Genomic DNA, 57,671 nt, shown 5'->3' on the forward strand with positions numbered 1-57,671 from the left:
GCCGACCGGGCCGCGCCGGTGGTGCTGCGCCACGCCGAGCTGCTGCCCGAGAACGGCACGCTCGTGGTGGCCAGCCACGGTGGCACGATCCGTACCACCATCGGGCGACTGCTCGGGCTGGACTCCCAGCACTGGGAGAGCCTGGGCGGGCTCACCAACTGCTGCTGGTCGGTGCTGGGCGAGGGGGCCCGGGGCTGGCGGCTCCTGGAGCACAACGCCGGCACCCTGCCCGAGCCCGTCCTCGGCGACGACGACTGACCGGGGCCGGGAGACACCGGTCCCGTCCGGCCCGGTCCCGGCCCCTCCGCACCCCGGATTTCACTTTCCGGCAGGTCGCAGGCTAAAGTTCTTCTTGTTCGCAGCGCGGAGCGCGAAGAACACGAGGGGCTATAGCTCAGTTGGTAGAGCGCTTGCATGGCATGCAAGAGGTCAGGAGTTCAATTCTCCTTAGCTCCACAAGAAGGCATCACACGGATCCCGTCCTCGCAAGAGGGCGGGATTTCGCGTTTAGGAGGGTGTCGTCGTGTCAACGCCGCTGACCCGGGGCCCCTGTCATGGCAGAATCGGACGGCCGGACCGGACCACCGGCCAGAACGGGAGGAGGACACGATGACCGTCCTCCTGAGCTGCCCGTCCTGCGGCTCTGTGCATGTCGCCCAGGTCCTCGGCGACAACGGCGGGGTTTCTTACGTGTGTACGTCCTGCGGTCACAGCTGGAGCTGAGTGATGGGGGCACACAGGCGTAAATGCGACTGGTGCGGCAGTGGTACGCCCATCGTCCGCGACATGGAGCCGATCAATCCCGAGTACCAGTACTGGTGCGAGGAGTGCGCGCGGGCGCTGATCATAAAAGGCGACCCGATCGAGACCTATCGGGAGCTGGAGGGTGAGCCGATCTACGGCCGGCTCCTCGATGAGCACTGCACCCTGAAGCGCTTCTACTCCTTCGCCACGGCCTGACGGCCCGACCCGACGCCACCGCCGGGCGTCGCCGTCTGGCGTCCCGGGCGGGGTGCGACACCGTCGGTTTCCGGACATTCCGACCCGGAAGGGGCTGGGGTCGATCGTTCCCCCGGAGGGCCCGGATACGGATTTGGTGAAGCACGGGGGGCAGGGTTAATGTTGTCCACGTCGCCGCAACGGAGAGCAGGACCGGGGCGGAGGACATCTCGCAAGGGGCTATAGCTCAGTTGGTAGAGCGCTTGCATGGCATGCAAGAGGTCAGGAGTTCAATTCTCCTTAGCTCCACAGGAAGGAAGCGGCGGTTCACTCGATTGAGTGAACCGCCGCTTCTGTCTGTTCTGTCGCCGGTGCCGGTGCCGGTGCTGCTGTCGCTGTCGCTGTCGCTGTCGCTGTCGTCTGGCCGGTGGGCCCCGCCCCGGGCTGCCGGACCGTCAGCGCCGACCGCTCCCCAGCGCCCTGCGGCCGAAGATCGGCAGCTCGGGGCGGCGGGAGCGCTCCTCCCCGCCGGGCGCGGCCTCCGTCCGCTCGATCCGCATCGCCAGCGCGGGACACCGCCGTACCGCCCGTTGTGCCCCGTCCCGCAGATGGGTCGGCACCACCGCGTCGGCCACCGAGGGATAGCCGTCGGGATTGATCCGGATCAGCTCGGGGACGATGTCCGCGCAGAGCCCGTGGCCCTGGCAGAGCGTCCAGTCGATCAGGATCTTCTCGCCGCTCGGCAGGGACTCCACCGCCTCCTGATGGCCGGGCAGCGGCAGCGTGCCGGTGGTCTCCCGGCCGCACCCCCCGTGCAGCACATGGGCGGCCAGGTCGTCCGTAAACGCGGAGAGGGTGGAGGTGAAGAAGCGCGCCGAGCCGTCCGGGTGCTTGCACGCGCCCCGGCCCCGTACCGCCCGGACGACCTCGCGCAGCGCCTCCAGCGAGGTCGGTCCGCCACCGCCGATCACATCCGCCAGACCGCCCGCGGCGGCCGGCAGCCCCAGTTTGCAGGGGCCGCACTGCCCGGCGGTCTCGGCGGCGAGCCAGTGGGCCACCCGCAGCGCCTCGCCCAGGGGACAGGTCTCCGGGCCGATGGGCAGGATCGCGCCGGCGCCGAGGGAGCCCCCGACGGCGGCCAGTGACTCACGGGAGACCATCGCGGAGTCGACGGCGTGGGAGTCGATCCAGTTGCCGTGGTAGCCGCCGGTGAGCACCCCCTGGGGCTGCGGCGGGGCGCCCGCGAGCTGGAGGACGTACCGCAGGGGGACTCCGGTGGGCACCTCCAGCACCATGGGCCGTGCCACCGCGCCGGAGAGCGTCAGCATGACGGTCCCGGGCTCGGTGTCCGTACCGGTACGGCGGTAGCGGTGCGGACCGATCCGGGCCGCGACCGCCAGCTGGGCGAAGGTCTCGGCGTTGGAGAGCAGGGTCGGGGCGCCGCCGACGCCCGACTCCGCCGCCCGGACCCGGCGGCCCGCGGGGAGCGCCGGACCGCCGTCGACGGCACGGATCACCGCGGACGCCTCGCCGGAGACCATGCGCTCCGGGGTACGGACCACCCGCGCGCGCAGTGTCTGCCCCCGCCGGTCGCGGAGCCCGCGCTCGGCCAGCGCCGTGCGCATCGACAACTCGGTGGAGTTCCGGGTGACCGCCACCACCAGGGAGCGCGCGCCGAGCGCCTCGGCGGCGAGCAGGGCACCGTCCAGGACCAGATGGGGGGCGCGATTGAGCAGCACGGTGTCCTTGCGGCAGGCGGGTTCGCCCTCACTGCCGTTGACCACCACGACCGGCCGCACCCCGCGCCGGATGGCGGCCGCGGCGACCGCGCGCAGCTTCCGGCCGAAGGGGAATCCGGCCCCGCCGCGCCCGCGCAGGGATATCTCCTCGGCGACCAGGGCCAGCTCCTCGCCGGTGCGGGGCGCCAAAGGGCCGTGGACCTTGAGATGCATCGCCAGATCCAGCCGGTCGACCAGGTCGAAACCCTGGGTGAGCTGGGGGAGGCCCACGACACGGACCTCGGGGACATCGGGGAGGGGGGTGTTCACGGTCGCTCTCCTGCGGGTGCGCTCCAGGGCTCTCCCGCAGGGGGCGGGAAGGCCGGTCCCGGAGCCGTCCGGGTGTCGTTGTGCGGGGTGGTGTCCTCGGTGCTCCGGGGTGTCCCGTACGGGGTGCCCGGCGGGGTGGACGTCGTTGTGGGGGTGCGGTGGCCCGGGGCCCGGCGGGGCGGTTCCGGGACGGGTGATGGACGGGGTGGTTCCGGGGGGAGGACGGGGTAGGGAGGCGGCGGTGTCGGCGCGGGCCAGGCGGAGGCGCCGGAAGGGGTCCGTCCGCCGGTGGGCGCGGCCCCGTGGGCGGGGCGCTCGTGCACCACGGGGATCTCGTCGGCGGCCGGTGGGTGCCCGGCCCGGGGAAGGGGCTCGGTGGGCGCGTCGTACGGGACCTCGTGCGCGGTGCGGGTGGTGTCCGTCCGTGAGACGGCGCGGTATCCCGCCGCGAAGCCCGTACCGCCCGAGCCGCCCGGCCTGACCGCGGGGCCGCCCGTACCGCCTGCCGGGGTGGCGAGGCCACCCGTACCGCCCGTGTCGACCGGTCTGCCCGTAGCTCCCGGCCGGGCGGGTCCGGCCGGGTGTCCGGACGGTTCGGCGACTCCTGCCACCGTGCCCGCCGGAGCCGTGACGGCGGCCGACGGCGGTGGTGCCTCGTACAGCCGGGGTGCCGGGGCGGAGAGGGTGGGCCGGGCCCGTCCGCTCGTCGCTGCGGCCGGGCGGTCGCCCCCGGACGGCCCACCCGGCCGGGGGAGGACCACCGGCGGGCGTACCGCCCCGGACACGTCGCCCGGCTGCCCCGGGACCGCGACGGCGATCGGTACGGCGGCCGGGACGACGCGGTCCGCGATCAGCCGCCGCACCGGCCTCGGAAGCAGCCGCAGCGCCAGCGCCACGGCCGTGACCAGTACGGCGAGGCCGTACAGGATGACCACCCAGCCCGCCGCCGGCCGTCCCGTGAACAGTCCGTGCAGCAGCGCGAAGCACCAGGCGGGGTAGGCGAGCATATGCAGCGCCCGCCAGCGGCCCGCGATCCTGCCGTTGCCCGCGAGCGCGCTGCGCAGCGCGCCCGTGGCGCCCGCCACCACCATCAGCAGGCCGGCCAGGGAGCCGAAGCCGATCAGCCCGGCGGTGCCCGTCAGCCCGAGGGCGAAGGGGAGGAACGCGGCGACCGCGTCGACCCGGTCCAGGGAGATCTTGACGGCCGCGTGGAGCAGCAGGAAGCCGAGGGCGGCGGTGGCCGTGACCCGGTGGACCGCCTGGGACAGCAGTCGCTGCCGGGGTGTGAGCAGCAGCCGGTCGGTGGCGATCAGCCCCCAGGCGACGGACGCCGTCAGACAGACCAGGGACAGCACGCCGGTGGTGAAGTCGACCGCGGCTCGGACATCGTTGTCAGCGCCGACGGCGACCAGGGGCACGATCACACAGCCCGCCGCGATGAGCCCGCCGCGCACGGGGCGGCCCCGTCCGTGGTCCGGGGCGGGGGACGGGCGGCGCTTTCGGTGGGGGTTCATGGGCGACTCCGAGGGGATGCGGGCGATGCGGTCCCGGTCGACGCATGCTAGGACGGCACATACCGCTCGGTACGGTGTTTGCGTGTTTACGCCGCAGGAGTGCGAAGGAACGTCACTGCGGTTGTCCCGGAAGGGTGGGATACGCGGGGTAAGTGCGGCGGGCCCGGCGGTGTCCGGTCACCCCGGGAGGTCACCCCGGGAGCCGAGCGACCGGATCGGCCCCTGCGGTACCCTGACGCCATGCGTGCCGTACGCCTTCTGCTTAGCGAGCCGCGCTGATCAGTCCCGGCGGATGAAAGGTCCGGTCGGAATCAGCGCGGCGTCCCCTCCTGTGTGAGGGGTCCTTTTGTTTGTGGGCCATGCACTCTGAACCGCTGGCAGAGACGATCGATGGAGCCTTAAGGATCATGAGCGAGACGAATTCCGCTGCTTCCGCTGCCGAGGTGGCCGCGCCCCACCGCTACACGGCCGCGCTGGCCGCCGAGATCGAGGCACGCTGGCAGGACTTCTGGGACGCCGAGGGCACCTATGAGGCGCCGAACCCCACCGGCGACCTCGCCGGGGACCCGGCCGTGGTGGCCCGCCCCAAGAAGTTCATCATGGACATGTTCCCGTACCCCTCGGGCGCCGGTCTGCACGTCGGACACCCCCTGGGTTACATCGCGACCGATGTCTACGCCCGTCACCAGCGCATGACCGGCCACAACGTCCTGCACACCCTGGGCTTCGACGCCTTCGGCCTGCCCGCAGAGCAGCACGCCATCGCCACCGGTGTGCACCCCCGGGTGTCCACCGAGGACGCCATGTCCAACATGAAGCGGCAGCTGCGCCGCCTGGGCCTGGGCCACGACCAGCGCCGCTCGATCGCCACGATCGACCCCGCGTACTACAAGTGGACCCAGTGGATCTTCCTCCAGATCTTCAACTCCTGGTACGACACCGAGGCGGGCCGGGCACGGCCGATCACGGAGCTGGTGGCCCAGTTCGAGAGCGGTGAGCGGGCCGTTCCGGGCGAGACGCGCGGCTGGGGCGAGCTGAGCGTGACCGAGCGCGCCGAGGTGCTCGGCGGCTACCGTCTGGCGTACTCCTCGGACGCCCCGGTCAACTGGAGCCCCGGTCTGGGCACCGTACTGGCCAATGAGGAGGTCACTGCCGACGGCCGGTCCGAGCGTGGCAACTTCCCGGTCTTCAAGGCCAATCTGCGCCAGTGGAACATGCGCATCACCTCCTACGCCGACCGGCTGCTGGCGGACCTGGACGCGCTGGACTGGCCCGAGGCGATCAAGCTCCAGCAGCGCAACTGGATCGGCCGGTCCGAGGGCGCGCGGGTCGACTTCGCCGTCGAGGGGCACGACGACGCCCGGATCACGGTGTTCACCACCCGTCCCGACACGCTCTTCGGCGCGACCTACATGGTCCTGGCCCCCGAGCACGGCCTGATCGACGCGATCCTGCCCGCCGAGTGGCCGCAGGGCGTCAAGGAGGCGTGGACCAACGGCGCCGCCACCCCGGCCGAGGCGGTCTCCGCGTACCGCAAGCAGGCGCAGACCAAGAGCGATGTCGAGCGCCAGACCGAGCACAAGAACAAGACCGGCGTCTTCAGTGGCGCGTACGCGGTCAACCCGGTCACCGGCACCCGTATCCCCGTCTTCGTCGCCGACTATGTCCTGATGGGCTACGGCACCGGCGCGATCATGGCCGTCCCCGGCCAGGACGAGCGCGACTGGGAGTTCGCCGAGGCGTTCGGCCTGCCGATCGTCCGCACCGTGCAGCCGCCGGAGGGCTGGGAGGGCGAGGCCTTCACCGGCCAGGGCCCGGCCGTCAACTCCTCCAACGACGAGATCTCCCTGGACGGCCTGGAGGTCGCCGAGGCCAAGTCCCGCATCATCCAGTGGCTGACCGAGCGCGGTATCGGCGAGGGCACGGTCAACTTCCGGCTGCGTGACTGGCTGTTCAGCCGCCAGCGGTACTGGGGCGAGCCCTTCCCGATCGTCTACGACGAGGACGGTGTGGCGCACGCCCTGCCGGAGTCGATGCTGCCGCTGGAGCTGCCCGAGGTCGACGACTACTCGCCGCGCACCTTCGACCCGGACGACGCCGACAGCCGGCCCGAGACCCCGCTCTCGCGCAACGAGGACTGGGTCCAGGTCACCCTGGACCTCGGCGACGGCCCCCGCCGCTACCGGCGCGAGACCAACACCATGCCCAACTGGGCCGGTTCCTGCTGGTACGAGCTGCGCTACCTGGACCCGCACAACGACGCCCAGCTGGTCGACCCGGCCGTCGAGCAGTACTGGATGGGTCCGCGCGAGGGCATGCCGCACGGCGGTGTCGACCTGTACGTGGGCGGCGCCGAGCACGCCGTACTGCATCTGCTGTACGCGCGCTTCTGGTCCAAGGTGCTGTTCGACCTGGGGCACATCTCGTCCCCGGAGCCGTTCCACAAGCTCTTCAACCAGGGCATGATCCAGGCGTATGTCTACCGGGACGCCCGGGGCTTCCCGGTCCCCGCCACCGAGGTCGAGGAGCGCGAGGACGGGACGTTCGTCCACGCGGGCGAGCCGGTCAAGCGTGAGCTGGGCAAGATGGGCAAGTCCCTGAAGAACGCCGTCACGCCCGATGAGATCGCCGCCGAGTACGGTGCGGACACCCTGCGCCTGTACGAGATGGCGATGGGCCCCCTGGATGTCTCCCGGCCGTGGGACACCCGGGCCGTCGTCGGTCAGTACCGGCTGCTCCAGCGGCTGTGGCGGAACATCGTGGACGAGTCCACCGGTGAGGTCACCGTGGTCGACGACGCGGCGGACGAGGCCGCGCTGCGCGCCCTGCACAAGGCGATCGACGGTGCCGGCCAGGATCTGGCGGGGCTGCGGTTCAACACCGCCATCGCCAAGATCACCGAGCTGAACAACCACCTGACCAAGGTGGGCGGCCCCCTGTCGCGCCCGGTGGCCGAGGCGCTGGTGCTGCTGATCGCTCCGCTGGCCCCGCACATCGCCGAGGAGCTGTGGCGCAAGCTCGGCCACCAGGACTCCGTGGTGCACCAGGACTTCCCGGTCGCCGACCCGGCCTATGTCGTGGACGAGTCCGTGACCTGCGTGGTGCAGATCAAGGGCAAGATCAAGGCGCGGCTGGAGGTCGCCCCGTCCATCTCCGACGCGGAGCTGGAGGCGCTGGCACTGGCCGACCCGGCGGTCGTGGCGGCGCTCGGCGGCGCCGGTATCCGCAAGGTGATCGCACGCGCGCCGAAGCTGGTGAACATCGTCCCGGCCTAGGGTCCGGCCCCCTTCCGGCCCTGACCCCCTGGCCGCCCGACCCTGACCCCCGCTCCGGGGCGCGCACCCGGAGCGGGGGTCAGGGTCACCCTTAGGGGCAGGTTGGGGGTTTCTGTGGAACCCTCGGCCCGCCCGCTCCGTTTACGGTGGAGAGGAACGACAGCGACACTGTCGGTGGACACCGTCGACCCGCACAGCCGACGCCGAAGGGGCGCCCCATGGAAGTCGTCATCTCGATACTGGCGCTGCTCTTCATCGCCTTTGTCGTGCTGGGTGCCTATGCCACGACGAAGGCGGTCAAAGCGGCCAAGAAGGGCATGGAGCGCACCGTCTCCCAGGCGCGCCGCACGGTCGAGGACACCACCCTGCGGGCCAAGAGCTACGGACAGGGCGGTCCCGCCGCCGACCTGGCCCAGCTGCGGCTGAAGCTGCGCACCTCCATGCGGGCCACCCAGGACGCGCTGAACGCGGGCGCCGAGCAGGACGCCTCGCTCGGTGAGTCCATCGCCCTCTTCGAGCGGCTGAGCGTGCACGCCCGTGAGCTGGACGACGAGCTGAAGCGGCTGGAGCGGGACCCCGACCGGGGCTCGCTCTCCTCCCGGCTGCCCGAGCTGCGGGAGCGCACCGAGCGGATCACGCACTCGGCGGAGTCCCTGCGCTGGGCGGCACGGGACCGGGCGCGCAAGTTCGCCGATGACGAGCTGGACCTGCTGAGCGGCGAGATCGACATGGAGGCGGGCGCGCTGCGGCACTGGGCCGCGTCCGAGTCCACGGAGCCGCAGAGCGCCGCTCAGGCGCCGGTTGCTCCGCCTGCCGCCGCCGGCGAGGCCGCCGCCGCGCGGCAGGACGGTGACGACGACGAGCAGCCCCGGGCCATCACCGCACGTGACCCGGCTCAGCGGATGACCTACTCCTGGGAGAAGACCACCCGCCCGGAGACCACGAACTGACCGCCGGAGCCATCGGAGCCAGCGGGTCTGTGGCCGGGGAGCGCCGGTCCGTCGGCGGAGGCGACGCCCCGGGCCGTACGCGGGACGGTGACGCCCGGCTCCGGGAAGGCGGGGGAGCGGACTGCCGTGCGGAGCCCGCGACCGGTAATCTCCCGGTCATGTCCCGCCATGTCGCGATCGTCACCGATTCCACGGCCTATCTGCCGCATCAGGCGATGGAGCGTCATGGCATCGAGGCGGTGCCGCTGACCGTCGTCCTCGGTGACCAGGCGCTGGAGGACGGCACGGAGGCCTCGGCCCGCGCGCTCGCCCAGGCGCTCCAGAAGCGGCGGCCGGTGACCACGTCCCGGCCCAGCCCCGAGACCTTCGCCGCCGTGTACCGGGCGCGGGCCGAGGCGGGGGCGACCGGCATCGTCTCCCTGCATCTGTCGGCCGAGATCTCCGGCACCTATGACGCCGCGGTGCTCGCCGCCCGGGACGCCCCTGTGCCGGTCCGGGTGGTCGACACCGGCATGGTCGCGATGGCGCTCGGCTTCTGTGCCCTGGCCGCGGCGGAGACGCTGGACTCCGGGGGGACCCTGGACGAGGCGGTCGCCGCCGCCGAGAAACGGGCCGCGAACACCTCCGCGTACTTCTATGTGGACACGCTGGAGCATCTGCGGCGCGGCGGCCGGATCGGTGCCGCACGGGCCCTGCTGGGATCGGCGCTGGCGGTCAAGCCCCTTCTGCAACTCGACAACGGGCGGATCGAGATGCTGGAGAAGGTGCGCACCGCCTCCCGGGCCATCGCCCGGCTGGAGGAGATCGCCGTCGAACGGGCGGGCACCAGCCCCGTCGATATCGCGGTCCACCATCTCGCCGCGGCCGAGCGGGCGGACGCCCTGGCCGAGCGGCTGCGCGAGCGGGTGCCCGGTCTGGTCGAGCTGCATGTCAGCGAGGTGGGCGCGGTGATCGGGGCACACACGGGGCCGGGGCTGCTGGGCGCCGTGATCTCGCCGCGCTGAGCGGGCGGCGGTGTCCATTCGCGCTCGGGCGGCGGCGGCCGGCGGGGGTGACACTCCCCGGCCGGGTGCGGAGACAGGGCCGGTCCCTGTTCCCGCTTCCGGCCTTGCTCCTGTCCCGGTCTCGGCCCGAGTCCTTGTCCTTCTCCTTGCCTTGCCCCTTGCCCCTTGCTCTCGCGCCCTCGTTCCTGTGCCTGCGCCTGCGCCGGTCGGGCGGGTCCAACGGTCCATGGGGGTAGGGGAATTCACTCTCACGGGTGACGGGTTTCTGCACAACGGGCTGGTTATCCACGGAAATTCAGCCGTCTCAGCGGGTTCGTGCGGCGATGCCTACCGTGCTGTTCATGGCTCTTCGATCACGTTCCGCTACCACCGGTCCGGGCCGCGCAGCGGGCTCCGACCACCGTTCCCACCTCCGGCGCGGCGCGGGCACCGGGCCCGGCAGGGGCCGCGCACCGGCCCGTCCGCCCTTGCGGATGCGCGCCGGGCCGCGTCTCGCCCCCGGTCCCGCCGATGTCCGCCGACGGGTGGTGCGGCGGGCCGCCGGCACCCTGGCCCCGACCGCCCCGACCGCCCCGACGGGCCCAGGGGCCCGGGAAGCCCTTGTGCCGGGCCCCTGGGTCGATCCGGCCCCGCTCTTTCCCGCCGGTCCGCCCTCGATCCCCCGCGCCGATCCGGCTCTTGGCCGCTCGGCCGATCCTCTGCCGACTCACTCCGCCGATCCGGAGCTGCCCGGAGGGGCGGCGGGGACGGGCGGCGGAGGGCTCGGGCGATGGCTGCCCGCCCTGCGGGACCGGCTGCCGCTCTGGGTGCGGCTCCGCTGCGGGCTGGCGCCCCGGACACTCGCCGCCCTGGCGGTCGTCCTGCTGGCCGCCACGGTCCTCGCCGTCCACCACTTCGTCACCGGCCGGCCCGCGGGCGTCAGCGCCCCGGAGCAGGTCCGGCCGGGCCTCGCGGGCGCGGCGCCCCGCCCGCTGTCGGCCCCCGCCGAACGGACCGGGGCACGGGTCGTCATCGATGTCAGCGGCAAGGTCAGACGCCCCGGAGTGCTGCGGCTGCCCACCGGCTCCCGGGTGGCCGACGCGCTGGCCGCGGCCGGGGGAGCGGCACAGGGGGCGGATCTGACCGCCCTCAACCGTGCCCGGGTCCTCATCGACGGGGAACAGCTCGTCGTCGGTGCCCCACGGCCTCCGCAGCCCCCACAGCGTCCTGGCGCCGCCGCACCGGCGGGAGGGGCGGTCGGCACAGCGGGGACACCCGGGGTCGCGGGTCAGGCGGGGCCGCCCGGTGCGGTGAGCCTCAGCACCGCCACGGCGGAGCAGCTCGACGCGCTGCCGGGCGTCGGCCCGGTGCTCGCCCGGCACATCATCGACCACCGCACCCGCCACGGCGGCTTCCGCTCCGTCGAACAGCTCCGCGATGTGCGGGGCATCGGCGACCGCCGGTTCGCGGACCTCCGGACACTGGTGGGTCCATGACCCCCGGCACGACGGCCGTCCGGCCCGGTCGTCACCCGGTGCCCGCCCACCCTGGCGGGCCGCCCGAGCCGCGTCCGGAGGGCCCGGCCGATCTGCGCCTGGTGGGCCCGGCGCTCGCCGCGTGGGGCGCCTCGGCCCTCGCCGTGGTCGCTCCCGGGCGGTGGACAGCCCTCGCTGTCACGGGGTGCGTCGCGGGGGCCCTCGCCCTCATGGCCGGGCCGCTGACCGAGGCGGTGGGCCGATACCGCGCCCGCCGACGGGCCCGGACGGGCCCCGCCGGGGCGGCCGGGGGCGAGACACACCGGCGGGAGTCAGCCCGCCTCCTCGGCGCCCCGGAGCCGGTACGGACACCCTCCAGGGGCCGCTTCCCCGCCACCGCCGTGGCCGCAGTGCTGCTGTGCGCCGCCGCCGGAGCGACCACCGCCGGACTGTACGGCGCCGACCTGCGGCGCGGCCCGATCCCTGAGCTGGCCGCACGGCACGCCCACGCCACCCTGGAGCTGACCCTCACCTCCGATGCCCGGACGGTCGTGCCCCGGGCGGGCGGCGACCGGGCCGCCCCGGTGGCGCTGTTCATCGACGCCGAGGCGACCCGGGTCACCGCCGCCGACGGCACCGCCGCCCGGACCCGGACCCCGGTCAGGATCGTGGTCCGGCCGGAGCGCGCACAAGGGGTGCCGGAGCGCTGGCGGCGGCTGACGCCCTCCACTCGGCTGCGGCTGACGGGCCGGCTGGCACCGCCCGGGTACGGAGCCGACCGCTACGCCGCCGAGCTGCGGATCCGCGGGGGCCCACCACGGATCACCGGACCGCCGACCCAGGTGCAGCGCACCGCCGCCGAGTTGCGCGCCGGGCTGCGGCGGGCGACCGAGGGGCTGGGCCCCGACGCCCGCGCCCTGCTTCCCGGGCTGGTCGTCGGGGACACCTCACGGATCGACCCCGAGCTCCAGGAGGCGTTCCGGGCCACGGATCTCACCCATCTCCTGGCGGTGTCCGGCAGCAACCTCTCCGTGGTGCTCATCCTGCTGATCGGCCCGCCGGGCCGGGCGGCCCTCGCCGAGCGGGGCGGGCTCGCACCCCGGCTGGGCATCACCCTGCGCGGCACGGCCCTGCTGGGCGCCGGGCTGACACTGGCCTTCGTCGTGGTGTGCCGGCCCGAGCCGAGTGTGCTGAGAGCGGCGGCCTGCGGGGCGATCACCCTTCTGGCGATCGGCACCGGACGCCGCAGATCCCTGCTGCCCGCCCTCGCCGCCGCCGTGCTGATCCTGGTCCTCGTCCTTCCCGGGCTCTCCCGGAGCCCTGGCTTCCTGCTGTCGGTGCTCGCCACCGGAGCGCTGCTCACCGTCGCCCCCGGCTGGGGCGCGGCCCTGCGCCGCCGGGGGGTGCCGCCCCGGATCGCCGAGGCCCTGGCGGCGGCCGGGGCGGCCCAGCTGGTGTGCGCGCCCGTGGTCGTCGTGCTCGCGGGCCGGGTCAGCCTGGTGGCGATCCCCTGCAATCTGCTGGCCGAGCCCGCCGTCGCCCCCGCCACGGTCCTCGGGTTCGGCGCGCTCGCCGCCGCCCCGGTGGCGATGCCGGTCGCGGAGCTGCTGGCCCGGACGGCGGGCTGGCCCGCAGAGTGGATCGCCGCCGTGGCCCGCACCGGGGCGTCGCTGCCCGGCGCCCGGCTGGAGTGGCCCGGCGGCGGGCCGGGCGGGGTGCTCCTCCTGGCCGTCACCGTGGCGCTGGTGCTCTGTCTGCCCGCCCTCGCCCGCCGTCCCTGGACCGCCGCGGGCTGTGCCCTGTTGCTGTTGTTCACGGTGGTCCGTCCGGCGCCGCTGACCGGCGTCCTCACCGGCTGGCCGCCGCCCGGCTGGGCCCTCGCGGTCTGCGATGTCGGGCAGGGCGACGCCACGGTGCTGGCGGCGGGCGACGGCAGCGGCCGGGGTGTCGTCGTGGACGCGGGGCCCGACCCGGAGCCGGTGGACCGCTGTCTGCGGGAGCTGGGTGTCCGCCGGATCCCGCTGGTCGTTCTCACCCACTTCCACGCCGATCACATCCGGGGCCTGCCCGGGGTGCTCCGGGGCCGGTCGGTGGGCGCGGTGCAGACGACGACCCTGGACGAGCCCCCGGAGCAGAGCGCGTTCGTCCGCCGGATCGCCCGCGCCGCCGGGGTGCCCCTCATCCGCGCCGTGCCGGGGGAGCGCCGACGGCTGGGACGGCTCCACTGGCGGATCCTCTGGCCCGCCGCACCACCGCCGGGGACTGCCCCGGGGACGGACCCCGACGGCCGCCCGCAGACACCGTCCGCACCCCAGGGCACCCCCGCACCCCAGGAGGGCACCGGGCCCAATGACGCCAGTGTCACCCTTCTGGCGCGGATCGACGGCGGCCCCAGCCTGCTGTTGCCGGGGGATCTCGAACCACCCGCCCAGCGCGGGCTGCTGCTGGCCCATCCCGGGCTGCCCCGGGTGGATGTGCTCAAGGTCGCCCACCATGGCTCGGCCCATCAGCACACCGGGCTGCTGCATGCCCTGCGGCCCCGGGTGGCGCTGATCTCGGCGGGCCGCCACAACCCCTACGGGCACCCGGCACCGACGACCGTGGCGGCGCTGCGGGCCCAGGGAGCACTGGTGCTGCGGACCGATCTGCACGGGCCGCTCGCCGTCACCGGCACGGGCGGCGGACTACGGGCCCATGTCCGCCGGGGCGACCCCCGGGCCGGCCGGGACACCGGGCGGGGACGCCCACCCATCGCAGCCGCAGCCGCCCGCGCCGCACCGGTGGCGGCGGCGCCCCCGCCGATCGCACCCGCACGGGCCGGGGGCCCGGGGTCAGACCAGCCAGCTCCCGTCGCGCATCAGCACCCGGCCCCGCTGTTCGTTCACCCCCCGCCAGGCCTTCACCGAGCGCGGGGTGAGCCGCAGGAAGACCCAGGGGGCGGTGGTCCGCGGATCCCAGCCGCCGAACCGCGCGGCGAAGGCGTCACCGGACTCCGGCTCCAGCACCGCGCTCTCCACCACCTCGGCCGTGCCCTCGATCAGCGCCACGTCCCGGGTGTGCCCCAGCGTGACGACCATGCTCCCGGAGGGCGTCACATGGCGAGCCGTCGGATTGGTGCGGCGGGTGGACATCAACAGGGTGTCCCGGTCCCAGAGGAACCACAGCGGCACCAGCGTCGGCTCACCGGACGGGGAGGCCGTCGCCACCCAGGCGTCCGTCTCCCCGGCCAGCATGGCCAGGACATCCCGCTTGCGCCGCTCCGCCCCGCGCGGGGGAGCCGGATCCGGATCGGTGATCGTCTGCATGTCCCGCACCGTAGGCGCTCCGGCGACGCTTCCGCCTCGGCCGCTGGTCGTAGGACCCCGACACCCGGGGACCGGTCCCCGGGCCCATGGCCCACGACATCACCGGGCGCCAGACTGTCCCCATGGACGCCGGCCGCACCCCGCACACCGCACCAGAGACCGACACCCGCCCGATCACGGACGCCTATCTCCGCCGGATCGGCGCCCGGCGCCCGCTCCGGGCCGACCTCGCCGCGCTGCGTCGGCTCCAGTCGTGCCATGTGCGGACGGTTCCGTTCGAGAACCTCTCCCTCCATCTGGGGGAGGACATCGTCCTGGAGGAGCGGCCCCTGCTCGCGAAGATCGTCGACAGGGGGCGGGGCGGCTTCTGCTACGAACTCAACGGAGCCTTCGCGGTGCTCCTGCGCCACCTCGGTTTCACCGTCACCCTCGCCGAGGCCCGTACTTGGGACGCCGAGGGGCGGCTCGGTATCCCGTACGACCATCTCGCGCTGCTGGTGTCCCTCGGCGACGGCGGCAGGCGGCTGGTGGACGTGGGGTTCGGGGACAACTCCCACCATCCGCTGGACCTGGACGAGCGCGGTGAGCAGCGGGACGCCGCCGGGGTCTTCCGGATCACGGAGGCGGGCGAGGGCGCGCTGGAGGTCTCCCGGGACGGCAGGCCCCAGTACCGGCTGGAGACCCGGCCCCGGGAGCCGGCGGACTTCCGGGCGGGGGCCTGGTGGCACCGGACATCGCCGGAGTCCCCGTTCACCCGTTCCCTGGTCTGCTCGCTGGCCACCGCCGAGGGGCGGATCACTCTCAGCGGGCGCCGGCTGGTGGTCACCGTCCGGGGCGAGCGGCGGGAGGAGACACTGCCCGACGGGGTGCCGCTGCTGGCCGCCTACCGTGAGCACTTCGGGCTGCGGCTGGACCGGCTGCCGGTGGATCCGGGCGGGCACGGGGGCTGAACCCACCGGGGCGCCGGGCCCGGTCCCTCAGGGGGTCTCCAGCCAGCCGTCGAAATCGGCGGCGAGGTCGTCCAGGGCGGTCGGTTCCAGACGGCCCGACGGGTCCTCCACCACCACCAGCCACTGGGCGTCCTCGGCGTCGTCCTCGCCCGCCAGCGCGTCCCGTACGAGCTGGGGCTCCTCCGTCACGCCGAAGCGGTCGGCCAGCTCCTGGGCCACCTCCTCGGCGGCGTCCCGGTCCGGCAGTACGAGTACATGGCGTCCTTCACTCATCCGCTCATTCTCCGGCACGGGCGGGAGTGTCCGTGGCCCATGGGATGCTGGAGGCGATGGCCACCAGGAAGAATTCCACCGACGATCCGCTCGCTCCCATCACCCTCGCCGTGGGGCAGGAGGATCTGCTCCTCGACCGTGCGGTGCGGCAGGTGGTGGCGGCGGCGAGGGCCGCCGACGCCGACACGGATGTCCGCGACCTCACCGCCGACCAGCTCCAGCCCGGCACGCTCGCGGAGCTGACGAGCCCCTCGCTCTTCGCCGAGCGCAAAGTCGTCATCGTGCGGAATGCCCAGGATCTCTCCGCCGACACGATCAAGGACATCAAGGGGTATCTCTCCGCGCCCGCCGAGGAGATCACCCTGGTCTTCGTCCACCCCGGCGGGGCGAAGGGCAAGGGGCTGCTGGACGCGGCGCGCAAGGCCGGGGCGCGGGAGGTCGCCTGCCCGAAGACGACCAAGCCCGCGGAGCGGCTGACGTTCGTCCGCTCGGAGTTCCGGACGCTGGGCCGGTCGGCGACGCCGGAGGCGTGCCAGGCGCTGGTGGACTCCATCGGCAGCGATCTGCGGGAGCTGGCGAGCGCGGTCTCCCAGCTGACGGCGGATGTCGAGGGCACCATCGACGAGGCCGTGGTGGGCCGGTACTACACGGGCCGGGCCGAGGCGTCCAGCTTCACCGTGGCGGACCGCGCGGTGGAGGGCCGGGCCGCCGAGGCGCTGGAGGCGTTGCGCTGGTCGCTCAGCACCGGGGTCGCCCCGGTGCTGATCACCAGCGCGCTGGCGCAGGGGGTCCGGGCGATCGGCAAGCTCTCCTCCGCGCGCGGGGGCCGCCCCGCCGATCTGGCACGCGAGCTGGGTATGCCGCCGTGGAAGATCGACCGGGTGCGGCAGCAGATGCGGGGCTGGACCCCGGACGGGGTCGCGGTGGCGCTGCGTGCGGTGGCCGAGGCCGACGCGGGGGTGAAGGGTGGCGGGGACGACCCCGAGTACGCCCTGGAGAAGGCGGTCGTCACCATCGCCCGCGCCGCCCGCTCCCGCCGCTGACGATCCGGGGCTCTGTACGAGAACGCCCCCCGAGCGGTCCGTGCGCCGCTTCGCGCCCGGCCGTGCCCGACCGCGCCTGAGGAAGCATGACCGCCTGGCTCCCCGGCGGGCTCCTGCCACCCGAGGGCGGCCCTTACCGGCTCGGCACGGGGGTCGCGATGGGTCGCGGTGGCTCGGCGCGGGTGGGTCCGGATACACCGAGGCCCCGGTCCGGGCCGGGCGTCCTGGGGAAGGACGGACCGGTCCGGGGCCGGGGCCTCGGCGGAATACCACTGATTGGGCTCGCACCCGCGTGGCGAACGCAGGTCCAAGTGCGAGTCCGGGTCTGCCGGACGGAGAGCGGAGAGAGAGGGCCCGCTCGGGTTCCATACGGCGATCAAGCTGTTCCGGCGGACCGGTCCGGGGACCGCTGCCGGATTCCGGGGTCGCCCCCGGAGCTACCGCGAAGGTGCTCAGCCCTGGAGGGAGGCAACCTTGGACGCCAGCGCCGACTTCTTGTTGGCGGCGGCGTTCTTGTGGATGACACCCTTCGAGACAGCCTTGTCGAGCTTGCGGGTGGCCTCGCGAGTGGCCGCGGTGGCCTTCTCGACGTCACCGGCTGCGACGGCCTCACGGGCCTTGCGGATCGCGGTCTTGAGCGAGGACTTGACGGCCTTGTTACGCAGGCGCGCCTTCTCGTTCGTCTTGTTCCGCTTGATCTGGGACTTGATGTTCGCCACGAAAGAGCCTTTTCAGGTTCGAAATGATCTTTGATGTGCGCCCCGCGCACCCGACGTACGCTACGTCATGACACGAGACACAGCTGTCTACGCTACCAGCAGCTCTCCCGGCGGCCCAAACCGGTCGCAGTCCCGCACCCGTGGGACCATGGAGGCTACGTATCGATCCGCCATCGCCCGAGACGAGACGCCCGGCGTCTCAAGAATCAGGACCCTGCGTGCCCGCGACTCCTCTCCACGTACCCGAGCCGAGCCGTACCGACCCGGCGCTGATCCGCAATTTCTGCATCATCGCGCACATCGACCACGGCAAGTCGACCCTTGCCGACCGGATGCTCCAGCTGACCGGCGTGGTGGATCAGCGGCAGATGCGCGCGCAGTACCTCGACCGTATGGACATCGAGCGCGAACGCGGCATCACGATCAAGTCGCAGGCCGTGCGGCTGCCCTGGGCCCCCACCGAGGGCGAGGGCCAGGGCAGGACCCACATCCTGAACATGATCGACACCCCGGGCCATGTGGACTTCACCTATGAGGTCTCCCGTTCCCTGGCCGCCTGCGAGGGCACCGTCCTGCTGGTCGACGCGGCCCAGGGCATCGAGGCGCAGACCCTCGCCAATCTCTATCTGGCGATGGAGAACGAGCTGACCATCGTCCCGGTGCTCAACAAGATCGACCTGCCGGCGGCCCAGCCGGAGAAGTTCGCCGAGGAGCTGGCGAACCTGGTCGGCTGTGAGCCCGACGATGTGCTCCGGGTCTCCGCCAAGACCGGTCTGGGCGTCGAGGCGCTCCTCGACCGGGTGGTCCGCGAGGTGCCCGCGCCGGTCGGTGAGGCCGATGCCCCCGCCCGCGCCATGATCTTCGACTCCGTCTACGACTCCTACCGGGGCGTGGTCACCTATGTCCGGGTGGTCGACGGCACCCTCGGCAAGCGTGAGCGCATCCGGATGATGTCCACCGGCGCCACCCATGAGCTGCTGGAGATCGGCACCAACTCGCCGGAGATGCTCCCCGCCGACGGGCTGGGCGTCGGTGAGGTGGGCTATCTGATCACCGGTGTGAAGGATGTCCGCCAGTCCAAGGTCGGCGACACCATCACCCAGCAGCACAAGGGCGCCACCGAGGCCCTGGGCGGCTACAAGGACCCCAAGCCGATGGTGTTCTCGGGTCTGTACCCGCTGGACGGATCGGACTACCCCGAGCTGCGGGACGCCCTCGACAAGCTCCAGCTCAACGATGCCGCGCTGGTCTACGAGCCGGAGACCTCCGCCGCCCTCGGCTTCGGTTTCCGCGTCGGCTTCCTCGGGCTGCTCCACCTCGATGTGATCCGGGAGCGGCTGGAGCGCGAGTTCGGCCTCGACCTGATCGCCACCGCCCCCAACGTGGTCTACCGCGTGATCATGGAGGACGGTGCGGAGCACACGGTCACCAACCCGAGCGAGTTCCCCGAGGGGAAGATCGCGGAGGTGTACGAGCCGGAGGTCCGCGCCACCGTGCTGGCGCCGACCGAGTTCATCGGTTCGATCATGGAGCTGTGCCAGAACCGCCGGGGCACCCTGCTCGGCATGGACTACCTCTCCGAGGACCGGGTCGAGATCCGCTACACCCTGCCCCTCGCCGAGATCGTCTTCGACTTCTTCGACCAGCTGAAGTCCAAGACCCGCGGCTATGCCTCGCTGGACTACGAGCCCACCGGTGAGCACGCCGCCCACCTGGTGAAGGTCGACATCCTGCTCCACGGCGACAAGGTCGACGCCTTCTCCGCGATCACCCACCGGGACCAGGCGTACGCCTACGGTGTGCGGCTCGTCGCCAAGCTGAAGGAGCTGATCCCCCGGCAGGCGTTCGAGGTGCCCGTCCAGGCGGCCATCGGCTCCCGGGTGATCGCCCGGGAGACCATCCGCGCCATCCGCAAGGACGTCCTCGCCAAGTGCTACGGCGGTGACATCTCCCGTAAGCGGAAGCTGCTGGAGAAGCAGAAGGAGGGCAAGAAGCGGATGAAGATGGTCGGCAACGTCGAGGTGCCGCAGGAAGCCTTCATCGCCGTGCTCTCCAGCGACGACAGCGGGGGCAAGACCAAGAAGTGATCCGTGCGGGCCCCGGCCGGGGCCCGCTCCGGCGCCGTACCCGTGCGGTGTCCGCCGCCCGTGCCCATCCGGCCGGGCGGCGGCGCCCACCCCGAGTCCCACTCCGAGCCCGAGCCCCCGGGTCCCGCTCCCGGCTCCACCCCTGCCCCGCCCCGCCCCGCCCCGTTTCCCGGGGCGCCGGGGTTTCTGAAGCCGGGGCCCACAGACCCTTACGCACCGGGACAGGGCCCTCTACCCTGATCACGGCTCGATGGTTACTCGTCAGTTAGATACCAGCCAGTCGTGCAGTGCTGCCGCAGGCCCGGAGGACGTCGTGAGCGACACACAGACCCAGATCGAGAACCGCCCGCCCTCGGTGGCTGCCCTCTTCATCGAACGCGTGTCGGCCACCCCGGACGCCGAGGCGTTCCGCTATCCGGTGCCCTCCGCCTCGGGCCGGGGCCCCGACGAATGGAAGTCGCTGAGCTGGGGCGAGAGCGCCGAGCGCGTCTACGCCGTCGCCGCGGGGCTGATCGGTCTGGGACTCGGCGCCGAGGACCGGGTCGCCGTCCTCTCCGCCACCCGGATCGAGTGGATCATCGCCGACCTCGGCATCATGTGCGCGGGCGGTGCCACCACCACCATCTACCCCTCCACCAACGCCGAGGAATCCGCCTACATCCTCGCCGACTCGGAGAGCCGGGTACTGATCGCGGAGGACGCGACCCAGCTGGCCAAGGCCCGTGAGCGCCGCGCCGGACTGCCCGAGCTGCGGCATGTCGTCGTCATCGACACCACCGGTGTGGAGCCGGACGCGGACGATCCCGAGGACTGGGTGATCGGCCTCGCCGAGCTGGAGAAGCGCGGCGCCGCGTACCTCAAGGACCACCCCGCGGCGGTCAAGGAGCGCATCGCGGCGATCACCGCCGACCAGCTCGCCACCCTGATCTACACCTCGGGCACCACCGGCCGCCCCAAGGGCGTCCGGCTGCCGCACGACAACTGGTCGTACATGGCCAAGGCCATCCCCGCCACCGGGCTGATCGGCCCGGACGACATCCAGTACCTGTGGCTGCCGCTCGCCCATGTCTTCGGCAAGGTGCTCACCTCCGGCCAGATCGGGGTCGGCCATGTCACCGCCGTCGACGGCCGCATCGACAAGATCATCGAGAATCTGGCGGTCGTCCAGCCGACCTATATGGCCGCCGTGCCGCGGATCTTCGAGAAGGTCTACAACGGCGTCGCCGCCAAGGCGCGGGCCGGCGGACCCGCCAAGTACAAGATCTTCCGCTGGGCCGCCGAGGTGGCCCGCGAGTACGCCAAGGTCACCCAGGACAACTTCCGCCGCACCGGCACCCGCTCCGCGCCCTTCGCGCTGACGGCCAAGCACAAGGTCGCCGACGCCCTCGTCTACGCCAAGCTGCGCGAGGCGTTCGGCGGCAGGCTCCGGGCCGCCGTCTCCGGCTCGGCCGCGCTCTCCCCCGAGATCGGCTACTTCTTCGCCGGCGCCGGGATCCACATCCTGGAGGGGTACGGACTGACCGAGTCCAGCGCCGCCTCCTTCGTCAACCCCGGCGAGGCCTACCGCACCGGCACCGTCGGCAAGCCGCTGCCCGGCACCGAGGTACGGATCGCCGAGGACGGCGAGGTCCTGCTCCGCGGCCCCGGCATCATGCAGGGCTACCACGGCCAGCCCGAGAAGACCGCCGAGGTGCTGGAGGCGGACGGCTGGCTCCACACCGGCGACATCGGCGAGCTGTCCCCCGACGGCTATCTGCGGATCACCGACCGCAAGAAGGACCTGATCAAGACCTCCGGCGGCAAGTACATCGCCCCCACCGAGGTCGAGATCCAGTTCAAGGCCGCCTGCCCGTTCGTCTCGAACATCGTCGTCATCGGCGCGGCCCGCAACTTCTGCACGGCGCTGATCGCCCTGGACGAGCCCACCCTCCTCGGCTGGGCCAAGGAGCACGGACTGGGGGGCAGGCCGTACGCCGAGGTGGTGGCCGCGCCCGCCACGGTCGAGCTGATCCAGGGCTATGTCACCCGGGTCAACGAAGGACTCCAGCGCTGGCAGACGATCAAGAAGTTCCGGCTGCTCCCGCGTGATCTCGACGTGGAGCACGGCGATCTCACCCCCAGCCTCAAGCTGAAGCGGCCGGCGGTGGAGCGTGAGTTCCAGCACCTGATCGAGGAGATGTACCAGGGCACCCGGGAGGTCTGAGACCCCGGGAAGCCCGGGGGCCTCCCGGAGGGCCCCCAGGCGCCCCGGAAGGCCCTGGGGCACCCCGGGCTGCCCCGCCCGCCGGCGGCGGACCGGTCACCGCCGCCGGTGACGGACAATGGGGACCATGCCTTCCGTACTGCCCGACGGCGAGCCCCTGCCCGCGGACGGGTCCCTCCCGGCCTCCGCGCTCGACGGAGCCGGGGACCGCCCCCTCGCCTTCTATCTGCATGTGCCGTACTGCGCCACCCGCTGCGGCTACTGCGACTTCAACACCTACACCGCCACCGAGCTGCGCGGCTCCGGCGGTGTGCTCGCCTCCCGCGACAACTACGCCGCCACCCTCGCCGACGAGATCCGGCTCGCCCGCAAGGTGCTCGGCGACGATCCCCGCCCGGTGCGGACCCTCTTCGTCGGCGGCGGCACCCCCACCCTGCTGCCCGCCCGGGACCTTGTCGCCATGATCCGGACGGTACGGGAGGAGTTCGGCTTCGCGGACGGCGCCGAGATCACCACCGAGGCGAACCCGGAGTCGGTCGACCCGGCCTACCTCGCCGAGCTGCGGGAAGGCGGCTTCAACCGGATCTCCTTCGGGATGCAGAGCGCCCGCCCGCATGTCCTGAAGGTGCTCGACCGCACCCACACCCCCGGCCGCCCCGAAGCCTGTGTGGCCGAGGCGCGCGCCGCCGGATTCGACCATGTGAACCTGGACCTGATCTACGGCACCCCCGGCGAGAGCGACGACGACTGGCGCGCCACCCTCGACGCCGCCGTGGGCGCGGGCCCCGACCACATCTCCGCGTACGCCCTGATCGTGGAGGAGGGCACCCAGCTGGCCCGGCGGATCCGCCGGGGCGAGGTGCCGATGACCGACGACGACGTCCACGCCGACCGCTATCTGATCGCCGACTCCGTGCTCGGCGCGGCCGGGTACTCCTGGTACGAGGTCTCCAACTGGGCCACCACCCACGCCGGGCGCTGCCACCACAACGAGCTGTACTGGCGCGGCGCCGACTGGTGGGGCGCGGGGCCCGGGGCGCACAGCCACATCGGCGGAGTGCGCTGGTGGAATGTGAAGCACCCGGGTGCCTATGCCGCCGCCCTCGCCGAGGGCCGCACCCCGGGCGCGGCCCGGGAGCTGCTCTCCGCCGAGGACCGCCGGGTGGAGCGGATCCTGCTGGAGCTGCGGCTGGTCGACGGGATCCCGCTGGACCTGCTGCGCCCCGCCGGGCTCGGCGCCGCCCGCAGGGCCCTCGCCGACGGTCTGCTCGACGCGGCCGCGTACGACACCGGCCGTGCGGCGCTCACCCTGCGCGGCCGGCTGCTGGCGGACGGCGTCGTCCGCGATCTGGTCGACTGAGCGACCCGTACCCGGAGCGGAGCCGCCCCCGGCCCCCGTACCCGGGGCGGACCCGCACCCCCGTACCCGGAACAGCCCCGGGGGCCCCGGATCCGTGGACCCCGCGCCCCGGCCCCGTGCACCCGGGGTGCCAGGTCCCGGGTTCCGGGTCCCGGGCCGGGCTCAGCCCCGCTCCGGGGCCCCGTCGCCCTCCGGCGGCGCCGTCACAAAGTCGATCAGCTCCTCCACCCGCCCCAGCAGCGCCGGCTCCAGATCCCGGTACGAGCCCACCCGCGACAGGATGTGCCGCCAGGCCGCCCCGGTGTCACCCGGCCACCCCAGCGCCCGGCAGACCCCCGTCTTCCAGTCCTGCCCGCGCGGCACCCGGGGCCAGGCCGCGATCCCCAGGGACGACGGCTTGACCGCCTCCCAGACATCGATGTACGGGTGCCCCACCACCAGGACATCGGCACCGGTCACCGTCGCCGCGATCCGGGACTCCTTCGAGTGCGGCACCAGATGGTCCACCAGCACCCCGAGACGGGCGTCCGGTCCGGGCGCGAACTCCGCGACCACCGAGGGCAGATCGTCGATCCCCTCCAGATACTCGACCACCACGCCCTCGATCCGCAGATCGTCGCCCCAGACCCGTTCCACCAGCTCCGCGTCGTGCCGGCCCTCGACATAGATACGGCCCGCCCGCGCCACCCGGGCGCGCGCCCCGGGGACCGCCACCGAGCCCGACGCGGTGCGCGCCGGGACGGCCGGGCCGCGCCCGGGGCGTACCAGGGTGACCGCCCGCCCCTCCAGCAGAAACCCGCCCGGGGCCAGCGGAAAGGCCCGCCGCTTGCCGAAGCGGTCCTCCAGGGTGACCGTCCCCGCCTCGCACTCCGTCACCGCCCCGCAGTACCCGGTGGTGATCTCCTCCACCACCAGACCGGGCTCGGCGGCCACCTCGGGAGCGGGCGCGGACTTCTTCCACGGGGGCGTCAGATCGGGGCTGTAGCTGCGCATTCGGCCGACGCTACGACACCGTGAACCGCTCCGCCAGCGCAGCGCGCTGGGCCCGGACGAAGGCCGCGTCCACCACCGCGCCGTGCCCCGGCACATAGGCGGCGTCCTCGCCGCCCAGCGCCAGCAGCCGGTCCAGCGCGGCGGGCCAGCGCGCGCCGATGGCGTCCGGGCCCGCCTGCGGCTCGCCCGACTCCTCCACCAGATCGCCGCAGAAGACCACCTCCGGCGCGCCCGGCACCAGCACGGCGAGATCGTGACCGGTATGTCCGGGGCCGACGTTCGCCAGCAGGATCCGCCGTCCGCCACCGAGGTCCAGCATCCGTTCCCCGGTGACGGTGTGCCCCGGGGCGACCAGCAGCGCGGCGGAGCGGGCGGCGTCCGCCGGGTCCACCCCGTGGCGCTCCGCGTCCGAGCGCAGCACCTCCCGTTCCCGTATCAGCAGGGTGTCCATGCCCACCGCGCCGAAGACCTCGGCGTCCGGGAAGGCGGCCGTGCCCATCACATGGTCGAAATGGGGGTGGCTGAGTGCGATATGCGTCACTTGCCGCCCCGGCAGCAGCCTTCCCACCTGGGCCCTCAGCTCCTCGCCCTCGGCGAGGGTGGAGCCCGTGTCGTAGAGCAGTACCCCCTCGGCGCCGACGATCAATCCACAGGTGGCGTCCCAGCCGGGCAGTCTGCGCCGGCCCACTCCCTCGGCCAGCCGCTCCCAGCCGAGGTCTTCCCAACTCACGTCCATACCGGGACGCTACTGGCAACGACCAGGGTGAGCGCGCGGTAGCGTGGTCGGTCGCCCTTGCTAGGGGCGTACCCCACGGCCGTACACTGGCACGGGGAAAACTGGCACTCGCGACCTTTGAGTGCCAGGCAGTGACCGGAGCACCGCGCGGTGACCGCAGAACCCGACCGCAGGACCTGATCGAAGAACCGGCCGAAGACCCGTCCGAAGAACCACCGAGGGACCACCACTGGAGGTGCGCGCGATGCTCAGTGAACGCAGGCTCGAAGTGTTGCGTGCCATCGTCCAGGACTATGTGGGCACCGAGGAGCCGGTGGGTTCCAAGGCGCTCACCGAGCGTCACAAGCTGGGGGTCTCCCCGGCGACCGTCCGCAATGACATGGCGGTGCTGGAGGAGGAGGGCTTCATCGCCCAGCCGCACACCAGCGCCGGGCGTATCCCCACGGACAAGGGCTACCGTCTCTTCGTGGACCGGCTGGCCGGGGTGAAGCCGCTGTCGTCGGCCGAGCGCCGCGCCATCCAGAACTTCCTGGACGGAGCGGTGGACCTTGACGATGTCGTGGGCCGTACGGTACGGCTGCTGGCGCAGCTCACCCGTCAGGTCGCGGTCGTCCAGTACCCCTCGCTCAGCCGTTCCACCGTGCGTCATGTGGAGCTGCTGTCCCTCGCCCCCGCGCGGCTGATGCTGGTACTGATCACCGACACGGGGCGGGTCGAGCAGCGGGTGATCGACTGCCCGGCGCCCTTCGGGGAGAATCCGCTGGCCGATCTGCGGGCCCGGCTCAACAGCCGGGTGGTGGGCCGGAGGTTCGCCGATGTGCCCCAGCTGGTGCAGGATCTCGCGGAGTCCTTCGACGCGGAGGACCGGGCGGCGGTCTCCACCGTGCTCGCCACCCTTCTGGAGACCCTGGTCGAGGAGAAGGAGGAGCGGCTGATGATCGGCGGGACGGCCAATCTCACCCGTTTCGGTCATGACTTCCCCCTGACGATCCGGCCGGTCCTGGAGGCGCTGGAGGAGCATGTGGTGCTGCTCAAGCTGCTGGGCGAGGCCAAGGAGTCGGGCGGTATGGGTATGACCGTCCGCATTGGTCACGAGAACGCCCATGAAGGGCTCAACGCAACGTCCGTGGTCTCGGTCGGCTACGGTTCGGGCGACGAGGCAGTCGCCAAACTCGGCGTGGTCGGACCGACCCGCATGGACTACCCCGGAACGATGGGAGCGGTACGCGCAGTGGCACGTTACGTCGGACAGATCCTGGCGGAGTCGTAAGTGGCCACGGACTACTACGCCGTACTGGGCGTACGCCGCGACGCGTCGCAGGACGAGATCAAGAAGGCATTCCGGCGGCTCGCCCGTGAGCTGCACCCGGATGTGAATCCCGATCCGAAGACCCAGGAGCGGTTCAAGGAGATCAACGCCGCTTACGAGGTGCTCTCGGACCCGCAGAAGAAGCAGGTCTACGACCTCGGCGGCGATCCGCTCTCCCAGTCGGGCGGCGCGGGCGCGGGCGGCTTCGGCGCGGGTGGCTTCGGGAACTTCTCGGACATCATGGACGCGTTCTTCGGGACGGCGTCCCAGCGGGGCCCGCGCTCGCGGACCCGGCGCGGCCAGGACGCGATGATCCGGCTGGAGATCGAGCTCAGCGAGGCGGCCTTCGGCACGACCAAGGACATCCAGGTCGACACGGCCGTGGTGTGCACCACCTGTTCCGGTGAGGGCGCCGCGCCGGGGACCTCGGCGCAGACCTGTGACATGTGCCGCGGCCGCGGTGAGGTCTCCCAGGTCACCCGCTCCTTCCTGGGGCAGGTCATGACCTCCCGCCCCTGCCCCCAGTGCCAGGGCTTCGGGACCGTCGTCCCGACCCCCTGCCCGGAGTGCGCGGGCGACGGACGGGTCCGTTCCCGCCGCACGCTGACGGTGAAGATCCCGGCGGGTGTCGACAACGGCACCCGGATCCAGCTGGCGGGCGAGGGCGAGGTCGGCCCCGGCGGCGGACCGGCCGGTGATCTCTATGTGGAGATCCATGAGCTGCCCCACGCGGTCTTCCAGCGGCGCGGCGACGATCTCCACTGCACGGTGACGATCCCGATGACCGCCGCGGCCCTCGGTACGAAGGTGCCGCTGGAGACCCTGGACGGGCTGGAGGAGGTCGACATCCGGCCGGGGACCCAGTCCGGGCAGTCGATCCCGCTGCACGGGCGGGGCATCACCCATCTGCGGGGCGGCGGGCGTGGCGATCTGATCGTGCATGTCGAGGTGATGACCCCGAACAAGCTCGACACCGAGCAGGAGCGGCTGCTGCGCGAACTGGCGCAGCTGCGGGGCGAGGAGCGGCCGATGGGCCAGTTCCAGCCCGGCCAGCAGGGCCTGTTCTCCCGGCTGAAGGACGCGTTCAACGGCCGTTAGGCCGGGTGTCCGGAGTTGTACGGGACCGTGGGTCCCGCCCTTTCACGGGGCGGGACCCACGGCCTTTTCCGGCCCCGGATCCGGCCGCCCGGGGCGCTTTCGGGCGTCCCGGGGGCGGCGGACGCCCGGTTCGGCGAGGACAAAGGGGCATGGGACGATGCAGGCATGTCCTCCGTACTGACCGATCTCTGCCGGTACCCCATCGTGCAGGCCCCCATGGCCGGTGGCGCCTCCTGCCCCCGGCTGGCCGCCGCTGTGTCCGAGGCGGGCGGTCTCGGTTTCCTCGCCGCCGGGTACAAGACGGCGGACGGGATGTACCAGGAGATCCAGCAGACCCGGGGACTGACCGCCCGCCCCTTCGGCGTCAATCTCTTCATGCCGCAGCCGCTCACCGCCGACCCCAGCGCCGTCGAGGTCTACGGGCAGCAGCTCGCCGGCGAGGCCACCTGGTACCAGACCCCGCTCGGCGACCCGGACAGCGGCGCCGACGACGGCTACGAGGCCAAGCTCGCCATCCTCCGTGACGATCCGGTGCCGGTGGTCTCCTTCACCTTCGGCTGCCCCACCGCCGAGGTGCTGGAGTCCTTCGCGCGGGCGGGCACCGCCACGGTGGTCACCGTCACCAGCCCCGAGGAGGCGGTCGCCGCCGAGCGCGCCGGGGCCGACGCCCTGTGTGTGCAGGGCGTGGAGGCCGGCGGCCATCAGGGCACCCACCGGGACGACCCGGCGGCCGACGGCGCGGGCATCGGGCTGCTCGCCCTGCTGACGCTGGTCAGGGACGCGGTCCGGATCCCCGTGATCGCCACCGGCGGGCTGATGCGCGGCGACCAGATCGCGGCCGTGCTGGCGGCGGGGGCGAGCGCCGCCCAGCTCGGCACCGCCTTCCTGGTCTGCCCCGAGTCCGGCGCCCCCGCGCTGCACAAGCGCGCCATGACCGATCCGCTCTTCGCCCGGACCGAGCTGACCAGGGCGTTCTCCGGGCGGCCCGCCCGGGGGCTGGTCAACCGCTTTATGCGCGAGCACGGGCCGTACGCCCCCGCCGCCTATCCCCAGGTGCACCATCTGACCAGCGGACTGCGGAAGGCCGCGGTACGGGTCGGTGACCCGCAGGGCATGTCGCTGTGGGCCGGGCAGGGGCACCGGCTGGCGCGTGAACTGCCCGCCGGGGAGCTGGTGGAGGTGCTGACCGGCGAACTCGGCACCGCGCTCGCCCGGTTCGCCCCGGACCCGGCCGCCGACCCGGCCCTCTGCCACGAGGGACACGAGAGCCACGAGGGCCACGGGGGGTACGAGGGCCACGAGGGTCATGAGGGCCACGGGGGGTACGAGGGCCATCTCGCCCAGGACCGCGCCGCCGCCCCGCAGCCACCCGAGGGCCCCCCGGAGGACGCCTCAGGCGATCCTCGGCCCGCGCCCGCGCCGGGCGGCTCCGGGACCCCGCACACCGGCCTCCGCACCCCGGGAGTCTCCTCATGACCGCCGCCGTCTTCGTCGTGGACCCGGACCGGCTGACCGTCGCCGCCCCCGGTGCCCAGCTCACCCTCGACGGCACCGAGGGGCGCCACGCCGTCTCCGTACGGCGGCTCCAGCCGGGCGAGGAGATCGTGCTGACCGATGGCCTCGGCCGGGCCGCCGCCGGTGCCGTGCTGCGGACCGAGGGCAAGGACACCCTGGTCATGGAGGTACGGGAGCTGCCCGCCGAGCCCGAGCCCCGGCCCCGGATCACCGTCGTCCAGGCGCTCCCCAAGGGCGACCGGGGCGAACTCGCCGTCGAGACCATGACGGAGACCGGTGTCGACGCGATCGTGCCCTGGTCCGCGGCGCGCTGCATCACCCAGTGGAAGGGCGAGCGCGGCGCCAAGTCCCTCGCCAAGTGGCGGGCCACTGCCCGGGAGGCGGGCAAGCAGTCCCGCCGGCTCCGCTTCCCCGAGGTCGCCGAGGCCGCCACTACCCGGCAGGTCGCCGCGCTGCTCGCGGAGGCCGACTTCGCCGCCGTGCTGCACGAGGAGGGCGCCCGGCCGCTGGCCACCGCCGACCTCCCGGCGGAGGGCTCCATCGTGCTGGTGGTGGGGCCCGAGGGCGGGGTCTCCCCGGAGGAGCTGGCCGCCTTCGCCGCGGCCGGGGCGGCTCCCTACCGGCTGGGGCGCAGTGTGCTGCGGACCTCGACGGCGGGTACGGCGGGGGTCGCCCTGCTGCTGGGGCGTACGGGCCGCTGGTCCTGAGCGGGACCCGGCCCCACCGGGTCTGAGCCCGGCCCTGGGCCCTTGCCCCGCCGGCGCTGAGCGGGACCCTGTTCCGGGCGCCCCGGGGTGCTCCCACGCACCCGGGTGACCCGAGTGGCCGAAATCCACTGCCCCGGGCCGCCGTTCGGGTGATGTGTGTCCACAACCGCTCTTTCACCGCACCCCACCCTGATGTCACCCTGCCGTCCATGAACGGCATGACCAAGGGCAGGACCATCCCCGGCGCGCCCCGACGACGGCGCCGGGCCGGCACGCTGGCCGCGATCGTCGTCGCCGGGGCGGCCGTCGCCGGACTCACGGCCTGTGAACCCGCCGGCGACGGAAGACTCCGCTCCGGATCCGTCGCGCACACCACCGACCGGACCGCCACCAAGACCCTGGAACGTCTCGGTGTCGAGGTGAACTGGTTCGTGTGCCGGGCGGACACCGCCGGGGACGAACGGGCCTCCGCGCCACCCGCGTACGCCACCGTCGACTGCGAGGGCAAGACCGACTCCGGGCGGCGGATCACGCTCACCGGCAGGGTCACGCAGGAGCGTTCCGGCCTCTGTGTCCGGGGCGACCTCACCGCGCGGATCGCCGGCCGTACCGCCTTCGACGCCACCTACCTCGGGGACTGCACCGCCAAACCCACCACCCGGCCGCCCCGTTACACCCCGGGCACCCTCGGCACCGACCGGAGCTGACCCGGGCTGACGGGGGTTGACTCGGGCTGACGGGGGTTGACCCGGGCTGACGAGGGCTGACCGGGGCGGACCGCGCTCCCGTACCCCCGGCCCCGGCCCCCTGCACCCGGCCCCGTAACCCCGGCTCCCGCACCCCTGGCGCAGCACCCCGTACCCCCGGCGAGGCCCTCCGTACCCCGGTCGCGGCGGGGGCGGACGGACACCCGTGCGCCCCGGCCACTCCCCAGGGTCTGATCTCGGCAATCCTCTGTCCGTGCCCGGCCCGGCTGCCTAGGGTGACAGGGTGACGCAGCCTGCCTACCTTAGGTTTCCCCATATTCATGGCGAGTTGATCGCTTTCACCGCCGAGGACGATGTCTGGGTCGCGCCGCTCGACGGCGGCCGCGCATGGCGCGTCAGCGCCGACGACATCCCGGTCGACCATCCCCGTATCTCCCCCGACGGCATCCATGTCGCCTGGACCTCCCGCCGGGACGGAGCCCCCGAGGTGCATGTCGGGCTCCTCGACGGCGGCCCCACCACCCGTCTCACCCACTGGGGCAGCGCCCGGAACTCCGTCCGGGGCTGGACCCCCGACGGCTCCGTCCTCACCATCTCCAACCACGGCCGGCACGCCCTGCGCCGCACCGTCGCACGGGCCGTCCCGCTGGACGGCGGACCCGCGCCGGTCCTCCCGTACGGCATCGTCGGCGATGTCGCCCATGGCGACCCGGGTGTTCTGCTGCTCTCCGGCACCATGGGACGCGAGGCCGCCGCCTGGAAGCGGTACCGGGGCGGCACCGCGGGCAAGCTCTGGATCGACCGCGACGGCGGCGGCACCTTCGCCCGGGTCCACACCGGCCTCGACGGCAATATCGAGTACCCGCTGTGGGTGGGGGAGCGGATCGCCTTCCTCTCCGACCACGAGGGCACCGGCGCCGTCTACTCCTCCCTCCCCGACGGCTCCGGGCTGCGCCGCCACACCCCCCTCGACGGCTTCTACGCCCGGCACGCCGCCACCGACGGCACCCGGGTCGTCTATGCCAGCGCCGGTGAGCTGTGGATCCTCGACGACCTCGCCGACGCCACCGAGCCCCGCCGGGTCGAGGTCCGGCTCGGTGGACAGCGCACCGATCTGCGGCCCCGGAACATCCGCGCCGACCTCCATCTCGGCTCCGCCGCCCCCGACCACACCGGGCGGGGCAGCGCCGTCGAGATCCGCGGCGGCCTCCACTGGGTCACCCACCGCGAGGGCCCCGCGCGGGCGCTCGCCGCCGAACCCGGCGTCCGCGCCCGGCTGCCCCGGACGTTCCGGCTCGACGGCGAGGAGTACGTCGTCTGGGTCACCGACGCCGAGGGCGAGGACGCGCTGGAGTTCGCGCCCGCCACCGGGATCCCCGCCGGGTCCACCCCCCGCAGGCTCGGCTCCGGCCGCCTCGGCCGGGTCCTCGGGCTCGCCGTCGCCCCCGACGGCAGCCGGGCCGCCGTCGCCTCCCACGACGGCCGGGTCCTGCTGGTCGAGCGGGAGAGCGGCGACATCCACGAGCTGGACCGCAGCGAGGACGGCGACGCCGACGGCCTCACCTTCTCGCCCGACTCCGCCTGGCTCGCCTGGTCCCACCCCGGACTGCCACCGCTGCGCCAGCTGAAACTGGCCAATACCGCCGATCTGTCGGTCACCGAGGCGACCCCGCTGCGCTTCCGCGACTACGAACCCGCCTTCACCCTCGACGGCCGGCATCTGGCCTTTCTCTCCGAGCGCTCCTTCGACCCGGTGTACGACACCCATGTCTTCGACCTGGCGTTCGTCGGCGGCTGCCGCCCGCATCTGCTCCCGCTCGCGGCGACCACCCCCTCACCCTTCGGCCCGCAGCGCCATGGACGGCCCTTCGAGGCGGACAAGGACGGCTCCGGCGACGGGACAGGGTCCGGGACCGGGTCCGGGGGCCCGGGCGGGACCACGGCCACGGAGAACGGGGCCCCCGTCACCCGGATCGACCTGGAGGGCCTCGCCGACCGGATAGTGCCGTTCCCGGTCGAGGCCGCCAGCTACTCCACCCTGCGCGCCGCCAAGGACGGGGTGCTGTGGCTGCGCCACCCCGTCCAGGGCGTACTCGGCGCGACCAAGGCGACCCCCGACGCCCCCGTACCCCGGCCCTTCCTGGAGCGGTACGACCTCGACCGGCGCCATGACGAGGAACTCGCCTCCGAGGTCGGCGGCTATGCCGTCAGCGGTGACGGCAAGCGGGTGCTGCTCCGTACGGAGAACGGGCTGCGGCTGGTCCCCAGCGACCGGCGGGCCTCCCGCGACGAGGACACCGAGACCAACGTCAGCGTCGACCTCTCCCGGGTGCGGCAGCCCCTCGACCTGGCCGCCGAGTGGCGCCAGATGTACGACGAGGCCGGCCGGCTGATGCGGGACAACTTCTGGCGGGCCGACCTCGGCGGCGTCGACTGGGACGGCGTCCTCGACCGCTACCGCCCCCTGCTGGACCGGCTGGCCACCCATGACGACCTGGTCGACCTGCTCTGGGAGGTCCAGGGCGAGCTGGGCACCTCGCACGCCTATGTCACCCCCCGGGGCGGCTACGGCACCCGTGCCACCCGCCAGGGGCTGCTCGGCGCCGACCTCTCCCGCGACGAGGAGGGGCGGTGGCGGATCGACCGGGTGCTGCCCTCGGAGACCTCCGACCCCGAGGCCCACTCCCCGCTCGCCGCGCCCGGGGTCGCCATCCGCGCGGGCGACGCGATCCTGGCGGTGGACGGCCGCCCGGTGGACTCCGTCACCGGCCCCGGCCCGCTGCTGGTGGGCGCGGCCGGCAAGCCGGTGGAGCTGACCGTCGCCCCGGCGGGCGGCGGCGAGCCCCGCCACGCCGTGGTGGTGCCCCTCGCCGACGAGGAGCCGCTGCGCTACCACGCCTGGGTCGCGGACCGCAGGGCCTATACGCACGAGCGCTCCGGCGGCCGGCTCGGCTATCTCCATGTCCCCGACATGCAGGGCGCGGGCTGGGCGCAGATCCACCGCGATCTGCGGTGCGAGGTGGTACGGGAGGGCCTGGTCGTCGATGTCCGGGAGAACCGCGGCGGCCACACCTCCCAGCTGGTGATCGAGAAGCTGGCCCGCCGGATCGTGGGCTGGGACAAGCCGCGCGGCATGCGCCCGTACAGCTATCCGCAGGACGCCCCCCGGGGCCCGGTGGTGGCCGTCGCCAATGAGTTCTCCGGCTCCGACGGGGACATCGTCAACGCGGCGATCAAGGCGCTCGGGATCGGCCCCGTGGTGGGCGCCCGGACCTGGGGCGGGGTGGTCGGCATCGACAGCCGCTACTCCCTGGTCGACGGGACATCGGTGACCCAGCCGAAGTACGCCTTCTGGCTGGAGGGGTACGGCTGGGGCGTGGAGAACCACGGCGTCGACCCGGATGTCGAGGTGATCCCCACCCCGCAGGATTACGCGGCGGGCCGTGATCCCCAGCTGGACAAGGCCATCGAGCTGGCCCTGGAATCCCTCGCCGCCGAACCGGCGAGGACCCCGCCGCCCGCTCCCTGACGAGCACCCCGGCCCCCGGGAGCGGGGGCCGGGCCCGCGGGGCCGGGGGCCGGGGTCGCTAGCATGGCGGGGTACTGGTCACCCACGCGAGGAGGAAACCCGGCATGGCGGGAGAACCCCAGGCGGACTGCCTGTTCTGCAAGATCGTCGCTGGTGAGGTGCCCGCCACGGTGGTACGGGAGACCGACACCGTCGTCGCCTTCCGTGACATCAACCCGCAGGCGCCCTCGCATGTGCTGGTGATCCCCAAGGCCCACTACCCGGACGCCGCCGCCCTCGCCGCCGCCGAGCCCGCGCTCGCCGGTGATGTGCTGCGCGAGGCCGGAGAGGTCGCCGCCCAGGAGAAGACCGTCGAGCCCGGCTACCGGATCGTCTTCAACACCGGCAGCGGCGCCGGACAGACCGTCTTCCACGCCCATGCCCATGTCCTCGGCGGGCGGGGCCTCGAATGGCCCCCCGGATAGCCGGGACCACCGGAACTTCTCATGTCCGTACGTGAACTCGTCGTCCTCGGCACCGCCAGCCAGGTGCCCACCCGGCACCGCAACCACAACGGCTATCTGCTCCGCTGGGACGGCGAGGGCCTGCTCTTCGACCCCGGCGAGGGCACCCAGCGGCAGATGCTGCGCGCCGGGGTCGCCGCCCATGACCTGAACCGGATCTGTGTCACCCACTTCCATGGTGACCACTCCCTCGGGCTCGCCGGGGTCATCCAGCGGATCAACCTCGACCGGGTCCCCCACCCGGTCACCGCCCACTACCCGGCCAGTGGGCAGCACTTCTTCGAGCGGCTGCGGTACGCCACCGCCTACCGCGAGACCGTGCGGATCGCCGAGGCCCCGGTCGCCGCCGACGGGGAGCTGGCGCGGACGCCCTCGTACACCCTGGAGGCCCGCAGGCTCTCGCACCCGGTCGAGTCCTTCGGCTACCGGGTCACCGAGCCCGACGGCCGGCGGATGCTCCCGGAGCGGCTGGCCGCCCTGGGTGTCCGGGGGCCCGAGGTCGGGGTCCTCCAGCGCACCGGCGAACTGCGGGGCGTCACCCTGGACGAGGTCAGCGAGTTCCGCCGGGGACAGCGCTTCGCCTTCGTCATGGACACCCGGCTCTGCGACGGTGTCCACGCCCTGGCCGACGGCTGCGATCTGCTGGTCATCGAGTCGACCTTCCTGGACGAGGACGAACGGCTCGCCACCGACCACGGCCATCTGACCGCGGGCCAGGCGGCCCGGGTCGCCCGCGACGCCGGGGTGCGCCATCTCGTCCTCACCCACTTCTCGCAGCGCTACGGCGACCCCACCGCCTTCGAGGAACAGGCCCGCGCGGCGGGGTTCACCGGCGAACTGACCGTCGCCCGGGACCTGCTGCGCGTACCCCTCCCGCCGCGACACCCCTGACCGTGCGCGCATCCCCGTAAACCCGCACCCCGCCCCGTGAACACGCCCCCCACACAACACCCCTGAACGAAGCTGGACCCCTCCCGTGCCCCTCCCCAAAGCCGAACTGCATGTCCACATCGAAGGCACCCTGGAGCCCGAACTCGCCTTCGCACTCGCCCGGCGCAACGGCGTCGAGCTGCCCTTCCAGGACACCGACGCGCTGCGCCGCGCCTATGACTTCGCGGACCTCCAGTCCTTCCTCGACCTCTACTACCGGCTGATGGCGGTCCTGCGGACCGAGGACGACTTCGCCGAGCTGACCGACGCCTATCTGGCCCGCGCCGCGGCGCAGGGCGTCCGGCACGCCGAGATCTTCTTCGACCCGCAGGCACACACCTCCCGGGGCGTCCCCCTCGCCACCGTGATCGGCGGCCTCGCCCGCGCGCTCGACACCGCCGAGGAGCGGCACGGCGTCTCCACCCGTCTGATCATGTGCTTCCTGCGGGACGAGTCCGCCGCATCCGCGCTGCGCACCCTGGAGGAGGCCCGGCCCCACCTCCACCGGATCACCGCGGTCGGACTGGACTCCGCCGAGGTCGGCCATCCGCCGTCGAAGTTCCGCGAGGTGTACGAGGCGGCCGGAGCGCTCGGGCTGCGCAAGGTCGCCCACGCGGGCGAGGAGGGCCCCGCCTCCTACATCACCGAGGCGCTGGACATCCTCGGTGTCGAGCGCGTCGACCACGGGCTGCGCTGCATGGAGGACGAGGCACTGGTCGAGCGGCTGGTCCGGGAGCGGATCCCGCTGACCCTCTGCCCGCTCTCCAACGTCCGGCTGCGCGCCATCGACGTCCTGGAGGACCACCCGCTGCCCCGGATGATGGACGCCGGGCTGCTCTGCACCGTCAACTCCGACGACCCCGCCTACTTCGGCGGCTATGTCGGGGACACCTTCCACGCGGTCCGGGAGGCGCTGGGGCTGGACGAGGAGCGGCTGCGCGAGCTGGCCCGCAACTCCTTCACCGCCTCCTTCCTGGAGGACGACGAGGAGCGCAGGGCCCGGCTGATCGCCGAGGTCGACGCCTATGACTTCGCCGCGGAGCGCCCCGAGTGATCCGCGCCGCCCGGTAACCCGCGCCCCGTAACCGATGGAACGGCCCCGGCGCCATCACCCGTACCGGTGGTGGCCGGGGCCGCGCCATTGACCGGCCCCCGCCGCCTCCCTACGCTGCATTCCCCTATGTGCACGCCGTTCATATGACAGAACCGGCAGGGGAGTTGTGGCATGGTGCAGGGACCCAGGATCAGTGCGGTACGTGTCACCCCGGTACTGGTCGCGGACCCCCCGCTCCTCAACACCCAGGGCGTGCACCAGCCGTACACCCCCCGGACCATCGTGGAGGTGGTCACCGAGGACGGGGTCACCGGCCTCGGCGAGACCTATGGCGACGGCCGCTTCCTCGCCCTGGCCACCCCGCTCGCCGAGGCCCTGCGCGGCCACCCCGTCACCGATGTGAACGGGCTCCATCGGCTCTCCCACCGGATCCGCCCGCTGCCCACGGCGTCGAGCGGGCTCTCCGACTCGGTCGACGCGGGCGGGCTGCGCGGCCGGCAGACCGCCGACAAGCTGCGGCTCTCCGTGGTCTCCGCCTTCGAGGTCGCCCTGCTCGACGCCCTCGGCCGCTCCCTGGGGCTGCCCGTGCACGCCCTGCTCGGCGGCCGGGTCCGGGACACCGTCGACTACAGCGCCTATCTCTTCTACCGCTGGGCCGGCCACCCCGGCGGCGCGGGCGAACCCGACGACTGGGGACCCGCGCTCGACCCCGGCGGCATCGTCGCCCAGGCCCGCCGTCTCGCCGACGCGCACGGCTTCACCTCCTTCAAGCTCAAGGGCGGGGTCCGCCACCCCGACGAGGAGATCGCCGCCGTCCGCGCACTGGCCGGTGCCTTCCCCGGCGCCCCGCTGCGGCTGGACCCCAACGGCGCCTGGTCGGTGGAGACCTCCCTGCGGGTGGCCCGGGAACTCGGCGACGTCCTGGAGTATCTGGAGGACCCGGCCGCCACCGTGGAACGGATGGCCCGGGTCGCGGCGGGCACCCCGCTGCCGCTCGCCACCAATATGTGCGTCACCTCCTTCGGGGAGATACCGGAGGCGTTCGCCCGGAACGCCGTCCAGGTCGTCCTCGCCGACCACCACTACTGGGGCGGGCTGCGCGCCACCTGCGAGCTGGCCGCGGTCTGCCGTACCCATGGCGTGGCGCTCTCCATGCACTCCAACACCCATCTCGGGATCAGCCTCGCCGCGATGACCCAGGCCGCCGCCGTCCTGCCCGGTCTCGACCACGCCTGCGACAGCCACTACCCCTGGCAGACCGAGGACGTCCTCACCGAACGGCTGGTCTTCCACGAGGGGCGGCTCGCCGTGAGCGATCTGCCCGGACTCGGCGTCGAACTCGACCGTGACCGGCTCGCCGCCCTGCACCGCCGCTGGCTCGCGGACGACGGCCGCCACCGGGACCGGGACGACGCCGCCGCCATGCGCGCCCACGACCCCGCCTGGATCACCCCCGCGGTGCCGCGCTGGTAGCCGAACGGCCGCCGCCCCGGCACCGCGACGCACCTGTGCCGCCCCTGTGCCGCCCCGGGTCTTTGGCAGACTCGTCGCAGGAGCACCGCCAATGACAGACCAGTGGCAGTGGCAGTGGCAGTGGCAGGGCAACGGCAGCGACAGAACAACGGCAGCCAACAGGACGACAGCGGCGACAGAACACCGGCACAACGGCAGCACAGGCGCATGGAGCGGCGGCACAGTGAGCAGCAGCATTCGGCACACCGACCACCACGGCACACCGGCGACGGGCCCCACACCCCCGTGCCTGGACCCGCTCGCGCATCTGCGCACCCCCGGTGACCCCGACCGGGACGTCTATCTCACCGGCCCCGTCTTCCTCGACATCATCCTCACCGGCCTCGACTCCGCCCCCGTCCGGGGCACCGAGTCCTGGGCCCGCGGCATGGGGTCCAGCCCCGGCGGGGTCGCCAATATGGCCACCGCCCTGGCCCGGCTCGGTCTGCGCACCTCGCTCGCGGCGGCCTTCGGCGACGACCACTACGGCGACTACTGCTGGGACGCCCTCGAACAGGGCGAGGGCATCGATCTCTCGCTGTCACGCACGGTCCCCGGCTGGCACTCGCCCGTCACCGTCTCCATGGCGTACGAGGGCGAGCGCACGATGGTCTCCCACGGCCATGCCGCCCCGCCCCCCGGGCCCGCCCCCCAGTGCCCGCCGCCCGCACGGGCCGCCGTCGCCTCCCTCGCCCCGGGCCACCGCGACGCGTGGATCGACCGCGCCGCCCACGACGGCACCCGGATCTTCGCCGATGTCGGCTGGGACGACACCGGCCGCTGGGACCCGGCCGACCTCGCCGGTCTGGAGCACTGCGAGGCCTTCCTGCCCAACGCGGAGGAGGCGATGCGCTACACCCGCACCAGCTGTCCGCTGGCCGCCGCGCACGCCCTCGCCGAACTGGTCCCCGTCGCCGTCGTCACCCTCGGCCCGGAGGGCGCCTACGCCGTGGACGGGGCCACCGGGGAGAGCGCCCAGGTCCCGGCCATCGCGGTGGAGGCCCTGGACCCGACCGGGGCCGGTGATGTCTTTGTCGCGGGCTTTGTCACCGGGACCCTCGCCGGCTGGCCGCTCGCGGACCGGCTCGCCTTCGCGGGGCTGACCGCCGCCCTCTCCGTGCAGGAGTTCGGCGGATCGCTCTCCGCCCCCGGCTGGCTGGAGATCGCCGCCTGGTGGCAGCAGGTCCAGGAGGTCTCCGGGCAGACACCCGAGGCGCTGCGCCGGTACGCCTTCCTGGACGGGCTGCTGCCCGCCCCCGCCCGGCCCTGGCCGCTGCGCCGGGCCGTCCCCACGATCGGCTTCCGCGCCCCGGCCTGAGCGACGCCCACCCGGAGCCGCCCCGGCCCGACCTGCGCCCGACCTGCGCCCGGTCTGTGCCCGCCCGGCGCCCCGCTCGGGACGGGCCGGCCGTCGCGGAAAAAGCCCTCGGTCGTTGTCGGTGTCGCGTCGTACGCTTGGTGTCCAGAGGTTGTCGAGCGGCGAGAACCCTGCATCGGGAGGTATGCGCAGGCCAGAAGGCCGGCCCATGACTCAGACACCTACAGCCCAGACCAGCCCCGGCCCCCGACGCTCCTCGGGCGTGGGGGCGCAGAAGGCGCCGGGCCAGGCGCGAGCAGAGTTCTCCGTCCCCGCCAAGCACCCCATGGTGACGGTCCTCGGCTCCGGCGACAGCCTGCTGCGCGTGATCGAGAAGGCCTTCCCGGCGGCCGATATCCATGTCCGGGGCAATGAGATCAGCGCTGTGGGGGACCTGGCGGAAGTCCGCCTCATCCAGCGCCTTTTCGACGAGATGATGCTCGTGCTCCGCACCGGGCAGCCGATGACGGAGGACGCGGTGGAACGCTCGATCGCCATGCTCCGGGCGAGTGAGAACGGCGCCGGGGACGGCCCCGAGACCCCCGCCGAGGTGCTCACCCAGAACATCCTGTCCAGCCGGGGCCGGACCATCCGCCCCAAGACGCTCAACCAGAAGCGGTACGTCGACGCCATCGACAAGCACACCGTCGTCTTCGGCATCGGTCCCGCGGGCACCGGCAAGACCTATCTGGCCATGGCCAAGGCGGTCCAGGCGCTCCAGTCCAAGCAGGTCAACAGGATCATCCTGACCCGGCCCGCGGTCGAGGCGGGCGAGCGTCTCGGCTTCCTCCCCGGCACGCTCTACGAGAAGATCGACCCCTATCTGCGCCCGCTCTACGACGCCCTGCACGACATGCTCGACCCGGACTCGATCCCCCGGCTGATGGCGGCCGGCACCATCGAGGTGGCCCCGCTCGCCTATATGCGCGGCCGGACCCTCAATGACGCCTTCATCATTCTGGACGAGGCCCAGAACACCAGCCCCGAGCAGATGAAGATGTTCCTGACCCGGCTGGGCTTCGACTCGAAGATCGTCATCACCGGCGATGTCACCCAGGTCGATCTCCCCCATGGCACCAGAAGCGGTCTGCGCCAGGTCCAGGACATCCTGGAGGGCGTCGAGGACGTCCACTTCTCGCGGCTGACATCCCATGACGTCGTCCGTCACAAGCTCGTCGGCCGTATTGTCGACGCGTACGAGAAGTACGACGTACGCGACGGCGGCGGTTCCCACGGCGGCCGGAGCGGCGGTCAGGACACCCCCCGCCATGGGCGCGCCGGCGGCGGCACGTAGCGGCAAGCACACGGGAAGCAGCGGAACAGCACACCATGTCGATCGACGTCAACAACGAGTCCGGAACCGAAGTCGACGAACGGGCGATCCTCGACATCGCCCGGTACGCCCTCGCCCGGATGCGCATCCACCCGCTCTCCGAACTCTCGGTGATCGTCGTGGACGCCGAGGCCATGGAGCAGCTCCACATCCAGTGGATGGACCTTCCGGGGCCCACCGATGTGATGTCCTTCCCGATGGACGAGCTGCGTCCGCCGGCCAAGGACGACGAGGAGCCCCCGCAGGGCCTCCTCGGTGACATCGTGCTGTGCCCGGAGGTCGCCACCCGGCAGGGCGCCGAGGCGCCCACCGAGCACTCCATGGACGAGGAGCTCCAGCTGCTCACCGTCCATGGGGTGCTCCATCTGCTGGGGTACGACCACGAGGAGCCCGACGAGAAGGCCGAGATGTTCGGGCTCCAGGCCGCCATCGTGGACGGCTGGCGTGCCGAACAGGGGCTGACCGGTCCCTCCCCGGCCCCGACCGTCTCATGAGCGTGCCCCTTGTCCTGGGCGCGGTCGCCCTGGTCGTCGTCGCCTGGCTGGCGGCGTGCGCCGAGGCGGGCATCGCCCGGGTCTCCAGCTTCCGCGCGGCCGAGGCCCAGCGCTCCGGCCGGCGCGGCGCCGCCCGGCTGGCGCAGGTCGCCGCCGACCCCACCCGCTATCTCAATGTCGCCCTGCTGGTCCGGGTGGCCTGCGAGATGGCGGCGGGCGTCCTGGTCACCTATGTCTGCCTCCAGGAGTTCCCGGAGACCTGGGAGGCGCTGACCGTCGCCATCGCGGTGATGGTCCTGGTCTCCTATGTCGCCGTCGGGGTCTCCCCGCGCACCATCGGTATCCAGCACCCGCTGAACACCGCCACGGCCGCCGCCTATGTGCTGCTGCCGCTGGCGCGGATCATGGGCCCCGTCCCGCAGCTGCTGATCCTCATCGGCAACGCGCTCACCCCCGGCAAGGGCTTCCGCAAGGGCCCCTTCGCCAGCGAGGCGGAGCTGCGGTCCCTGGTGGACCTCGCCGAGCAGGAGTCCCTGATCGAGGACGACGAGCGCCGCATGGTGCACTCCGTCTTCGAGCTGGGCGACACCCTGGTCCGTGAGGTGATGGTGCCGCGGACCGATCTGATCTGCATCGAGCGGTACAAGACCGTCCGTCAGGCGCTCACCCTGGCACTGCGCTCCGGTTTCTCCCGGATCCCCGTCACCGGGGAGAACGAGGACGATGTGGTGGGCGTGGTCTATCTCAAGGACCTGGTCCGCAAGACCCATGTCAACCGGGAGGCCGAGACCGACCTCGTCTCCACCGCGATGCGCCCGGCGGTCTTCGTCCCCGACACCAAGAACGCCGGGGACCTGCTCCGCGACATGCAGCAGAAGCGGAACCATGTCGCCGTCGTCATCGACGAGTACGGCGGCACCGCCGGGATCGTCACCATCGAGGACATCCTGGAGGAGATCGTCGGCGAGATCACCGACGAGTACGACCGTGAGCTGCCCCCGGTCGAGGAGCTGGGTGAGGACCGCTACCGGGTCACCGCCCGGCTCGACATCGGCGACCTCGGGGAGCTGTACGGCCTGGGCGCGCTGGACGACGAGGATGTGGAGACCGTGGGCGGGCTGCTCGCCAAGGCGCTCGGCCGGGTGCCGATCGCCGGGGCCAGCGCCGTGGTCGACCTCCCGGACGGAAGGGCGCTGCGGCTGACCGCGGAGTCCCCGGCGGGCCGCCGCAACAAGATCGTCACCGTGCTCGCCGAGCCGGTCGACGGCGCACGGGCGGCGGAGGAGCGGACCGGGTGAGGGCGGACCGGCTCCGGGCCTTCTGCCTGGGGTTCAACGACGCGGTGGAGGAGTTCCCGTTCAGCCCGGAGATCTCCGTCTTCAAGGTCGCCGGGAAGATGTTCGCGTTGAGCGCGCTCGACGCGGACCCCCTCACGGTGAATCTGAAGTGCGAGCCGGAGATCGCGCTCCGGCTGCGCGCCGAGCACCCGGCGATCGTCCCCGGCTGGCACATGAACAAGCGCCACTGGAACACGGTCACCGTGGCCGGGCTGCCGGACCGCATGGTCAGGGAGCTGATCGAGGACTCCTACGACCTGGTGGTCGCCGGGCTGCCCCGGGCGGTCCGGCTGCGGCTCGACCGCCCCTGACCGCGGCTCCCGGTGGCGGCCCCGGAGGCCGTCCCGCTCCCGGGGGCAGGGCCGCCTCCGGGGGCGTACGGGACAAACCGCTAGGGTCGGAGCGTCCGGCGGGGAGGGGGGGAAGCTCCCCGGTGCCAGAACCTCCTGGGAGTCCACTCCATGCGACACCGCACGCGGCACGGCGCCGCAGCCGTCCTCACCGTCTCCGCCCTGCTGCTGACGGCCGCCGGCTGCGGCTCCGGCGACGACTCCGGCGACGACTCGGGTGACGGCTCCGGTGACGGCGGCAAGGGCGCCGGGAAGGTCCGGGCGCTGCTGCTCACCGAGAAGGATCTGCCCTCTGGGTACACCAAGGGCCAGCCGGGCCCCACCGGCTCCCCGGCGACCGAGGCGGACCGGCCGGAGTGCGCGCCGATCGCCGCCTTCCTGGACGAGCGGATCGAGGGTGCCACCCCGGGTGGTTCCGCCGACTTCGAGGGCCCCGGCGGTACCGCCCAGCTCTCGCAGCAGGTGTTCACCTTCCCGGACGACGGCAAGGCGGCGGACTTCGTCCGGAGGATCGGCCCCGCCGTGGCGAAGTGCGCCGAGTTCGGCGCCTCCGTGGGCGGCGAGAAGATGACCATAGGAGTCAAGGGCATCGACGGCCCGACGGTGGGGGAGCACTCCCACACCCTCAATCTCACCACCGAGATCGAGCAGCTCCAGATGTCCTTCGACATCCAGGTGCTGGTCGCCGTCGAGGGATCCGTGATGACCCGGCTCACCCATGTGCCCGGTGGCGCGGCGGACCGGAAGAACTTCGCCGGCCTGGCGAAGCGGGCCGGCGACAAGTTCGTGAAGGGCGCCCGGGGCTGATCGTCCGGCCGCCCGTTCGAACTATGCTCGGGCCATGACGCAGAGCACGGACAGCGGAGAGCTGGGCCCCGAGGACCGCAAGATCATCACGCTGGCGCGCAGCGCCCGGGCGCGCAACGGTGTGCCCGAGGGGGCGGCGGTCCGCGACGAGACGGGCCGGACCTATGTCGCGGGTACGGTCACCCTGCCGTCGCTGGAGCTGAGCGCGCTGCGGACGGCGGTCGCGATGGCGTTCGCGAGCGGGGCGACCTCGCTGGAGGCCGCGGCGCTGGTCACGGAGGCGGAGTCGGTGACCGATGCGGACCGCGCGGCCGTCGCCGATCTGGGCGGCGCGGGTACGCCGGTCCTGCTCGCCGCTCCCGACGCCACCCTGCGCGCCACCGTCACCACCCCCTGACGGCCCGGGGCGGCACCCGCTGACGGCGCCCGGCGGGGGCGCCCCTCGTACCCCCGCCGGTCCTCCGTACCCCGGTCCTCCGTACCGCGCCGTGCTCCCGCGCTCCGCTCCGCCGGGCCGACGGGCATCCCGTACGCCCCTTCCCGTGCCGTCCCGCCGCGCCGTTCTGCCGGGAAGAATCAACGGCCGTCCGTCTTGCAATCGCCGCCCCGGTGCGTCTCAATGAACAGCAGTTCAACCGACGGTCCGTCAGCCCCCATCCGACGGCCGGGCCGGGACCGGGCCGCTGTCCCGTACCTCCGCCGGCCGTTCCTCGTCCCCGTGCGGCGTGCGCACCCCGCCCGCGGAGTTCACCCATGGTCCAGCGCGCCCTGTGCCGCGGCCACCCGCACCGTGCCCGCCATCGGGCTGTCCCCCGCGCCCTCCCCGGACCGTCCGGGGCCGCCCGGGGCCGCCCGGGGCAGCCGCCGGACCCCGCCCTGAACGCACCCCTGAACGCATCCCTGAACGGGAGGGGAACCCCATGCGCAGCAGAACCTTCCTCGCCACGGCCCTCACGGCGGGCGCCCTCGCCGCCGGTGCCCTCGCCTTCGCCCCCGCCGCCGCCGCGGTGACCCCCGGCTCCGCCCAGGCCGGGTACGACTGCGGCTCCTGGGGCGGCGGTACGGCCGTGCTCGCCGCCACCCAGAGCGGCACCTCGGCCACGATCACCCTCACCTCCGCGGTGACCACCCCGCTCCCCGTCGCCCGGGACACCATCAACGCGACGCTCACCCTGGCGAAGGCGGGCGGCGGCACGGTCAGATTCACCGGCCGGAAGAACCCGGCGCTCCCGGCCGGCGGCTCGGTGAAGATCGGCCCGCTGACCGGCACGGTCGCCCCCGGGATGAGCCTCAACTCGTACTTCGCGGGACCGGCGCTCAGCATGAACATCTTCGGGGTCGTCGTGGAGTGCGACGCCGTCTCCTCGCAGTCGCCCGGCCCGTTCGTCTACAGCTGACCGGGCGCCTCCGGTGCCACCGTGCCGGGTGGCACCGGATCCGGCGCGGGGCCCCGGGGCGGCGACCCGTACCGCCAAAACTGACGATCCGTCAGTCAATGGCCCGTGACGCCCTTGACTTCTCCACGGCCCCACCCCTCAATGGCCCCCTGCACACCATGGAAGGGGGCACCCCATGGCCTCAGCCGGAAGACCGCCCACCACCCGAAGAGACGCAGGCCCGGCCCGGTGGCGCCGGCCCGTGGGGGTCGGGGCGCTCGTCCTCGCCACCGGGGCGGCGGCCCTCACCGCGCCCGCCACCGCGCTGACCGCCGCACCCACACCGGTGAACTTCGCGACCCGGTGCGTACCGCCCCCGGTCGCCGGGCTGCCGCCCATCAACGGCACCACCACCGCCGAGATCTCGGTGAATGACACCACCCCCCGGGTCGGCGACACCGTCACCGTCACCTACCGGGTGACCAAGCCCGCCGCGAGCAACCCCGTCGACCTCGCCCTGCCCGCCGACATCATGACCCCCTCCGGCACCACGGTCCTCGGCGGCGCCCAGACCGGCCGGATCACCGTCACCGGCCCGAAGAAGAACCCGCCCGTCCCCGCCAAGGGGGCCTTCCCGCCGTTCTCCATGACCGGCACCTTCAAGGTCACCGCCCCGGGCGAGATCACCCTCTCCCCGGGCGACTACAACATCCACACCAGTTACATCATGGAGCTGGACACCCCCTGTACGGTCTCCTCCCCGCCCGCCCCGGTCTCCCTGACCATCACCGCCGAGGGCGACCCGGCACCCCGGGAGCGCGCCATCGAGCTGGGCGCGGCCTCCGGGAAACCCGGCGCCCGGGTCACCGTCACCGGCAGCCGCTTCACCCCGCTCACCGAGGTCACCGTCGCCGGACGCGCCGGCGCCGCCCAGACCGCCGACCGGATGACCCTGACCACCGACACGGACGGCGCCTTCACCGCCCGCCTCAAGGTCAACGACAAGGCCACCACCGGGATCGTGGCGTACGAGGGCGCCTCCTGGTCCGACGACAAGGGCGCGGGCCCGGCGGCGTACACCGTCGAGGACGACACCCCGCTGCCCCGCCAGAGCCAGCGGATCAACGCCCTGGTCGCCAACGGCACCCTCGCCATGTCCCAGGAGGGCGACACCGTCCAGCTCTCCAAGGTCGACTTCGGCACCGGCGGCGGCGCCGACGGCGCGCTGCGCACGGTCACCGTCCGGGACTTCCGGGGCGGACCCGCGGGCTGGTCCCTCACCGGCAAGGTCAGCGACTTCGCCGGGCCCGGCGGCAGCACCATCGACGCCGAGAAGCTCCACTGGAGCCCCTCCTGTGCCACAGCCCCCGGCAGCCCCAGCACCTGTGCCGCCGGCTCCGAAGGCCCGGTGGGCACCGGCGGAGCCACCCTGGCCGCCACCCCCGACGCCGCCCTCACCGGAGGGGAGTTCACCGTGGACGCGGGGCTCTCGCTGAAGGTCCCGGCCTTCACCCCGCCCGGGGCCTACACCGGAGTGCTGACCCTGACCCTCACCTGACCGCAGCCGTACGCGGGCCGGTACGGGACCCGGCCGGCCCGCCCCGATCCGAGGGAGCCCGGCCCCATGCCCGTACCGCGCCGCCCCCCGTACACCCCGCTGACCGCCCTCGCCGGCGTGTTCACGGCGGTGCTTGCCGCGGTGCTCGCGCTCCCCGGGGCGTCCGGGGCCCACGCGGCGGACAACGGCCACTGGTCGGTCTTCCCCGCCGCCCCCGGGAAGGCGTCCGCCGCGACGGCCTCCTCCGGGGCGCCCGCACGCCCGTACTTCTATCTCTCCGCCGACCCCGGGCAGACCCTGCGGGACCGGGTCACCGTCACCAACAGGACCGGCCGCCCCCGCACCTTCCGGCTGTACGCGGCCGACGCCCACAACACCGTCCGCGACGGAGGGTTCGCCGTGCGCTCCCCGGAGGAGCCCCGGCGCGGGGTGGGCGCCTGGGCCCGGCCGCAGCGGGAGCGGATCACCGTACCCGCCCGGGGCTCCGTCACCGTCCCGTACACCCTCACCGTCCCCGACAGCGCCCCGCCGGGCGACCACCCGGGTGCTCTGGTCGCCCTCGACGAACAGGTGGCCACCACCGGGGGAGCGGTCGGCATGGGGGTGCGCCAGGCCGTCGGCGCCCGGGTCTATCTCCGGGTCAACGGACCGGCCGTGCCCGCGCTCACCGTCGAGGACCTCCGCGTCGAACAGCACCGCCCCCTGGTGCCCGGCACCGGCGAGAGCACCGCCGTGATCACGTACACCCTGCACAACCGGGGCAATGTGACCCTGAGCCCCCGGGTCGGGATCCGGGCCGAGGGGATCCTCGGACGGGAGCTGCTGGACCGGCGGGCCTCCCGGGTCCCCGCCGAGCTGCTGCCCCGCCAGCGGGTCCGGCTGACCGAGCGCTGGCAGGGCGCCCCCCGGTTCGACCGGGGCACCGTACGGGTCACCGCCACCGCCCCCGGGGTACGGGCCTCGGCCGATGTCTCCTTCCTCGCCGCCCCCTGGACACTCCTCGCGGTGATCGCCGCCGTGCTGGCCGCGCTCGCCCTCCACCGGCTCCGCCGCCACCGCGCCCGCCGGGCCGCCGGGACCGGAAAACGGGGGCCGAAACCGCCCGGAACCACCGGCGGACCCCTCGCCGAATCCACCCCGTCACCCGTATGACCAGGCACGGCGTACCCTCCGGGGCACCCGGCGCCCCTCGTGGCCAGCGGGCCGTCCCGCATCAGGGACAATGGGCGGCATGAGTGTTCGTACCCAGTCCTCCGAGCCCGCCCCCCACCGGGCGGGCTTCGCCTGCTTCGTAGGCCGCCCCAACGCGGGCAAGTCCACCCTCACGAACGCTCTCGTCGGACAGAAGGTGGCGATCACCTCCAACCGTCCGCAGACCACCCGCCACACCGTGCGCGGGATCGTCCACCGCCCCGAGGCGCAGCTGATCCTGGTGGACACCCCCGGGCTCCACAAGCCGCGCACCCTCCTCGGCGAGCGGCTGAACGACGTGGTCCGCACCACCTGGTCCGAGGTCGACGTCATCGGCTTCTGCCTCCCCGCCGACCAGAAGCTGGGCCCCGGCGACCGCTTCATCGCCAAGGAGCTGGCGGGGATCAAGAAGACCCCCAAGGTCGCCATCGTCACCAAGACCGACCTGGTCGACTCCAAGACCCTCGCCGAGCAGCTGCTCGCCGTCCACCGCCTCGGCGAGGAGCTGGGATTCGAGTGGGCCGAGATCATCCCGGTCTCCGTCGTCGGCGACCAGCAGGTCCAGCTCGTCGCCGAGCTGCTGGTCCCGCTGCTCCCGGAGGGCCCCGCGCTCTACCCGGAGGGCGATCTCACCGATGAGCCCGAGCAGGTCATGGTGGCGGAGCTGATCCGGGAGGCGGCCCTGGAGGGGGTCCGTGACGAGCTGCCGCACTCCATCGCCGTCGTGGTGGAGGAGATGCTGCCGCGCGAGGACCGCCCCGCCGACCGGCCGCTGCTGGACATCCACGCCAATGTGTACATCGAGCGCCCCAGCCAGAAGGGGATCATCATCGGCCCCAAGGGCAAGCGGCTCAAGGATGTCGGGGTGAAGTCCCGCAAGCAGATCGAGGCGCTGCTCGGTACGCCGGTCTTCCTCGACCTCCATGTGAAGGTCGCCAAGGACTGGCAGCGCGACCCCAAGCAGCTCCGCCGACTGGGCTTCTGATCCCGACGGCCCCGGCGGCCCCGGCGACCTCGGCGATCCTGGCGGCTCCGGCGGTCCCGGTACGCCCGCGCGGCCCCGAGGGCACCGCGGGCGCACCGCTCGGTGCCGCCTAGGCTCCGGTGCGCAGCACGCGGGAGATCAGCTCCCGCTGGGCGTCGGTGAGGTCCGGCTCGGCGCAGTGGACGGTGTGTCCGTCCACGGTGATCTCGTAGCCGAAGCCGTCCGGGACGCCCCGCCGGGGGGACGGATACGCCTCGGCGACCGCCCGCTCGGCGAGCGCCCGCCACTCCGTGGTGTCCTCCGCCGTGCCGGTGCCGGTGCCGGTCTCGTCGGTGTCGATCTCGCGGTGCAGCTCGATCCCGGCGAAGCCGCCCGTTCGTGTGACCTGGATACGCATGGTTACGGCTCGGCTCCCGACAGGGTTCGACTGGGCTCTGCAAGGCGAGTGGTGGCGGTACGGCGGGCCGGTGAGGACCGACCCGCCGCAGCGTTCCGTCTCGGGGTCCGCCGCAGGCTGCGGCAGGGCCGTCAGCCGGTCGGTACCTTCACGGTCTGCCACGCCTTCTGGAGGGCCTGGAGCTCCGTGCCGTCACCGTATCGTTCCTCCGCCTTCCGCAGGGTGAGCCCGGCGAAGTCACGGAAGCTCGCGTCCTCGTACAGCTCCCCCGAGGTGAGCGTGTCGTACCAGATCTGGCCGGCCCGCTCCCAGGACTTCCCGCCCAGCTCGGTGGCGAGCAGATAGAAGGCGTGGTTGGGGATGCCGGAGTTGATGTGCACACCGCCGTTGTCCCGGCCGGTACGGACGTACTTGTCCATGGTGGCGGGCTGCGGGTCCTTCCCCAGGATCTCGTCGTCGTACGCGGTGCCGGGCGCCTTCAGGCTGCGCAGCGCGACCCCGTTGACCCGGGGGCCCAGGATCTCCGCGCCGAGCAGCCAGTCCGCCTGCTCGGCGGTCTGACCGAGGACGTACTGCTTGACCAGCGATCCGATGACATCCGACACCGACTCGTTGAGCGCGCCCGGCTGCCCGAAGTAGGTGAGGTTGGCGGTGTACTGGGTGAGACCGTGCGCCAGCTCGTGCGCGATCACATCGACCGAGTTGGAGAAGTCGACGAAGATCTCCCCGTCGCCGTCGCCGAACACCATCTGCTGGCCGTTCCAGAAGGCGTTGGTGTAGTTCCGGCCGTAGTGGACGCTGGCGACGAGCGGAAGGCCCTCACCGTCGAGGGAGCTGCGGCCGTACGAGGAGAGCAGCAGCTCGAAGGTGGCGCCCAGGCCCGCGTAGACACGGTTGACGGTGGCGTCCTGGCCGGGGTCCTCGCCCTCGCCGCGGACCTTGTCACCCGGCAGCCGGGTGTTGTTCTCGCAGTCGTGGATGGTGCGGTTCGGGTGCTCGGTGGCACCGGCGCCCCGGATGGCGGCGACCTCGTCCGGGACACCGATCCGGATGTTCAGGTCACGACGGGTGCGCTGTTTGGCGTCCGTCTCCAGGGTCCGGCGTGCCATGGGTGCGAGGTCCGGATCGTCGGAGGTCGCGACCTTGTCGAGCACATGGGGCGGAATGATCGTGCAGAACGTGGGGTGGAAGTTGGCCATGTCCGGCAATGTGGCACCGCGTGCGCGCCTTGTCGCGAGAAGTCACGGTGATTACTGAAATGGAGTGACTTGGGTACCGGAGGTTGACGGTCGTGTACGGAGGGTCCCGCTCCGGGGTGCCGGGTAACCATGAGGTGTCCCGCATAGTGAAACGCGGGGCGCGGGGGCCGCGATCCTCGGTTAGGCTTCGGCCCATCATGCACTTCGGGCTGCTTCTTCTTAGCTGCCGCGGCGAGGGCCTGTTGTCGTAGGCCGACCCCCTCCCCGCGGGATCCCGTGCTGCTCGACTCCGTCGGCCTCGACCATGAACCCCTGCCCGCCCCGTCCGTGGCGCCGGGAGGGTCATGGAGCGCCGCCAGATCCCAGCCGGAATCCCGAGGAGCCCCCCTTCATGTCCGAGTCCGAGTACTCCATCGGCCGCGCGACCCCCATCACCACCGCGACGCACACCCAGAAGCCGTCAGGCATGCCGACGCATAAGTACCGTCCGTTCGAGGCGGTGGAGCTGCCGGATCGGCAATGGCCCGGGGCGCGGATCACGAAGGCGCCGCGGTGGCTGTCGACGGATCTGCGGGACGGTAACCAGGCGCTGATCGATCCGATGTCGCCCGCGCGGAAGCGGGAGATGTTCGAGCTGCTGGTGCGGATGGGTTACAAGGAGATCGAGGTCGGTTTCCCGTCGTCGGGGGAGACGGACTTCGCGTTCGTCCGCTCGATCATCGAGGACGGGCTGGTGCCGGACGATGTGACGATCTCGGTGCTGACGCAGGCGCGGGAGGAGCTGATCGAGCGGACGGTGGAGTCCCTGCGGGGGGCCCACCGCGCGACCGTCCACCTCTACAACGCGACCGCCCCGACCTTCCGCCGGGTCGTGTTCCGGGGATCGAAGGAGCAGGTGCGGCAGATCGCGGTGGACGGCACCCGGCTGGTGATGGAGTACGCGGAGAAGCTGCTCGGCCCCGAGACGGTGTTCGGCTACCAGTACAGCCCGGAGATCTTCACCGACACGGAGCTGGACTTCGCGCTGGAGGTCTGCGAGGCGGTCATGGACGTCTGGCAGCCGGAGGCCGGCCGGGAGATCATCCTGAATCTGCCGGCGACGGTGGAGCGCTCGACGCCGTCGACGCATGCGGACCGGTTCGAGTGGATGTCGCGGAATCTGTCCCGCCGGGAGTTCGTGTGCCTCTCCGTCCATCCGCACAATGACCGGGGTACGGCGGTGGCGGCGGCGGAGCTGGCGCTGATGGCGGGCGCGGACCGGATCGAGGGCTGCCTCTTCGGGCAGGGCGAGCGGACCGGGAACGTGGACCTGGTGACGCTGGGGATGAACCTGTTCTCGCAGGGGGTGGACCCGGAGATCGACTTCTCGCAGATCGACGAGATCCGCCGCACGAGCGAGTACTGCAATCAGATGCCGGTGCACCCGCGCCACCCGTACGCGGGAGACCTCGTCTACACCTCGTTCTCGGGGTCGCACCAGGATGCGATCAAGAAGGGGTTCGACGCGCTGGAGGCGGATGCGGCGGCCGCTGGTGTGACGGTGGACGACATCGAGTGGAACGTGCCCTATCTGCCGATCGACCCGAAGGATGTGGGCCGCTCGTACGAGGCGGTGATCCGGGTGAACTCGCAGTCGGGCAAGGGCGGTATCGCGTATGTCCTGAAGAACGACCACAAGCTGGATCTGCCGCGGCGGATGCAGATCGAGTTCTCGCGGATCATCCAGGCGAAGACCGACAGTGAGGGCGGGGAGGTGACCCCGGCGGCGATCTGGGCCGTCTTCCGGGACGAGTACCTGCCCAACCCGGCCAACCCCTGGGGCCGCATCCAGCTCCGCTCCGGCCAGACCACCTCCGACACCGACGGGATCGACACCCTGACCGTCGAGGCCGCCGTCGACGGCGCCGAGACCGTACTGACCGGTAGCGGGAATGGGCCGATCTCCGCCTTCTTCGACGCGCTGAACTCCGTAGGGGTGGACGCCCGGCTGCTGGACTACACCGAGCACACCATGAGCGAAGGGGCCTCCGCCCAGGCCGCCTCGTACATCGAGTGCGCCATCGACGGCGCGGTGCTCTGGGGCATCGGCATCGACTCCAACACCACGCGGGCCTCGCTGAAGGCGGTTGTCTCCGCCGTCAACCGCGCCAGTCGCTGATTCGGGTAGCCCCTCTCACCCATCACCGGCCGACCGCCGTCCGACCGCCCCCGGGGCCTCTCGCAAGAGATGGCCCCGGGGGCGGCCCGGTTCCCGGGGGCCCCGACAGGGGCGAGGAATCAGCCATGTGCGGGCCTGCCACCGCCGTGGTGCTGACGCCATGCTGAGCATGTGGCTAACATCACGTCAACGCGGGGTTGGTTGCTGGAGCGTCACGGAGGTCGCGGTGCGCGCAGACCGAGGTATGTTTGGCCGAAAGCTAATGGTCTGCGGCATTCATACGTCATGGAACACGGTGGGGGACGGCGAGTTCTTCTGTCCCGACTGCGGCGGGGACCGCAACTACCGTCGGCGGACCGGCCGTCGCCGGTTCACCCTGCTGGGAGTTCCCCTGATGCCGCGCGGCGCGACGGGCCCGGTGGTCGAATGCGCCGCCTGTCAGGGCCATTTCGGCATGGACATCCTGGACCACCCCACCACCTCGCGTTTCTCGGCGATGCTCCGCGACGCGGTCCATACGGTCGCCCTGGCGGTGCTGGCCTCCGGCGGCACCTCGTCACGGCCGGTGCGGGAGACCGCGGTGGCCACGGTCCGCGCGGCCGGACTCCATGACTGCACCGAGGACCAGCTCACCGGGCTGATCGAGGCGCTGGCGGCGGACACCGGGCGCTTCGTCGCCGATGTCGGCCCCTATGGGGCGGCCCTCGCCATCGAGCTGCACGAGGCGCTGGAGCCGCTCTCCCCGCATCTGGCCCCGGCGGGCCGGGAGTCGATCCTGCTCCAGGGGGCGCGGATCGCCCTCGCCGACGGCCCGTACAGCCCGGCCGAGCGGGAGGTGCTCGCCACGGTGGGCGCGGCGCTCCAGCTCCGCCCGGAGGACATCGAGCGGCTGCTGTCGTCCGCCCGTACCGCCTCCCCCTGATCCTCCCGGGCGACTCCGCCCGGTGGCGGGGAGGCGGGCCGCAGCGGCCCGCCTCCCGTCAGCACCGCGATCACGGCGATCGGATGATCACCGGGTGAGGGGCGGTGATCAGCGCGGGAGCATCCGCAGCATCCGCTGCCGCTCCGTGTCCTTCTGGTCCAGCCGGACGTCGAAGCGCGCCAGCGGCTTCGCCTTCGACGGGTCCTGCTGGACGGCCTTGGGCGCGACCCCGGCCCACTTCAGGATGCGCGAGGTGGCCAGCGCCTTCTGCTTCGCGGGCAGCTCCCCGATCTCGGCCAGGTGGCTGGCCTTGGGCACGGTCAGCACATAGCTGTCCTTCGCCCCCTTGCCCAGGCGGAAGGGCTCGGCGGCCCACGGGTCCCACTCGCCGTTGAGGAAGAGCATCTGGTTCGCGTTCTTCTGCACCCAGGTGTCGATGTCCGCCATCGCCTTGGGCTTGAAGGTCATCGGGATGCTCTTCGGGACATAGTCGCGCGGAGTCGTCTCCGGGTACTTCACCAGGCCCTTGAGGTGCTTGGGCGTCTTCACCGAGGGATAGCCCAGCTCGGTGCCGGCCTGGAAGTAGTACGGGGTGAAGAACGACAGGCTGGTGTCGCCGCCGCCGTAGAAGCCGCCCAGCTCATTGAGGAGGTTGAACAGCTCGTCGTCGCTGAGCTTCGCGGGCTTGGCGGGCACGTCCCAGCAGCCCTCCTGGCCGCTGTACTGCCAGAAGCCCCAGGACAGGCCGGTGATCGCGCTCTCGTACGCCTTGTTCACACCGCCGAGGGTGTTGAAGGTGACCCCGTCCGTCGCGGCCATGGCCTTGAGCTTCTTGACCATGGGCGCCCGCCGGATCAGACCCTCGCGCTCCAGCGCCTGGAGAGAGGTGCGGCACGCCTTGGGGCCGACCGTGCGGAAGAACTCGTCGTACCGCACGTCCTCCTTGTTGTCCACGTCGTTGGGGGCGACATAGGCGACCACACCGTCCATGTCCTTCGGGTGGAAGCGCTCGTAGTACGTCGCCGTCATCCCGCCCTTGGAGGCACCCGTGGAGATCCACTTCTTGGTGTAGATCTTCTTCAGCGCGGTGAACAGCCGGTGCTGGTCGTCGGCGGCCTGCCGGATGTTCATCTTGGACCAGTCCGCCTTGGCGGGGGCCGACGGGGCGAAGAAGCGGTGCTCCAGCGAGACCTCGTTGCCGTCGATGATCCGGGCGGGCTCCGAGCGCTCGGGGTCCGGCCAGAGGTAGTACCCCGAGGTGTGGAAGACCGTCGGGCGCTTCACATCCTTGTGCAGCAGCGTGAACTGCTGCTCGAAGGTGCCCTTCTTGGGGTTCTTGTGGTCGACCGGCTGGGTGTAGGTGAGGGTGAAGAAGCGGTGCGCGCCGACCTTCTCCTCGCTGATCACCTTCATCCCGGGTATCGCGAGCAGCCGCGTCTTGATGTCGGCGGCGGCGCTCGTCCGGCTCTCCCCGGCCGTACGGTCAGGGCCGGCGGTGGCCGTGGCCCCGGCGGCCGACGCGGTACCCATCACCAGCGCCATGGTCACCGCGGCTACGAGCGTTCTGCGCATCTGTGTCCTCCCCTGGAACTCACTGCGTGTACGCACCAGGGGACCGTGTCCGCAGGGGGGTGGTTCCCTGCTGGGGGTGTGACATGTGCGACTCAACAATCCCCTGGACAGCGAGCCCTCCGGACCCCCTTCCTCCGGGCGGCCCGGACCCCCTTCCCCCGAGCTGCGGAACCCCCGTCCTCCGGACCCCCTTCCTCCAGGCGGCGGAACCCCCGTCCTCCGGGGCCGGCCGTCCCCGGCCGGGCCGTCGCGTTCCGTACCGGGGAGCGGGTGCGGGAGAATGGGCCCATGAGTCTGTTCCGTGATGACGGCGTCGTCCTGCGCACCCAGAAGCTGGGCGAGGCCGACCGCATCATCACGCTGCTCACCCGGGGGCACGGCCGGGTCCGCGCCGTCGCCCGGGGGGTGCGCAGGACCAAGTCCCGGTTCGGCGCCCGGCTGGAACCCTTCTCCCATGTCGATGTGCAGTTCTTCGCCCGGGGCGGCGAACTGATCGGCCGGGGCCTGCCGCTCTGCACCCAGAGCGAGACCATCGCACCCTACGGCGGCGGGATCGTCACCGACTACGCCCGCTACACCGCGGGCACCGTCATGCTGGAGACCGCCGAGCGCTTCACCGACCATGAGGGCGAACCCGCCGTACAGCAGTACCTCCTGCTGGTCGGAGGGTTGCGCTCGCTCTCCCGGGGGGAGCACCCGCCCGGTCTGATCCTCGACGCCTTCCTGCTGCGCTCCCTCGCGGTGAACGGCTACGCGCCGAGCTTTGAAGACTGCGCGAAATGCGGGCTTCCCGGGCCCAACCGCTTCTTCTCGGTGGCCGCCGGGGGAGTCATATGCGGGGACTGCCGGGTCCCCGGTAGCGTCGTACCCTCTGCCGAGGCCGTCGGTCTGCTCAGCGCGCTGCTGACCGGTGACTGGCCCGCGGCGGAAGCGTGCGAGGCGCGTCATGTCAGAGAGGGCAGCGGGCTGGTGTCCGCGTATCTGCACTGGCACCTGGAGCGCGGTCTGCGGTCGCTCCGGTACGTCGAGAAGTAAAGAATCAGCTAGGAGATGTGAGCCGCATGGCACGACGCGGAATGCTCGGCCGGTCCCGCCGTGAGTACCGGGCCCCCGACCCGCACCCCTCCGGCGAGCAGCCGCCGAAGATCCCCGGCGAACTGGTACCGAACCACGTGGCCTGCGTCATGGACGGCAACGGCCGCTGGGCCAAGGAGCGCGGCCTTCCCCGTACCGAGGGCCACAAGCTGGGCGAGAGCGTCGTCCTCGACGTGCTCAAGGGCTGTCTGGAGATGGGCGTCCAGAACCTCTCCCTGTACGCCTTCTCCACCGAGAACTGGAAGCGCTCGCCCGACGAGGTCCGCTTCCTGATGAACTTCAACCGCGATGTCATCCGCCGCCGCCGGGACGAGATGAACGCGATGGGCATCCGGATCCGCTGGGTCGGCCGGATGCCGAAGCTCTGGAAGTCGGTCGTCCAGGAACTCCAGGTCGCGCAGGAGATGACCAAGGACAATGACGCCATGACGCTCTACTTCTGCGTCAACTACGGCGGCCGGGCCGAGATCGCCGACGCCGCGCAGAAGATCGCCCAGGAGGTCGCGGCCGGGCGGCTGGACCCCTCCAAGGTCAATGAGCGGACCTTCCAGAAGTACCTCTACTACCCGGACATGCCGGATGTGGACCTCTTTCTGCGCCCCAGCGGCGAGCAGCGCACCTCCAACTACCTGATCTGGCAGAGCAGTTACGCCGAGATGGTCTTCCAGGATGTGCTCTGGCCCGACTTCGACCGCCGTGATCTGTGGCGGGCCTGCCTGGAGTACGCCCAGCGGGACCGGCGCTTCGGCGGGGCCATTCCCAATCAGGTCGAGCAGTAGCGCCCCGCCCGGCACGGCCGGGTGACGACGTGCACGGGCCCGGGGGTGCTCCCCGGGCCCGGCGTCGTCCTGTGGTGTCACGTACCCGCGGTGTCACATCGCTGTGGTGTCACGTACCTGCGGCGTCGTCCCGTCGTAAGGCGTCAGGACGCGGACTTCGCCGCGCACTCCGCGCAGGTGCCGAAGATCTCGACGGTGTGCGCCACATTCACAAAGCCATGGGCCGCGGCGATCGTCTCCGCCCACTGCTCCACCGCGGGGCCCTCCACCTCGACGGCCTTGCCGCAGATCCGGCAGACCAGATGGTGGTGGTGGTCGTCGGTCGAGCAGCGGCGGTAGACCGACTCGCCGTCGCTGGTCCGCAGCACATCGACCTCGCCCGCCTCGGCGAGCGACTGGAGGGTGCGGTAGACGGTGGTCAGCCCCACCGAGGCGCCCTGGTGCTTGAGCATGTCGTGCAGCTCCTGTGCGCTGCGGAACTCGTCCACCTCGTCGAGCGCAGCCGCGACCGCGGCACGCTGCCGGGTCGACCGGCCTCGCACAGGGACGGTGTTACCTCCGCTTGGCGCCGACGCCACAGGTGCCTCCTCGCTTAGCCCCACCGATCCTTGTCGGGGCCAATTCTGCCAGGCCGGCCCGTCACACCCGTACGTCGTCCCGTGGACCACGCGCGCCCGGGAGTCCCACGGGGCACTCTGCCGCGCTTCCCGCGCCCCCGTGGGCCTCCGCGCGCCGGGCCCGGCGGCGGGCCAGCGGGGTCGCCAGCACGGTGAGGGCGATGAAGAGCGCGATGGCCATCAGCACGATCGTCGCACCCGGGGGTACGTCCTGGTAGTACGAGGTGCTGGTGCCCGCCAGCGACACGGTGACGCCGATCCCGACCGCCAGGGCGAAGGTCGCCCGGAAGGAGCGGGTGAGCTGCTGGGCCGCCACCACCGGGACCACCATCAGGGCGCTGACCAGCAGCAGCCCCACCACCCGCATGGCGACCGAGACGGTGACCGCCGCGGTGACCGCGATCAGCAGATTCAGCGCCCGCACCGG

47 protein-coding genes, 2 tRNA genes and 2 pseudogenes (2 of these 51 cut by a window edge) are annotated in these 57,671 nt (G+C 72.6%); 39 read left to right on the forward strand and 12 right to left on the reverse strand.

Annotation, left to right across the window (positions count from 1 at the left end):
* The 4 genes from ABT354_RS04435 to ABT354_RS04450 all read left to right on the forward strand — a co-directional run.
* Positions 1–258, forward strand: the 3' portion of a protein-coding gene (locus ABT354_RS04435; protein ID WP_351489189.1) for a histidine phosphatase family protein. The gene continues 399 nt to the left of window position 1, outside the view; 258 of the gene's 657 nt are visible here — the last part of the coding sequence; its start codon lies off the left edge, out of view; its stop codon occupies positions 256–258.
* Positions 259–383: 125 nt separating this feature from the next.
* A tRNA-Ala gene (locus ABT354_RS04440) sits at positions 384–456 on the forward strand.
* Positions 457–726: 270 nt separating this feature from the next.
* Entirely contained in the window at positions 727–960 is a 234-nt protein-coding gene (locus tag ABT354_RS04445) for a hypothetical protein (protein WP_351488839.1), read from the forward strand.
* A 215-nt stretch (positions 961–1,175) separates the two neighbouring features.
* Positions 1,176–1,248 (forward strand) — tRNA-Ala (locus ABT354_RS04450).
* Between the two features lie 146 nt (positions 1,249–1,394).
* Here the strand turns inward: ABT354_RS04450 and ABT354_RS04455 are convergent.
* Together ABT354_RS04455 and ABT354_RS04460 are read right to left on the reverse strand one after the other, a co-directional pair.
* On the reverse strand, positions 1,395–2,987 hold the full coding sequence (locus ABT354_RS04455) for a ferredoxin (protein WP_351488842.1): 1,593 nt from the start codon (positions 2,985–2,987) through the stop codon (positions 1,395–1,397).
* Positions 2,984–4,501 carry a hypothetical protein gene (locus tag ABT354_RS04460; protein ID WP_351488845.1) on the reverse strand — a complete coding sequence of 506 codons (1,518 nt, stop codon included), beginning with the start codon at positions 4,499–4,501 and terminating at the stop codon, positions 2,984–2,986. Before ABT354_RS04460 ends, ABT354_RS04455 begins: the two co-directional genes overlap by 4 nt.
* A 407-nt stretch (positions 4,502–4,908) precedes the next feature.
* On the opposite strand from ABT354_RS04460, the gene leuS reads away from it, so the two are divergent.
* The 5 genes and pseudogenes from leuS to ABT354_RS04485 form a co-directional block, all read left to right on the forward strand.
* Positions 4,909–7,776: a leucine--tRNA ligase gene (gene leuS, locus ABT354_RS04465; protein WP_351488848.1), complete on the forward strand. Its 2,868-nt coding sequence runs from the start codon at positions 4,909–4,911 to the stop codon at positions 7,774–7,776.
* A gap of 218 nt (positions 7,777–7,994) precedes the next feature.
* On the forward strand, positions 7,995–8,726 hold the full coding sequence (locus tag ABT354_RS04470) for a hypothetical protein (protein WP_351488851.1): 732 nt from the start codon (positions 7,995–7,997) through the stop codon (positions 8,724–8,726).
* A 158-nt stretch (positions 8,727–8,884) separates the two neighbouring features.
* Entirely contained in the window at positions 8,885–9,730 is an 846-nt protein-coding gene (locus ABT354_RS04475; protein WP_351488854.1) for a DegV family protein, read from the forward strand.
* A 602-nt stretch (positions 9,731–10,332) separates the two neighbouring features.
* Positions 10,333–11,205: a ComEA family DNA-binding protein gene (locus ABT354_RS04480; RefSeq protein WP_351488856.1), complete on the forward strand. Its 873-nt coding sequence runs from the start codon at positions 10,333–10,335 to the stop codon at positions 11,203–11,205.
* Positions 11,202–13,889 (forward strand): annotated as a pseudogene (locus ABT354_RS04485) (ComEC/Rec2 family competence protein); the annotation flags it as partial. The gene ABT354_RS04480 and the pseudogene ABT354_RS04485, both read left to right, overlap by 4 nt.
* Before the next feature lie 126 nt (positions 13,890–14,015).
* Here ABT354_RS04485 and ABT354_RS04490 read toward each other — a convergent pair.
* Complete coding sequence (locus tag ABT354_RS04490; RefSeq protein ID WP_351488859.1) at positions 14,016–14,489, reverse strand: pyridoxamine 5'-phosphate oxidase family protein; 474 nt, start codon at positions 14,487–14,489, stop codon at positions 14,016–14,018.
* Between the two features lie 122 nt (positions 14,490–14,611).
* On the opposite strand from ABT354_RS04490, the gene ABT354_RS04495 reads away from it, so the two are divergent.
* Positions 14,612–15,439, forward strand: coding sequence for an arylamine N-acetyltransferase family protein (locus tag ABT354_RS04495; protein ID WP_351488861.1), 828 nt, complete (start codon positions 14,612–14,614; stop codon positions 15,437–15,439).
* Between the two features lie 27 nt (positions 15,440–15,466).
* On the opposite strand, the gene ABT354_RS04500 is transcribed toward ABT354_RS04495, so the two are convergent.
* On the reverse strand, positions 15,467–15,712 hold the full coding sequence (locus ABT354_RS04500; protein ID WP_351488863.1) for a hypothetical protein: 246 nt from the start codon (positions 15,710–15,712) through the stop codon (positions 15,467–15,469).
* A 56-nt stretch (positions 15,713–15,768) separates the two neighbouring features.
* Here ABT354_RS04500 and holA point away from each other — a divergent pair, with 56 nt between their 5' ends.
* Positions 15,769–16,755, forward strand: coding sequence for a DNA polymerase III subunit delta (gene holA / locus ABT354_RS04505; RefSeq protein WP_351489191.1), 987 nt, complete (start codon positions 15,769–15,771; stop codon positions 16,753–16,755).
* Positions 16,756–17,207: 452 nt separating this feature from the next.
* Here holA and rpsT read toward each other — a convergent pair whose 3' ends face one another.
* Positions 17,208–17,474 (reverse strand): 30S ribosomal protein S20, encoded by a 267-nt coding sequence (rpsT, locus tag ABT354_RS04510; RefSeq protein WP_351488866.1) that lies wholly within the window; start codon positions 17,472–17,474, stop codon positions 17,208–17,210.
* A 218-nt stretch (positions 17,475–17,692) separates the two neighbouring features.
* On the opposite strand from rpsT, the gene lepA reads away from it, so the two are divergent.
* The 3 genes from lepA (at position 17,693) to hemW (ending at position 23,124) form a co-directional block, all read left to right on the forward strand.
* Positions 17,693–19,561, forward strand: a complete 1,869-nt coding sequence (gene lepA / locus ABT354_RS04515; protein WP_351488869.1) for a translation elongation factor 4 — start codon at positions 17,693–17,695, stop codon at positions 19,559–19,561.
* 313 nt (positions 19,562–19,874) lie between these two features.
* Complete coding sequence (locus ABT354_RS04520; protein WP_351488872.1) at positions 19,875–21,764, forward strand: AMP-dependent synthetase/ligase; 1,890 nt, start codon at positions 19,875–19,877, stop codon at positions 21,762–21,764.
* A 127-nt stretch (positions 21,765–21,891) separates the two neighbouring features.
* On the forward strand, positions 21,892–23,124 hold the full coding sequence (gene hemW / locus ABT354_RS04525; RefSeq protein WP_351488875.1) for a radical SAM family heme chaperone HemW: 1,233 nt from the start codon (positions 21,892–21,894) through the stop codon (positions 23,122–23,124).
* 162 nt (positions 23,125–23,286) lie between these two features.
* On the opposite strand, the gene ABT354_RS04530 is transcribed toward hemW, so the two are convergent.
* Both ABT354_RS04530 and ABT354_RS04535 read right to left on the reverse strand, forming a co-directional pair.
* Entirely contained in the window at positions 23,287–24,117 is an 831-nt protein-coding gene (locus tag ABT354_RS04530) for a DUF3097 domain-containing protein (RefSeq protein ID WP_351488878.1), read from the reverse strand.
* A 10-nt stretch (positions 24,118–24,127) separates the two neighbouring features.
* On the reverse strand, positions 24,128–24,853 hold the full coding sequence (locus ABT354_RS04535; RefSeq protein WP_351488881.1) for an MBL fold metallo-hydrolase: 726 nt from the start codon (positions 24,851–24,853) through the stop codon (positions 24,128–24,130).
* Between the two features lie 244 nt (positions 24,854–25,097).
* Between ABT354_RS04535 and hrcA the strand changes: the two genes are divergently transcribed.
* From hrcA to era, 21 genes and pseudogenes are all read left to right on the forward strand, one after another.
* Entirely contained in the window at positions 25,098–26,123 is a 1,026-nt protein-coding gene (hrcA, locus tag ABT354_RS04540; protein WP_351488883.1) for a heat-inducible transcriptional repressor HrcA, read from the forward strand.
* Positions 26,124–27,260 (forward strand): molecular chaperone DnaJ, encoded by a 1,137-nt coding sequence (dnaJ, locus tag ABT354_RS04545; protein ID WP_351488886.1) that lies wholly within the window; start codon positions 26,124–26,126, stop codon positions 27,258–27,260.
* A gap of 165 nt (positions 27,261–27,425) precedes the next feature.
* Positions 27,426–28,472: pseudogene (locus tag ABT354_RS04550) on the forward strand (nitronate monooxygenase); the annotation flags it as partial.
* Positions 28,473–28,732: 260 nt separating this feature from the next.
* Positions 28,733–29,482 carry a 16S rRNA (uracil(1498)-N(3))-methyltransferase gene (locus ABT354_RS04555; RefSeq protein ID WP_351488890.1) on the forward strand — a complete coding sequence of 250 codons (750 nt, stop codon included), beginning with the start codon at positions 28,733–28,735 and terminating at the stop codon, positions 29,480–29,482.
* A gap of 209 nt (positions 29,483–29,691) precedes the next feature.
* Positions 29,692–30,189, forward strand: a complete 498-nt coding sequence (locus tag ABT354_RS04560) for a hypothetical protein (protein WP_351488893.1) — start codon at positions 29,692–29,694, stop codon at positions 30,187–30,189.
* A 283-nt stretch (positions 30,190–30,472) separates the two neighbouring features.
* Positions 30,473–33,718, forward strand: coding sequence for a S41 family peptidase (locus ABT354_RS04565; protein ID WP_351488895.1), 3,246 nt, complete (start codon positions 30,473–30,475; stop codon positions 33,716–33,718).
* Between the two features lie 104 nt (positions 33,719–33,822).
* The gene (locus ABT354_RS04570; protein ID WP_351488898.1) at positions 33,823–34,182 is read left to right on the forward strand and encodes a histidine triad nucleotide-binding protein; all 360 of its coding nucleotides are present in this window, start codon (positions 33,823–33,825) and stop codon (positions 34,180–34,182) included.
* Between the two features lie 21 nt (positions 34,183–34,203).
* Entirely contained in the window at positions 34,204–35,112 is a 909-nt protein-coding gene (locus ABT354_RS04575) for a ribonuclease Z (RefSeq protein ID WP_351488901.1), read from the forward strand.
* An 85-nt stretch (positions 35,113–35,197) separates the two neighbouring features.
* Entirely contained in the window at positions 35,198–36,205 is a 1,008-nt protein-coding gene (locus tag ABT354_RS04580) for an adenosine deaminase (protein WP_351488903.1), read from the forward strand.
* 171 nt (positions 36,206–36,376) lie between these two features.
* Complete coding sequence (locus ABT354_RS04585; RefSeq protein ID WP_351488906.1) at positions 36,377–37,678, forward strand: glucarate dehydratase family protein; 1,302 nt, start codon at positions 36,377–36,379, stop codon at positions 37,676–37,678.
* 223 nt (positions 37,679–37,901) lie between these two features.
* Entirely contained in the window at positions 37,902–39,035 is a 1,134-nt protein-coding gene (locus ABT354_RS04590; protein ID WP_502983316.1) for a carbohydrate kinase family protein, read from the forward strand.
* A 208-nt stretch (positions 39,036–39,243) separates the two neighbouring features.
* Positions 39,244–40,368 carry a PhoH family protein gene (locus ABT354_RS04595; protein WP_351488909.1) on the forward strand — a complete coding sequence of 375 codons (1,125 nt, stop codon included), beginning with the start codon at positions 39,244–39,246 and terminating at the stop codon, positions 40,366–40,368.
* A gap of 35 nt (positions 40,369–40,403) precedes the next feature.
* The gene (gene ybeY, locus ABT354_RS04600) at positions 40,404–40,901 is read left to right on the forward strand and encodes an rRNA maturation RNase YbeY (protein ID WP_351488912.1); all 498 of its coding nucleotides are present in this window, start codon (positions 40,404–40,406) and stop codon (positions 40,899–40,901) included.
* Positions 40,898–42,199, forward strand: coding sequence for a hemolysin family protein (locus ABT354_RS04605; protein WP_351488914.1), 1,302 nt, complete (start codon positions 40,898–40,900; stop codon positions 42,197–42,199). The genes ybeY and ABT354_RS04605 overlap by 4 nt, the downstream gene beginning before the upstream one ends.
* Positions 42,196–42,549 (forward strand): MmcQ/YjbR family DNA-binding protein, encoded by a 354-nt coding sequence (locus ABT354_RS04610; protein WP_351488916.1) that lies wholly within the window; start codon positions 42,196–42,198, stop codon positions 42,547–42,549. The genes ABT354_RS04605 and ABT354_RS04610 overlap by 4 nt, the downstream gene beginning before the upstream one ends.
* Before the next feature lie 150 nt (positions 42,550–42,699).
* The gene (locus tag ABT354_RS04615; protein WP_351488918.1) at positions 42,700–43,395 is read left to right on the forward strand and encodes a hypothetical protein; all 696 of its coding nucleotides are present in this window, start codon (positions 42,700–42,702) and stop codon (positions 43,393–43,395) included.
* 34 nt (positions 43,396–43,429) lie between these two features.
* Positions 43,430–43,792: a cytidine deaminase-like protein gene (locus ABT354_RS04620; protein ID WP_351488921.1), complete on the forward strand. Its 363-nt coding sequence runs from the start codon at positions 43,430–43,432 to the stop codon at positions 43,790–43,792.
* Positions 43,793–44,315: 523 nt separating this feature from the next.
* Entirely contained in the window at positions 44,316–44,792 is a 477-nt protein-coding gene (locus ABT354_RS04625) for a hypothetical protein (protein ID WP_351488924.1), read from the forward strand.
* Between the two features lie 175 nt (positions 44,793–44,967).
* Positions 44,968–46,329 carry a WxL domain-containing protein gene (locus ABT354_RS04630; protein WP_351488927.1) on the forward strand — a complete coding sequence of 454 codons (1,362 nt, stop codon included), beginning with the start codon at positions 44,968–44,970 and terminating at the stop codon, positions 46,327–46,329.
* Between the two features lie 66 nt (positions 46,330–46,395).
* Positions 46,396–47,481 (forward strand): COG1470 family protein, encoded by a 1,086-nt coding sequence (locus tag ABT354_RS04635; protein ID WP_351488930.1) that lies wholly within the window; start codon positions 46,396–46,398, stop codon positions 47,479–47,481.
* Positions 47,482–47,551: 70 nt separating this feature from the next.
* The gene (gene era / locus ABT354_RS04640; RefSeq protein WP_351488933.1) at positions 47,552–48,505 is read left to right on the forward strand and encodes a GTPase Era; all 954 of its coding nucleotides are present in this window, start codon (positions 47,552–47,554) and stop codon (positions 48,503–48,505) included.
* Between the two features lie 109 nt (positions 48,506–48,614).
* Here the strand turns inward: era and ABT354_RS04645 are convergent, their stop codons facing one another.
* Complete coding sequence (locus ABT354_RS04645) at positions 48,615–48,902, reverse strand: protealysin inhibitor emfourin (protein WP_351488935.1); 288 nt, start codon at positions 48,900–48,902, stop codon at positions 48,615–48,617.
* A gap of 131 nt (positions 48,903–49,033) precedes the next feature.
* On the reverse strand, positions 49,034–50,101 hold the full coding sequence (locus tag ABT354_RS04650) for a M4 family metallopeptidase (protein WP_351488938.1): 1,068 nt from the start codon (positions 50,099–50,101) through the stop codon (positions 49,034–49,036).
* A 391-nt stretch (positions 50,102–50,492) separates the two neighbouring features.
* On the opposite strand from ABT354_RS04650, the gene leuA reads away from it, so the two are divergent.
* A complete protein-coding gene (leuA, locus tag ABT354_RS04655) occupies positions 50,493–52,259 on the forward strand; it encodes a 2-isopropylmalate synthase (protein ID WP_351488941.1) in 1,767 nt (588 codons plus the stop codon).
* 244 nt (positions 52,260–52,503) lie between these two features.
* Positions 52,504–53,181: a TerB family tellurite resistance protein gene (locus ABT354_RS04660; protein ID WP_351489197.1), complete on the forward strand. Its 678-nt coding sequence runs from the start codon at positions 52,504–52,506 to the stop codon at positions 53,179–53,181.
* Positions 53,182–53,289: 108 nt separating this feature from the next.
* Here the strand turns inward: ABT354_RS04660 and ABT354_RS04665 are convergent, their stop codons facing one another.
* Positions 53,290–54,753 (reverse strand): S28 family serine protease, encoded by a 1,464-nt coding sequence (locus ABT354_RS04665; RefSeq protein WP_351488944.1) that lies wholly within the window; start codon positions 54,751–54,753, stop codon positions 53,290–53,292.
* Positions 54,754–55,041: 288 nt separating this feature from the next.
* Between ABT354_RS04665 and recO the strand changes: the two genes are divergently transcribed.
* Positions 55,042–55,788 (forward strand): DNA repair protein RecO, encoded by a 747-nt coding sequence (gene recO / locus ABT354_RS04670; protein WP_351488947.1) that lies wholly within the window; start codon positions 55,042–55,044, stop codon positions 55,786–55,788.
* Between the two features lie 26 nt (positions 55,789–55,814).
* Complete coding sequence (locus tag ABT354_RS04675; RefSeq protein WP_351488950.1) at positions 55,815–56,627, forward strand: isoprenyl transferase; 813 nt, start codon at positions 55,815–55,817, stop codon at positions 56,625–56,627.
* Positions 56,628–56,770: 143 nt separating this feature from the next.
* Here ABT354_RS04675 and ABT354_RS04680 read toward each other — a convergent pair whose 3' ends face one another.
* Both ABT354_RS04680 and ABT354_RS04685 read right to left on the reverse strand, forming a co-directional pair.
* Positions 56,771–57,205 carry a Fur family transcriptional regulator gene (locus ABT354_RS04680; RefSeq protein WP_351488953.1) on the reverse strand — a complete coding sequence of 145 codons (435 nt, stop codon included), beginning with the start codon at positions 57,203–57,205 and terminating at the stop codon, positions 56,771–56,773.
* A gap of 61 nt (positions 57,206–57,266) precedes the next feature.
* Positions 57,267–57,671 carry the final stretch of a metal ABC transporter permease gene (locus ABT354_RS04685; protein WP_351488956.1) on the reverse strand. It continues 504 nt past the right edge of the window, so the window shows 405 of its 909 coding nt (coding positions 505–909); its start codon lies beyond the right edge, outside the window — the gene reads right to left on this strand; it ends in the stop codon at positions 57,267–57,269.

The organism is Streptomyces sp. NPDC000594 (assembly GCF_040299965.1).
Lineage (GTDB): Bacteria > Actinomycetota > Actinomycetes > Streptomycetales > Streptomycetaceae > Streptomyces.

Excerpts from the sequence above, each read along its gene's own strand:
- ABT354_RS04445 (WP_351488839.1), top strand. The coding sequence starts at position 727 with ATGGGGGCACACAGGCGTAAATGCGACTGGTGCGGCAGTGGTACGCCC.
- ABT354_RS04460 (WP_351488845.1), bottom strand. The coding sequence starts at position 4,501 with ATGAACCCCCACCGAAAGCGCCGCCCGTCCCCCGCCCCGGACCACGGA.
- leuS (WP_351488848.1), top strand. The coding sequence starts at position 4,909 with ATGAGCGAGACGAATTCCGCTGCTTCCGCTGCCGAGGTGGCCGCGCCC.
- ABT354_RS04470 (WP_351488851.1), top strand. The coding sequence starts at position 7,995 with ATGGAAGTCGTCATCTCGATACTGGCGCTGCTCTTCATCGCCTTTGTC.
- ABT354_RS04475 (WP_351488854.1), top strand. The coding sequence starts at position 8,885 with ATGTCCCGCCATGTCGCGATCGTCACCGATTCCACGGCCTATCTGCCG.
- ABT354_RS04490 (WP_351488859.1), bottom strand. The coding sequence starts at position 14,489 with ATGCAGACGATCACCGATCCGGATCCGGCTCCCCCGCGCGGGGCGGAG.
- ABT354_RS04495 (WP_351488861.1), top strand. The coding sequence starts at position 14,612 with ATGGACGCCGGCCGCACCCCGCACACCGCACCAGAGACCGACACCCGC.
- ABT354_RS04500 (WP_351488863.1), bottom strand. The coding sequence starts at position 15,712 with ATGAGTGAAGGACGCCATGTACTCGTACTGCCGGACCGGGACGCCGCC.
- holA (WP_351489191.1), top strand. The coding sequence starts at position 15,769 with ATGGCCACCAGGAAGAATTCCACCGACGATCCGCTCGCTCCCATCACC.
- hemW (WP_351488875.1), top strand. The coding sequence starts at position 21,892 with ATGCCTTCCGTACTGCCCGACGGCGAGCCCCTGCCCGCGGACGGGTCC.
- ABT354_RS04530 (WP_351488878.1), bottom strand. The coding sequence starts at position 24,117 with ATGCGCAGCTACAGCCCCGATCTGACGCCCCCGTGGAAGAAGTCCGCG.
- ABT354_RS04535 (WP_351488881.1), bottom strand. The coding sequence starts at position 24,853 with ATGGACGTGAGTTGGGAAGACCTCGGCTGGGAGCGGCTGGCCGAGGGA.
- hrcA (WP_351488883.1), top strand. The coding sequence starts at position 25,098 with ATGCTCAGTGAACGCAGGCTCGAAGTGTTGCGTGCCATCGTCCAGGAC.
- ABT354_RS04555 (WP_351488890.1), top strand. The coding sequence starts at position 28,733 with ATGACCGCCGCCGTCTTCGTCGTGGACCCGGACCGGCTGACCGTCGCC.
- ABT354_RS04560 (WP_351488893.1), top strand. The coding sequence starts at position 29,692 with ATGAACGGCATGACCAAGGGCAGGACCATCCCCGGCGCGCCCCGACGA.
- ABT354_RS04570 (WP_351488898.1), top strand. The coding sequence starts at position 33,823 with ATGGCGGGAGAACCCCAGGCGGACTGCCTGTTCTGCAAGATCGTCGCT.
- ABT354_RS04575 (WP_351488901.1), top strand. The coding sequence starts at position 34,204 with ATGTCCGTACGTGAACTCGTCGTCCTCGGCACCGCCAGCCAGGTGCCC.
- ABT354_RS04585 (WP_351488906.1), top strand. The coding sequence starts at position 36,377 with ATGGTGCAGGGACCCAGGATCAGTGCGGTACGTGTCACCCCGGTACTG.
- ABT354_RS04595 (WP_351488909.1), top strand. The coding sequence starts at position 39,244 with ATGACTCAGACACCTACAGCCCAGACCAGCCCCGGCCCCCGACGCTCC.
- ybeY (WP_351488912.1), top strand. The coding sequence starts at position 40,404 with ATGTCGATCGACGTCAACAACGAGTCCGGAACCGAAGTCGACGAACGG.
- ABT354_RS04605 (WP_351488914.1), top strand. The coding sequence starts at position 40,898 with ATGAGCGTGCCCCTTGTCCTGGGCGCGGTCGCCCTGGTCGTCGTCGCC.
- ABT354_RS04615 (WP_351488918.1), top strand. The coding sequence starts at position 42,700 with ATGCGACACCGCACGCGGCACGGCGCCGCAGCCGTCCTCACCGTCTCC.
- ABT354_RS04620 (WP_351488921.1), top strand. The coding sequence starts at position 43,430 with ATGACGCAGAGCACGGACAGCGGAGAGCTGGGCCCCGAGGACCGCAAG.
- ABT354_RS04625 (WP_351488924.1), top strand. The coding sequence starts at position 44,316 with ATGCGCAGCAGAACCTTCCTCGCCACGGCCCTCACGGCGGGCGCCCTC.
- ABT354_RS04630 (WP_351488927.1), top strand. The coding sequence starts at position 44,968 with ATGGCCTCAGCCGGAAGACCGCCCACCACCCGAAGAGACGCAGGCCCG.
- ABT354_RS04635 (WP_351488930.1), top strand. The coding sequence starts at position 46,396 with ATGCCCGTACCGCGCCGCCCCCCGTACACCCCGCTGACCGCCCTCGCC.
- era (WP_351488933.1), top strand. The coding sequence starts at position 47,552 with ATGGGCGGCATGAGTGTTCGTACCCAGTCCTCCGAGCCCGCCCCCCAC.
- ABT354_RS04645 (WP_351488935.1), bottom strand. The coding sequence starts at position 48,902 with ATGCGTATCCAGGTCACACGAACGGGCGGCTTCGCCGGGATCGAGCTG.
- ABT354_RS04650 (WP_351488938.1), bottom strand. The coding sequence starts at position 50,101 with ATGGCCAACTTCCACCCCACGTTCTGCACGATCATTCCGCCCCATGTG.
- leuA (WP_351488941.1), top strand. The coding sequence starts at position 50,493 with ATGTCCGAGTCCGAGTACTCCATCGGCCGCGCGACCCCCATCACCACC.
- ABT354_RS04660 (WP_351489197.1), top strand. The coding sequence starts at position 52,504 with ATGTTTGGCCGAAAGCTAATGGTCTGCGGCATTCATACGTCATGGAAC.
- ABT354_RS04665 (WP_351488944.1), bottom strand. The coding sequence starts at position 54,753 with ATGCGCAGAACGCTCGTAGCCGCGGTGACCATGGCGCTGGTGATGGGT.
- recO (WP_351488947.1), top strand. The coding sequence starts at position 55,042 with ATGAGTCTGTTCCGTGATGACGGCGTCGTCCTGCGCACCCAGAAGCTG.
- ABT354_RS04675 (WP_351488950.1), top strand. The coding sequence starts at position 55,815 with ATGGCACGACGCGGAATGCTCGGCCGGTCCCGCCGTGAGTACCGGGCC.